The organism is Blastocatellia bacterium (genome assembly GCA_035275065.1).
In the GTDB taxonomy this organism is placed as follows: domain Bacteria; phylum Acidobacteriota; class Blastocatellia; order UBA7656; family UBA7656; genus DATENM01.
The window spans coordinates 1-57379 of the sequence record DATENM010000082.1; the positions used below are offsets into that span (position 1 = coordinate 1).

General features: G+C 61.5%; 52 protein-coding genes (1 of these 52 cut by a window edge). 18 read left to right on the forward strand and 34 right to left on the reverse strand.

The window, feature by feature from the left end; all coding sequences use genetic code 11:
* The 3 genes from VJ464_18965 to VJ464_18975 form a co-directional block, all read right to left on the reverse strand.
* The coding region (locus tag VJ464_18965; protein HKQ07214.1) for a TIGR00266 family protein at positions 1-864 on the reverse strand (864 nt) is incomplete at its 3' end.
* Between the two features lie 30 nt (positions 865-894).
* Positions 895-3351, reverse strand: a complete 2457-nt coding sequence (gene priA, locus VJ464_18970) for a primosomal protein N' (protein ID HKQ07215.1) — start codon at positions 3349-3351, stop codon at positions 895-897.
* Positions 3352-3384: 33 nt separating this feature from the next.
* Entirely contained in the window at positions 3385-4041 is a 657-nt protein-coding gene (locus tag VJ464_18975; protein ID HKQ07216.1) for a Uma2 family endonuclease, read from the reverse strand.
* Between the two features lie 92 nt (positions 4042-4133).
* On the opposite strand from VJ464_18975, the gene VJ464_18980 reads away from it, so the two are divergent.
* Positions 4134-5060: a threonine/serine dehydratase gene (locus tag VJ464_18980; GenBank protein ID HKQ07217.1), complete on the forward strand. Its 927-nt coding sequence runs from the start codon at positions 4134-4136 to the stop codon at positions 5058-5060.
* A 194-nt stretch (positions 5061-5254) separates the two neighbouring features.
* On the opposite strand, the gene VJ464_18985 is transcribed toward VJ464_18980, so the two are convergent.
* The 6 genes from VJ464_18985 to VJ464_19010 all read right to left on the reverse strand — a co-directional run bounded on the left by VJ464_18985 (position 5255) and on the right by VJ464_19010 (position 10096).
* The gene (locus VJ464_18985; GenBank protein HKQ07218.1) at positions 5255-5623 is read right to left on the reverse strand and encodes a hypothetical protein; all 369 of its coding nucleotides are present in this window, start codon (positions 5621-5623) and stop codon (positions 5255-5257) included.
* 143 nt (positions 5624-5766) lie between these two features.
* Positions 5767-6018 (reverse strand): hypothetical protein, encoded by a 252-nt coding sequence (locus VJ464_18990; GenBank protein HKQ07219.1) that lies wholly within the window; start codon positions 6016-6018, stop codon positions 5767-5769.
* 35 nt (positions 6019-6053) lie between these two features.
* Positions 6054-6803, reverse strand: a complete 750-nt coding sequence (locus tag VJ464_18995; protein HKQ07220.1) for a succinate dehydrogenase/fumarate reductase iron-sulfur subunit — start codon at positions 6801-6803, stop codon at positions 6054-6056.
* Positions 6804-6880: 77 nt separating this feature from the next.
* A complete protein-coding gene (locus VJ464_19000; GenBank protein HKQ07221.1) occupies positions 6881-8833 on the reverse strand; it encodes a fumarate reductase/succinate dehydrogenase flavoprotein subunit in 1953 nt (650 codons plus the stop codon).
* Between the two features lie 6 nt (positions 8834-8839).
* A complete protein-coding gene (locus VJ464_19005; GenBank protein ID HKQ07222.1) occupies positions 8840-9523 on the reverse strand; it encodes a succinate dehydrogenase cytochrome b subunit in 684 nt (227 codons plus the stop codon).
* Between the two features lie 201 nt (positions 9524-9724).
* The gene (locus VJ464_19010) at positions 9725-10096 is read right to left on the reverse strand and encodes a hypothetical protein (GenBank protein ID HKQ07223.1); all 372 of its coding nucleotides are present in this window, start codon (positions 10094-10096) and stop codon (positions 9725-9727) included.
* Between the two features lie 289 nt (positions 10097-10385).
* On the opposite strand from VJ464_19010, the gene VJ464_19015 reads away from it, so the two are divergent.
* The gene (locus VJ464_19015; protein ID HKQ07224.1) at positions 10386-11267 is read left to right on the forward strand and encodes a YihY/virulence factor BrkB family protein; all 882 of its coding nucleotides are present in this window, start codon (positions 10386-10388) and stop codon (positions 11265-11267) included.
* 26 nt (positions 11268-11293) lie between these two features.
* Here the strand turns inward: VJ464_19015 and VJ464_19020 are convergent, their stop codons facing one another.
* Positions 11294-12049: a DUF2461 family protein gene (locus VJ464_19020; GenBank protein ID HKQ07225.1), complete on the reverse strand. Its 756-nt coding sequence runs from the start codon at positions 12047-12049 to the stop codon at positions 11294-11296.
* Positions 12050-12331: 282 nt separating this feature from the next.
* Between VJ464_19020 and VJ464_19025 the strand changes: the two genes are divergently transcribed.
* The 5 genes from VJ464_19025 (at position 12332) to VJ464_19045 (ending at position 17244) form a co-directional block, all read left to right on the forward strand.
* Positions 12332-12955: a MarR family transcriptional regulator gene (locus VJ464_19025; protein ID HKQ07226.1), complete on the forward strand. Its 624-nt coding sequence runs from the start codon at positions 12332-12334 to the stop codon at positions 12953-12955.
* Between the two features lie 37 nt (positions 12956-12992).
* Complete coding sequence (locus tag VJ464_19030) at positions 12993-13538, forward strand: BON domain-containing protein (protein ID HKQ07227.1); 546 nt, start codon at positions 12993-12995, stop codon at positions 13536-13538.
* Positions 13539-13723: 185 nt separating this feature from the next.
* On the forward strand, positions 13724-15202 hold the full coding sequence (locus VJ464_19035; GenBank protein HKQ07228.1) for a Do family serine endopeptidase: 1479 nt from the start codon (positions 13724-13726) through the stop codon (positions 15200-15202).
* 136 nt (positions 15203-15338) lie between these two features.
* Entirely contained in the window at positions 15339-16793 is a 1455-nt protein-coding gene (locus tag VJ464_19040; GenBank protein ID HKQ07229.1) for a M20/M25/M40 family metallo-hydrolase, read from the forward strand.
* Positions 16794-16842: 49 nt separating this feature from the next.
* Positions 16843-17244 (forward strand): hypothetical protein, encoded by a 402-nt coding sequence (locus tag VJ464_19045; protein ID HKQ07230.1) that lies wholly within the window; start codon positions 16843-16845, stop codon positions 17242-17244.
* A gap of 50 nt (positions 17245-17294) precedes the next feature.
* Here VJ464_19045 and VJ464_19050 read toward each other — a convergent pair whose 3' ends face one another.
* Positions 17295-17693, reverse strand: coding sequence for a zinc ribbon domain-containing protein (locus VJ464_19050; GenBank protein ID HKQ07231.1), 399 nt, complete (start codon positions 17691-17693; stop codon positions 17295-17297).
* A gap of 237 nt (positions 17694-17930) precedes the next feature.
* Between VJ464_19050 and VJ464_19055 the strand changes: the two genes are divergently transcribed.
* Positions 17931-18956 (forward strand): DUF5666 domain-containing protein, encoded by a 1026-nt coding sequence (locus tag VJ464_19055; GenBank protein ID HKQ07232.1) that lies wholly within the window; start codon positions 17931-17933, stop codon positions 18954-18956.
* A 62-nt stretch (positions 18957-19018) separates the two neighbouring features.
* Here VJ464_19055 and eutB read toward each other — a convergent pair whose 3' ends face one another.
* From eutB to VJ464_19070, 3 genes are all read right to left on the reverse strand, one after another.
* On the reverse strand, positions 19019-21121 hold the full coding sequence (eutB, locus tag VJ464_19060; GenBank protein ID HKQ07233.1) for an ethanolamine ammonia-lyase subunit EutB: 2103 nt from the start codon (positions 21119-21121) through the stop codon (positions 19019-19021).
* An 87-nt stretch (positions 21122-21208) separates the two neighbouring features.
* Complete coding sequence (locus VJ464_19065) at positions 21209-22732, reverse strand: amino acid permease (GenBank protein HKQ07234.1); 1524 nt, start codon at positions 22730-22732, stop codon at positions 21209-21211.
* 58 nt (positions 22733-22790) lie between these two features.
* A complete protein-coding gene (locus tag VJ464_19070; protein HKQ07235.1) occupies positions 22791-23258 on the reverse strand; it encodes a DUF488 domain-containing protein in 468 nt (155 codons plus the stop codon).
* Positions 23259-23375: 117 nt separating this feature from the next.
* On the opposite strand from VJ464_19070, the gene VJ464_19075 reads away from it, so the two are divergent.
* From VJ464_19075 to VJ464_19095, 5 genes are all read left to right on the forward strand, one after another.
* Entirely contained in the window at positions 23376-23570 is a 195-nt protein-coding gene (locus VJ464_19075; GenBank protein ID HKQ07236.1) for a hypothetical protein, read from the forward strand.
* A 30-nt stretch (positions 23571-23600) separates the two neighbouring features.
* On the forward strand, positions 23601-24779 hold the full coding sequence (locus tag VJ464_19080) for a peptidylprolyl isomerase (GenBank protein HKQ07237.1): 1179 nt from the start codon (positions 23601-23603) through the stop codon (positions 24777-24779).
* A 609-nt stretch (positions 24780-25388) separates the two neighbouring features.
* Positions 25389-26672: an efflux RND transporter periplasmic adaptor subunit gene (locus tag VJ464_19085; protein ID HKQ07238.1), complete on the forward strand. Its 1284-nt coding sequence runs from the start codon at positions 25389-25391 to the stop codon at positions 26670-26672.
* Between the two features lie 85 nt (positions 26673-26757).
* Positions 26758-29907: a multidrug efflux RND transporter permease subunit gene (locus tag VJ464_19090; GenBank protein HKQ07239.1), complete on the forward strand. Its 3150-nt coding sequence runs from the start codon at positions 26758-26760 to the stop codon at positions 29905-29907.
* A gap of 35 nt (positions 29908-29942) precedes the next feature.
* On the forward strand, positions 29943-31466 hold the full coding sequence (locus VJ464_19095) for a M20/M25/M40 family metallo-hydrolase (protein ID HKQ07240.1): 1524 nt from the start codon (positions 29943-29945) through the stop codon (positions 31464-31466).
* A 170-nt stretch (positions 31467-31636) separates the two neighbouring features.
* Here VJ464_19095 and VJ464_19100 read toward each other — a convergent pair whose 3' ends face one another.
* Positions 31637-31891, reverse strand: coding sequence for a hypothetical protein (locus VJ464_19100; GenBank protein HKQ07241.1), 255 nt, complete (start codon positions 31889-31891; stop codon positions 31637-31639).
* 457 nt (positions 31892-32348) lie between these two features.
* Positions 32349-33917 (reverse strand): hypothetical protein, encoded by a 1569-nt coding sequence (locus VJ464_19105; GenBank protein ID HKQ07242.1) that lies wholly within the window; start codon positions 33915-33917, stop codon positions 32349-32351.
* Between the two features lie 433 nt (positions 33918-34350).
* Here VJ464_19105 and VJ464_19110 point away from each other — a divergent pair, with 433 nt between their 5' ends.
* Complete coding sequence (locus VJ464_19110; GenBank protein HKQ07243.1) at positions 34351-34551, forward strand: hypothetical protein; 201 nt, start codon at positions 34351-34353, stop codon at positions 34549-34551.
* Positions 34552-34749: 198 nt separating this feature from the next.
* Positions 34750-34911 (forward strand): hypothetical protein, encoded by a 162-nt coding sequence (locus VJ464_19115; protein HKQ07244.1) that lies wholly within the window; start codon positions 34750-34752, stop codon positions 34909-34911.
* 119 nt (positions 34912-35030) lie between these two features.
* Here the strand turns inward: VJ464_19115 and VJ464_19120 are convergent, their stop codons facing one another.
* The 9 genes from VJ464_19120 to VJ464_19160 form a co-directional block, all read right to left on the reverse strand.
* Positions 35031-36584: a prolyl oligopeptidase family serine peptidase gene (locus tag VJ464_19120; GenBank protein HKQ07245.1), complete on the reverse strand. Its 1554-nt coding sequence runs from the start codon at positions 36582-36584 to the stop codon at positions 35031-35033.
* 203 nt (positions 36585-36787) lie between these two features.
* Positions 36788-38833, reverse strand: a complete 2046-nt coding sequence (locus VJ464_19125) for a hypothetical protein (GenBank protein ID HKQ07246.1) — start codon at positions 38831-38833, stop codon at positions 36788-36790.
* Between the two features lie 10 nt (positions 38834-38843).
* Complete coding sequence (locus tag VJ464_19130; protein HKQ07247.1) at positions 38844-39842, reverse strand: hypothetical protein; 999 nt, start codon at positions 39840-39842, stop codon at positions 38844-38846.
* An 11-nt stretch (positions 39843-39853) separates the two neighbouring features.
* A complete protein-coding gene (locus tag VJ464_19135) occupies positions 39854-40327 on the reverse strand; it encodes a hypothetical protein (GenBank protein ID HKQ07248.1) in 474 nt (157 codons plus the stop codon).
* Positions 40328-40365: 38 nt separating this feature from the next.
* Positions 40366-40974 (reverse strand): prepilin-type N-terminal cleavage/methylation domain-containing protein, encoded by a 609-nt coding sequence (locus tag VJ464_19140; GenBank protein ID HKQ07249.1) that lies wholly within the window; start codon positions 40972-40974, stop codon positions 40366-40368.
* 180 nt (positions 40975-41154) lie between these two features.
* Positions 41155-41802 (reverse strand): prepilin-type N-terminal cleavage/methylation domain-containing protein, encoded by a 648-nt coding sequence (locus VJ464_19145; protein HKQ07250.1) that lies wholly within the window; start codon positions 41800-41802, stop codon positions 41155-41157.
* Positions 41803-41806: 4 nt separating this feature from the next.
* Positions 41807-42274: a prepilin-type N-terminal cleavage/methylation domain-containing protein gene (locus tag VJ464_19150; protein HKQ07251.1), complete on the reverse strand. Its 468-nt coding sequence runs from the start codon at positions 42272-42274 to the stop codon at positions 41807-41809.
* 18 nt (positions 42275-42292) lie between these two features.
* Positions 42293-42820: a GspH/FimT family pseudopilin gene (locus VJ464_19155; GenBank protein ID HKQ07252.1), complete on the reverse strand. Its 528-nt coding sequence runs from the start codon at positions 42818-42820 to the stop codon at positions 42293-42295.
* Between the two features lie 416 nt (positions 42821-43236).
* Positions 43237-43794 carry a hypothetical protein gene (locus VJ464_19160; GenBank protein HKQ07253.1) on the reverse strand — a complete coding sequence of 186 codons (558 nt, stop codon included), beginning with the start codon at positions 43792-43794 and terminating at the stop codon, positions 43237-43239.
* Positions 43795-43995: 201 nt separating this feature from the next.
* Here VJ464_19160 and VJ464_19165 point away from each other — a divergent pair, with 201 nt between their 5' ends.
* Complete coding sequence (locus VJ464_19165) at positions 43996-44748, forward strand: DUF1573 domain-containing protein (protein ID HKQ07254.1); 753 nt, start codon at positions 43996-43998, stop codon at positions 44746-44748.
* 104 nt (positions 44749-44852) lie between these two features.
* Here the strand turns inward: VJ464_19165 and VJ464_19170 are convergent, their stop codons facing one another.
* Positions 44853-45533, reverse strand: a complete 681-nt coding sequence (locus tag VJ464_19170; protein HKQ07255.1) for a hypothetical protein — start codon at positions 45531-45533, stop codon at positions 44853-44855.
* A 166-nt stretch (positions 45534-45699) separates the two neighbouring features.
* On the opposite strand from VJ464_19170, the gene VJ464_19175 reads away from it, so the two are divergent.
* Complete coding sequence (locus VJ464_19175; GenBank protein ID HKQ07256.1) at positions 45700-48297, forward strand: S8 family serine peptidase; 2598 nt, start codon at positions 45700-45702, stop codon at positions 48295-48297.
* Between the two features lie 6 nt (positions 48298-48303).
* Here the strand turns inward: VJ464_19175 and VJ464_19180 are convergent, their stop codons facing one another.
* The 8 genes from VJ464_19180 to VJ464_19215 all read right to left on the reverse strand — a co-directional run bounded on the left by VJ464_19180 (position 48304) and on the right by VJ464_19215 (position 56870).
* Positions 48304-48531: a hypothetical protein gene (locus tag VJ464_19180; GenBank protein ID HKQ07257.1), complete on the reverse strand. Its 228-nt coding sequence runs from the start codon at positions 48529-48531 to the stop codon at positions 48304-48306.
* A 1-nt stretch (position 48532) separates the two neighbouring features.
* The gene (locus tag VJ464_19185; protein HKQ07258.1) at positions 48533-48748 is read right to left on the reverse strand and encodes a type II toxin-antitoxin system HicA family toxin; all 216 of its coding nucleotides are present in this window, start codon (positions 48746-48748) and stop codon (positions 48533-48535) included.
* Positions 48745-48951, reverse strand: a complete 207-nt coding sequence (locus VJ464_19190; GenBank protein ID HKQ07259.1) for a type II toxin-antitoxin system HicB family antitoxin — start codon at positions 48949-48951, stop codon at positions 48745-48747. Before VJ464_19190 ends, VJ464_19185 begins: the two co-directional genes overlap by 4 nt.
* A 263-nt stretch (positions 48952-49214) precedes the next feature.
* Positions 49215-50615: a sigma-54 dependent transcriptional regulator gene (locus tag VJ464_19195; protein ID HKQ07260.1), complete on the reverse strand. Its 1401-nt coding sequence runs from the start codon at positions 50613-50615 to the stop codon at positions 49215-49217.
* A 71-nt stretch (positions 50616-50686) separates the two neighbouring features.
* On the reverse strand, positions 50687-53647 hold the full coding sequence (locus VJ464_19200) for an ATP-binding protein (protein HKQ07261.1): 2961 nt from the start codon (positions 53645-53647) through the stop codon (positions 50687-50689).
* A gap of 353 nt (positions 53648-54000) precedes the next feature.
* Positions 54001-55695: a carboxypeptidase-like regulatory domain-containing protein gene (locus VJ464_19205; GenBank protein HKQ07262.1), complete on the reverse strand. Its 1695-nt coding sequence runs from the start codon at positions 55693-55695 to the stop codon at positions 54001-54003.
* Positions 55692-56357 carry an RdgB/HAM1 family non-canonical purine NTP pyrophosphatase gene (rdgB, locus tag VJ464_19210; protein ID HKQ07263.1) on the reverse strand — a complete coding sequence of 222 codons (666 nt, stop codon included), beginning with the start codon at positions 56355-56357 and terminating at the stop codon, positions 55692-55694. The genes VJ464_19205 and rdgB overlap by 4 nt, the downstream gene beginning before the upstream one ends.
* A 141-nt stretch (positions 56358-56498) precedes the next feature.
* Positions 56499-56870 (reverse strand): hypothetical protein, encoded by a 372-nt coding sequence (locus VJ464_19215; GenBank protein HKQ07264.1) that lies wholly within the window; start codon positions 56868-56870, stop codon positions 56499-56501.
* A gap of 49 nt (positions 56871-56919) precedes the next feature.
* Here VJ464_19215 and VJ464_19220 point away from each other — a divergent pair, with 49 nt between their 5' ends.
* Positions 56920-57379, forward strand: partial view of a hypothetical protein gene (locus VJ464_19220; GenBank protein ID HKQ07265.1) — the 5' portion only. 1028 nt of this gene lie beyond the right edge of the window; 460 of the gene's 1488 nt are visible here — the first part of the coding sequence; it begins with the start codon at positions 56920-56922; the stop codon falls past the right edge of the window.

Sequence of the window (57379 nt, forward strand, 5' to 3'; positions counted from 1 at the left end):
GCCCGTATCAACGACGTAGCGCTCGCCCGCGGCGAGCCGCTTGCGGTGAATCGCGCCGAAGGACGAGACGAGCAGAAGCCCCGAGCCGCTCACCTGCAAAACGAAGAGCCCCTCGCCGCCGAAGAAGGACTTCGCGCCGCCCCACTTCGTGTCAACGACCAGCCCGGCGTCGCCCGCGAGGTACGAGCTGGATTGAACGTAGAAGAGCTGGTTACTCATCTCAATGCCCGCGATGTCGCCGGGGCTGCCGGGCGCGAGCGTGACTTCGCCGGGGCCGCCGCGCGCCGTGAAGGTCGAGACGAACGCCGATTCGCCGCCGACGGCGCGCTTGAGCGCGCCCATCAAGCCGCCTTTCATCTGCGATTGCAGCTCGACGTTGGCCGACATCGAGACCATTGCCCCGGCTTCGGCCTGGATGGATTGCTCGGGTTGCAGTTGCACGACGGCCAGCGAGAAAGCCGGCTGGTGCAGGATTTCATAATTGTAGCCGCGCCCCGCGCCGCGCCCATCGGCATCAATATGAATGCCCTGGCCCGGCGGGTAATTCGGCGGCGGCTGTCCATAACCGGGCGGCGGTCCCTGCTGATAGCCGGGCGGCGGCCCTTGTTGATATCCGGGCGGCGGCCCTTGCGGGTAGCCCGGCGGCGGCGGGGGATAATTTGGCGGCCCTTGCGGATAACCGGGCGGCGGGCCTTGTTGATAACCGGGCGGTGGGCCTTGCGGATATCCGGGTGGCGGCTGTTGATAACCGGGCGGCGGCGCCCCATAATTCGCCTGGGCGTCGGGGGCTCCCACGGGGTTGCCGCAAGAGGTACAGAACTTCGTATCCGGCGGGACCTCCGCGCCACATCGTTGACATTTCATAAGCACTCTCCTTTTGGTCGAATGGCCGTTTTACATGAGACTGACCGGATCGACTTCGATAGATATTGAACGCGGATTGATGCCGCGCGCAAGCAGCTTTGTCATCGCTGCATCCAGGGTTTCGCGGGCGCGGGCGCGGCTGCGCGCCTTGATCAATATCTGAAAGCGATGCTCACCCTTGATGCGCGAGATCGGCGCCGGCGCCGGCCCCAGAACGCGCAGCAGTGAATCGCGCGTCTCGCCGCGCAGCGCTTTCGCCAGGTCAGTCGCCGTATTGTTGGCGCGGTCGAATTCTTTGTCGTGGATGCAGATGTTGATCAGCGCGTTGAACGGCGGATAATGCATCGAGCGGCGAAACTCGATCTCGCGCCGATAGAACTGATCGTAATCCTGCGCCTTCGCACAGACCAGCGAATAATGCTCCGGGTGATAGGTCTGAATCACCACGCGGCCCGGTCGGTCGCCACGCCCTGCGCGACCCGCCACCTGGGTTAAGAGCTGAAACGTGCGCTCGGCGGCGCGAAAGTCGGGCAAGCAGAGCCCCGCGTCTACAGAGATGACGCCGACCAGCGTGACGTTCGGAAAGTCATGGCCTTTGGCGATCATCTGTGTGCCGACGACCAGATCAATCGTCCCCGCGGCAAACTCCATCAGCAGGTGTTCGAGGCTGCCGCGCCGGCGGGTCGTGTCGCGGTCAATGCGAGCGATGGACTTGTCAGGGAACAGCTCGCGCAGCTTGGCTTCGAGCTGCTCGGTGCCTTCGCCGACATATTGAATGTATTGCCCATCACACGCCGGGCAGACACGCGGCGCGGGCCGTATGTAGTTGCAGTAATGGCATTGCAGGCTTTGATTGTAGCGGTGATAGGTGAGCGTCACATCGCAATTCGGGCAGTGAATCGCGTCGCCGCACGAGCGGCACATCGCAAACGACGAGAAGCCGCGGCGGTTCAAGAGGATCATCACCTGCTCGCCGCGCTCGAAGCTTTCAGCCATCGCCGTCTTCAGCTCGTCTGAGAAGGTCACCTGCTTGCCGTGGCGCTTGAAGACTTCGCGCATATCAACGGTCTCGACCGCCGCGAGCGCCCGGTTGCCATAGCGCGTGTCGAGCCGTATGTATTCGTACTTCCCTGTCGTCGCGTTATGCACAGATTCGAGCGAGGGCGTTGCCGAGCCGAGCACGACCACGGCGTTCGCCCGCAGGGCGCGCATGATGGCGGTGTCGCGCCCGTGGTAGCGCGGCGTTTCGTCCTGCTTGTACGAGGTCTCGTGCTCTTCGTCAACGACGATGATGCCGAGATTGTCGAGCGGCGCGAAGACCGCCGAGCGCGTGCCGATGCAGACGCGCGCCTCGCCGTCTTTGATGCGCCGCCACTCGTCCGTGCGCTCGCCTTCAGACAAGCTCGAATGCAGGATGGCAACGGCGTCGCCGAAGATGGCGCGCAAGCGGCGCGAGAAGACCGGCGTCAGCGCAATCTCCGGCACCAGCATCAGCGCCGACTGTCCGCGCCGCGTCGCCTCGCGCATGGCGCGGATGTAGATTTCCGTCTTGCCGCTGCCGGTGACGCCGTGCAGCAGAAAGGTCGCGTAGTGGCGCTCGTCCAGGCGCGCGATGATGCGGTCGAGGGCGCGCTGCTGGTCGTCGTTGAGCGTCACCAGTTCCAGCTCTTGCTGCTCGACGTGCGCCAGCGGGTCGCGGCGCACCTCGCGGGCGAAGACTTCGACGAGGCCGCGCTTCTCAAGCGTCCGCACGACCGAGGCCGAGACGTCGGCGGTTTCCAGCAGGTCGCTGAAGGTGAACGGCTCGCCGGCTTCTTCGAGGGTTTCGACGACGCGCTGTTGCGATGGCGTGAGCGGCGAGTCGCCGGTGCCGCCATCGAAGGCGCGCTCGCTGAGCCGCACGGCGTTTTGTAACTTGGGCTTCAAACGGCTCTCGCCGACGCGCTCGGCGACGCGCACGAAGCCGGCGCGCTCAAGCTGACGCACCAGCGCCGAAGCGTGCGATTTCGACAGGTGGCGCTCAAGCTCGCGGGTGCCGAGGTGACCGCTGGCGGCGACCAGCTCAAGGGCTTGCAGCTTCGACGACGACCAGCTAAAGCCCGCCGACACCTGTGCCAGCGCGGCGCGACCCGCCTCGGTGATCGTCAGGACTTGCTCGGTGGCGACCGTCGCGCCCGCGGGCAAGGCGGTGCGCAGGCACTCGCCCCACGGCGCGTGGTAATAATCACTCATCCACTTGGTCAGGTGCAGGATGTCGCGGGTGATGATGGGCGACTCGTCAACCAGCTCTTCGACTTCTTTGACGTCGCCTTCGGTGACCTCGCCGGCAAGCTCGTGGTGCAGGGCGACGATGAAGCCGGTCAGCAGCTTTTTGCCGAACGGCACGACGACGCGGCTGCCGGCGTGCGCGCGCCGCGCCATGTCGCCCGGCAACCGATAGGTGAAGGTCTGACGGATGTGGACGGGAACCGCTACCTCTGCGAACATCGCGGGGGATTGTACACGAAAAGTCGGCGGGCGTCAGCGGGCAGCGCGCAGCCATTCACGAAAGGCGCGCAGGGTGGCGCTCTGTCCATCGCGCTTGTTCTGCTCAAGGAAGCGCGTCAGGACTTCAGCGGTGAGCAGCGGGAAGGCGCGGCTCGCGGGCGCTTCGACGTAGCCTTCATCGGACAGGTGATAGATGTAAAGGCGGCTCTTGCGATAGCGCCAGAATTCGGGCACGCCGATGGCGGCGTAGAATTCCATCTTGCCGACCGATTCGCTCCAGATGTCAATCTCGACGACGACATCGGGCGGCGGGTCGGTCATCAGGTTGATCTCTTCTTTGCCGATGATCTGCTCGGCGTTCTTGACGTAGAAACAGGTGTCCGGCTCCGCGCCCATCTGTAGCTGCTCATCTTTGAAAGTCGTCGAACCGGCGGTCTCCAGCGTCAGATCCGTCTCGATTGCAAGTAGGGTGACCAGTTGTAAGAGCAAATCTTTAGGCCGCTCGTGGCGCAATGTTGGACTCATTATCTCCAGCCTCCCGCGAAAGTAGCTGATGCGGAGCGCACAATCGCCTAATTCATCAAGAAGCTGTTCGTACTCTTCCCAGGAAACGTCGTAGAGGGTCAGCCTGCCGCCCGCCGGCATGTGCGCGATGGCATCAACGAGATAGCTTGTGGCATGCGTCGTCATAGAACTACTCTGCACAGCTTAGGAGGTGTGAACATCATACTAAAGCGCGCCGCACTTGTCACCCGCCGCCGCTTTTGACATAGTTCAAGCGAATGAACCCAAAGCCACTCAAAGAAGTCATTCGGCCAACGACGATCATCGAAGCGCCGCGCCTCGCCCGGCACCTGGGCGTCGAGCTGACGATTGCCACCGAGACTTTTCAATTCACCGGCAGCTTCAAGCTCCGCGCCGCGTATAACCTTGCGGCAAAAGTCAGCCAGCAGCAGATCATCACCGCCTCGTCGGGCAACTACGGGCAGGCGATGGCCTACGCCTGTCGCTTGCTCGGCAAATCATGCACGATTGTTATGCCGGCGACCTCTGCGCGGGTGAAGATTGATGCGGTGCGCGAATTCGGCGGCACGGTTGACCTGATAGACGTTCGCGAGATTAGCCGCGCAGCGCGCGTCGCTGATCTCGCAGCCGCGAACCCTGACGCCTATGTCGCCAGCGCCTATGACGACCCGCTGGTCATCGAAGGCAACGCCAGCCTGGGCGCGGAGCTGGCGGGGCTCGCGGGTCAGTTCGATTACGTCATCGCCCCGGTCGGCGGCGGCGGGCTGACTTCGGGGCTCATCAAAGGCTTGCGCGAGGCCGCAAGCCCTGTGCGGGTGGTCGGTGCCGAGCCGCTCGTGGCTAACGACGCCGCGCGCTCGCTGCGCGCCGGTCACATCGTCGCTAACGAGCGAGAGCCGCAGACAATTGCCGATGGCGCGCGCACGGTCAGCGTCGGCCAGCACAACTGGGCGATTCTAGAAAGCGGGTTGGCGCACATTGTCGAAGTGCCGGAAGCGAATATCCGCGCCGGCGTGCGGCTGCTGTTCGGACTGGCAAACCTCAAAGCCGAGCCGACGGGCGCGCTCGCCATCGGCGCGTTGATGACCGAGCCCGAAAGGTTCCGCGACCTTCGCGTCTACTGCGTCATCAGCGGCGGCAACGTTGACGCGGAAGTCTATCGCCAGATTCTGGCCGAGCCCTAGAGCCGTTTTCGATTGGGTTTGCCATGTGGCGCAAGCTGTTAGCTTGCGCCACACCCGGCGGCAAACAAAAAGCCGGCGCTGACCCGATTGCTACAGGTCAGCGCCGGCAATTCATCCACACCTTTGATGCGTGCGGGATTCAAGCGCAACCGGCTTTGCCCGAAGCGGCAAAGCGATGATGGCTGGCGCGCGGATTAAAAGATGCGCCGTTTCTCGCGCCGGTTCTTGTAGAGCCAGAGAGCGGTTGCCGCGCCGCCGCCGACCGCCGCGCCGATTGCCGCGCCCTTCTTGCCTTTGGTCACACCGCCGACCACCGCGCCGGCTCCCGCGCCGGTGCCGATGACCGTCGCTGCGCCCAGCGGGCCGGGCATCCAACGATGACGGTACTCATAGTTGACGATGCCCGGACCATCAAAGAAGGTGATCCGGCTGTCGCCGACTTTATAGCCATTCTTGTCGCGCCTGATGAACTGACCTATGCGTTCCTGCGCCGAGGCGGCCGCGGGAAGCAGCAGGGCGAGGAACGACAGCAAGAGCAAGAAACTCGTCAGTTTCTTTTTCATTATTGTCCTCCGGAGATTGAATGAGCGGTTCGTGAGTGCTGAGCAAGCAGCATACTCAGCCATCAGGCGGATGCGCAAGCTCGGGCGCGGCGTTGCCCGCGCCGGAAATAATTCTTAGCGCCGACAACCGGGCGGCAATCGCTTTACGGCTCTTTGACTTTGTCTTTGTCTTCAGTGGAAGAAACGTCGTCGGCGTCAGACGGCACACGGTCGCCTTGCTGCTTATCTAAAGCCGGGTCGGGCGCGAAGCGTCGCGGGTTCTCGCGCTCGCCTTGCTCATCGGTCTGCAACTCGGCGGCCTGTTGATCCATGCCGTCTTTGTTCGCTTCCCAGGGGTTGTCGGTCGCTTCGTCTAAAGATTTCCTGGCGTCGCGGTCATCGGTTCGTTTACTCATGTCGGCCCCTTTCCCGTTTGCGCGCCGGTGGTGAATCACTCTTTGGCGCGCAGGAAGGCGCGCAGGTATTCGCGGTTCAACTGCGAGATGAAGTCGAGCGAAATCTCTTTCGGACAGACCGCCTCGCAAGAGCCGATGACCGTGCAGTTGCCGAAGCCTTCGGCATCCATCGCCTTCACCATGTTGACGACGCGGCGGTCTTTCTCAACTTTTCCCTGCGGCAATGTATTCAGGTGCGCGGCCTTGGCGGCGACAAACAGCATGGCCGAAGCGTTCTTGCAGGCGGCGACGCAGGCGCCGCAACCGATGCAGGCCGCCGCATCCATCGCGCGGTCGGCATCCGGTTTCGCAATCGGAACGCTGTTACCGTCAGGGGTGCCGCCGGTCGCCACCGAGATATAACCACCGGCTTGAATGATGCGGTCAAAGGCCGAGCGGTCTACGACCAGGTCCTTGATGACCGGGAACGACTGCGCCCGCCACGGCTCAAGGGTGATGGTGTCGCCGTCTTTGAAATGGCGCATGTGGAGTTGGCAGGTGGTCGTCGCCATCAACGGCCCGTGCGCCACGCCGTTGATGACCATGCCGCACGTGCCGCAGATGCCTTCGCGGCAGTCGTGGTCAAAAGCAATCGGCTCCTGCCCGGCTTTAATCAAGCCTTCGTTGACGACATCGAGCATCTCCAGAAAAGACATATGCTCGGAGATTTGATTCGCCTGATATTCGACGAACTGGCCGGGGTCGGCGGCGTTCCTCTGCCGCCAAACTCGCAACGTTAGATTCATCTTTTCCTCGGATGGTGACGAGTGACGAGTGACGAGAGAAAAGCAGAACCCTCTTGTCACTCGTCACTCGTCACCGTTTACTTATAACTCCGCTGCGTGAAGTGAACCTCTTCGTATTCGAGCGGCTCTTTGTGCAGCACAGGGCGCTCGTGCAAGCCCTGATACTCCCAGGCGGCGACGTAAGAATAGTTCGCGTCGTCGCGCAGCGCCTCGCCGTCTTCGGTCTGAAACTCTTCGCGGAAGTGGCCGCCGCAGCTTTCATTGCGGTGCAGCGCGTCGAGCACCAGCAGCTCGCCGAACTCTAAGAAGTCAGCCACCCGCCCGGCGTATTCGAGCGACTGGTTCAGATCGTTCCCGTCGCCCAGCACGGCGACGTTCTGCCAGAACTCTTCGCGCAAGGCCGGAATCTCTTCGAGCGCTTCTTCGAGTCCGGCGGCGTTGCGCGCCATGCCGCACTTGTCCCACATGATCTTGCCGAACTGGCGGTGGAAGTCTGTCACCGTGCGCCGGCCCTGAATCGCCAGCAAGCGCCGCGTGCGCGCCGCGACTTCGTCTTCGGCGGCGAGAAACTCGGGGCTGCCGGTGTTCGGCTTCGCGGGCTTTTCGCCGGCAAAGTAATTGCCGATGGTGTAGGGCAAGACGAAATAGCCATCGGCCAGCCCTTGCATCAAGGCGCTCGCCCCCAGGCGGTTGGCGCCGTGGTCAGAGAAGTTCGCCTCGCCGATGACGAACAGGCCGGGGATGTTGCTCATCAGGTTGTAATCCACCCACAGGCCGCCCATCGTGTAATGCACCGCCGGGTAGATGCGCATCGGCACGCGGTAAGCGTTCTCGCCGGTGATGCGCTCGTACATCTCGAACAGGTTGCCGTAGCGTTCGCGGATGACGCGCTCGCCGAGCCGATTGATGGCGTCGCGGAAATCTAGATAGACGCCGCGCCCGCCAGGGCCGACGCCGCGCCCTTCGTCGCAGACCTGCTTGGCGGCGCGCGAAGAGATGTCGCGCGGCGCAAGATTGCCATAGCTCGGATACTTGCGCTCAAGATAGTAATCGCGGTCTTCTTCGGCAATCTCGTTGGGCGGGCGGGCGTCGCCCGCGCGGCGCGGCACCCAGACGCGCCCGTCGTTGCGCAGGCTTTCGCTCATCAACGTCAGCTTCGATTGATAGTCGCCGCTCTGCGGAATGCAAGTCGGGTGAATCTGCGTGTAGCACGGGTTCGCAAAGAAAGCGCCGCGCTTGTAGGCGCGATACGTCGCCGTGACGTTGCAGCCCTTGGCGTTGGTCGAAAGAAAGAAGACGTTGCCGTAACCGCCCGTCGCCAGCACCACCGCATCGGCGGCATGCGAGCTGATCTGCCCGGTCACCAGGTCGCGCACGACGATGCCTTTGGCGTGACCGTCGACGACGACCAGCTCAAGCATCTCTGTGCGCGGGAACATCTTCACGCCGCCGAGGCCGATCTGTTTCGACAGCGCTTGATACGCACCGAGCAACAACTGCTGGCCGGTCTGGCCACGCGCGTAGAAGGTGCGCGACACCTGCGCGCCGCCGAACGAGCGATTCGCCAGATAGCCGCTGTACTCGCGGGCAAACGGCACGCCCTGCGCGACACACTGATCGATGATGTTGACAGAGACTTCCGCCAGCCGGTAGACGTTGGCTTCGCGCGAGCGATAGTCGCCGCCTTTGATCGTGTCATAGAACAGGCGGTAGACCGAGTCGCCGTCGTTGCGATAATTCTTCGCGGCGTTGATGCCGCCCTGCGCCGCAATCGAGTGGGCGCGGCGCGGGCTGTCCTGGTAGCAGAAGCACTTGACGTTATAGCCGAGCTCCGAGAGCGTCGCCGCCGCCGACCCGCCCGCCAGCCCGGAGCCGACGACGATGATGTCGAACTTGCGCTTGTTGGCCGGGTTGACCAGCTTGATGTGATCTTTGTAGCGCGTCCACTTGTCGGCGAGCGCCCCTTTCGGCGGCTGGCCGTTGAGCGCTTCGACGGCGACGCGGTATTCGAGTGATGTGGTAGTCAGCATAACCGTTCACCTGACCCATTTCGCCATCACCGAGATGGGAATCGAGATGTTGCCAAGGAAGATGACGAGCGCCGCCAGCCGCGCCGTGCGGTGGATGGCCGCGACGTTGCTGCGGTTGCGGATGCCGAGCGATTGCAGCGAGCTCGACACGCCGTGGCTCAGGTGCAGGCAGAGCAGCGCCATCGCCAGTATGTAAAAGCCCGACACCCAGGGGTTCGAGAAGCCGCGCACCATCATGCCGTAGACATCGTGGTGCAGCGGATCAGCCGGGTCTTGCAGGCTCATGAATTCAGGGTTGGTGACGCCGAGCGTGAAGTGCATCAGGTGATAGATGATGAAGGCGAATATGACCAGGCCGCTGACGAAGATCGTCCGCGACGCATAGCTGGCGGCGACCGGCTTGCCCGTCGCATATTTCGTTGGCCGGGCATCGCTGTTAGCCGATACCAGTTGCAGCGCCGCGGTGATGTGCATGATGACGATGGCTAGCAGACTGACGCGCGCCGTCCACAGAAGACCGGGCTTGGATTTCAGGAACGCGGCGTAGCCGTTAATGGCTTCGCGGCCCATGTAGATTTGCAGGTTGCCGGCCATGTGGCCGATGACGAAAACAAAAAGCGCCAGGCCGGTGATGGCCATAACGTACTTTTTGCCGAGTGAAGAGCTGTAAGCGCGTACCAGGATGTTCATCGAAAAGCCTTCTCGTTAGCCGGCGGGCGTGATGTATTGATGTCCCCGCGCCCAGGAGTCAGACGGCTCAGGTGATATTGAAAAATAGCAACCCGCGCCCTTGATGTAAAATTCAAAAACCTAATTCAGACGAGCGCAGAGGCTAATAACGACGGCTGACTGACAATGGACGGCTGCCGGCCAGTGAGCGCGCCGCTGCGATCAACCGCTAACGGTCGGCGGGCGTCTGAGCTTACGCGCTAGCGCGATGCCGACGCCGACGATGCGCTCGGACCATTCCAGCGGGCGGCGGCCCTGACTGGTCTCCAGGTATCCCGGCACCGAAGCGACGCCGAGCCGCGTGTAGTGGTCTTCTTCGATCAGAACGATGTCGCCTTCTTCCGGGTCGTCGCGCGACGCGAACAGAATGATGTCGCCTTCGAGCAAGCCGCGCTCAAGCCATGAGCTGTTGACCATCACGCATTCGTAATCGGCTTCGGGGATGTCGAGGACGCGCACGAGGATGTCATCATCGTCGGCGTAGACCTGCTGGCGGCGCTTCTCGTTGGCCGCGATGGTTTCGTCTTTTTCCATGTTCAAATTAGACTCGTCCGGCTGAATCGGGGATGCGCGTTAAGCCTCTATTGAAATCCCGCGCGCCGCGAATGTCAACAAAGAGTGATAAGTGACAAGAAGGAAGTAATGAGGGATGAGGGATGAGGGATGAGTAAGAAGAAAGCGTGCTGGCCGCGCTCTCCTGACTCATCACTTTCCACCCCTCACTCATCACTTCTTGTCACTTGTCACCCCTTTTGGCATCGGTTTTGCCCATTAAACTCCAGACGCGCGATACTTGAATGACTATCGAACAAGGGGATAGGTTATGAGCATGCAAATGTTCGGCGGATTGACACTTAAAGAGCTGGGGCGGCGAACCTGGCGCGAGTCGAATGAAGACAACGTCTGGGGCGGCGCGGCGCAGCTCGGGTATTACTTCCTGCTGGCGCTCTTTCCGATGCTGATTTTCCTCTTCAGCTTGCTCGGCTTTCTGCCCGACGCGCAGGAGAGCATCGTTAAAATGCTGGCCCGTGTCGTTCCCGGCCAGGCCATGACACTGGTGTATCAATTCGTGCAAGATGTCGTCGAACATCGCAGCGGCGGGTTGTTAAGTCTCGGCGTGCTTGGCACGCTGTGGGCGGCATCGAGCGGGATTACGGCTATTATGGGAACGCTCAACGTCGCCTACGATGTCGAAGAGGGGCGGCCATTCTGGAAGGTGCGGCTCACCGCCCTCGGCCTGACCGCAGGGCTGGCGTTGCTGATCACGGGCGGCGCGGTGCTGGTTATGTTCGCCGACAAATTCAGCCAACGGCTGACGGAAATCCTCGGCCTTGGCGGGTTCTTCACCATCGCGTCGAGCGTTGTCGGTTACGCGCTCGGCCTGGCCTGTGTCTTCATCGGCATCGAGCTGATTTATTACTTCGGGCCGAACCTGAAACAGCAGTGGCGCTGGATCACGCCCGGCGCGGTCTTTGCCGCCGCAGGGATCATTCTCGGCTCGCTCGGCTTTTCGCTCTACATGCGTATCGCGCCAAGCAACAGCGCCACTTATGGCTCGCTCGGCGCCGTCATCACCTTGTTGCTCTGGCTCTACTTGCTGGGGCTGGTGCTGCTGATCGGCGGCGAGATCAATTCCGAGATCGAGCACGCCACCCAAAAACCGCAGGAGCGCAAAGAGTCGGAGCCGGAGCTCAAGGCGGCCTGATGGTGTTCAAGTGTTCGCTTCAAGGATTAGCCGGCGGCGCGGCTCAGCGGGCGTTTGAGTGAGTGGATGTTTTCGTTGTACAGCTCATATTCGTCTTTGACATTGTCGCTGGTCGCAAACAGCCAGAGCGGATAAAGGTCGAGGAGAATCTTTTGCGCGCGATCTAAGAAGCGGCGTCGCGACAGGATCGGGTCGTTGGCCGAAAAGTGCTCGCCGACGACGAAGCTGTCGAGCTTTACCCAGCGCCGTGCTGTCTTTGGCAGCGGCCACTTCTGCGCCGGTCCCTGTTCGCTGTCGGCCAGCTCCCAATAGGTTTCGGCGATCTGCCGCTCTTCGAGATACCGCTCGAACAGGCGCAGGTTTTTGCGAATCCCTTCCTGCACACGGCCCGTGCGCCGCGGTTGGCTGCCGGGGTAAAAGCCGACCGAGACGCCATGCGCTTCCAGTCCGACGAAGAGCAGCGAGCCGGTCTTCCAGTTCTCGCCGCGGCGCGGAAAGCCGACATACATCCAGGGACGATACGGCGGGCGGTTGCGATGAAAGCGCAAGTCGTTGTTGATGCGGCTGATTGTCCGCCCGACGCGCGGCTCGGTGTCGAACGCTTCGTTGAGCATATGAATGATCGGGCCAAGGTCGGCAACGAAAGATTTAACCGGCGTCAGGACTTCGCTCTGATACTCGTAGCGGTGGGCGTCGAACCATTCGCGGCTGTTGTTTTCGGCAAGCGCGGAGAAGAACTGAAACAGTCCAGCCGAAAATCCTGAGAAACGGACGTGACTCATCTGCCGCCCTTTCGATGATCAAAGCCAACCCGATGGAAAATCTTTCTGCTGCCGTGAGCTTAATCGCTCGGTGCTGGCACTGTCAACCAGGGGCTCGGCGGCCTCTGTGCCTGAGCGTCCAGCCGGTCGCGAGGTTAAACACGCCTAAGTCTCTAACCACCTTTGCTTATAGAATTAAGCGTTAAACGCCGGTTCCGCCGGCTCCCTGCTTCAGGCTTGACAGCGCCGCACAGTTCTTTTACAATGTTAATGTAGATTAAATATTAGTTCTAGCGAAACAATATGACGCGCAAACCCGACCCGGAGATGGAGAAAGTGCTTGATCGCTTTGCCGAGACGATGTTTCGGCTGATGCTAGATCATCATCAGCGCCAGGCGGTCGAGATGTCCATGACCCTGCCACAAGCGCAGGCGTTAAGGCTGCTGATGGGTGGACCGCGCTCGACGGGCGATCTGGCCACGACTTTACGCATCTCTGCGCCGGCAGTCACGCAGTTGACCGACCGTTTGCTGCGCAAGCAATTAATCGAGCGGCAGGCCGCCGACGGCGACCGGCGCTCGGTGATGATCGCGCTTACGGAGCGGGGCCGGCATGCGGTTGAAAGTTTCCGCGAGCGGCGTCATACCATCATCAGCGGCGCGCTCGCATTTCTCGACGACCTGGCGCGCGCGCAGATCGTCCTGGCGTTGTCGAAGATGGTCGGGGCGCTGGAGCTGTACGAGGCCGATTTGCTCGGGCCGACATCCGAGGCGCGCAAGCTAACCGTAATTGCCAGGCGTGAGAAGAAAGCCGAAAAGGTTGGCAGCGCGGCGCAGACAGCGCCATCCGTCGCCGCAGCATCCAATGAAATCACTCAGTGGAAGCCGGGGAACAGTAGTCGCAAAGTCAGAATGGAGTGGGACTAACAAAAACAATAGTAGAGATTTTCAGGAGGTAAGAGAGATGAGTACGTTTAAAGGTAAAGTGCTTGCGCTGATAGCGACCCTCGCAATCGGCGCATCCGTCGCGGTCGCCGCGCCGGCCAGCTCGCCGCAGGACGACGCGCGCACGGCCAACAAGGTGCGCAAGGAGCTTGTTACATTGCCGTACTACGGCATGTTCGATAACCTTGCATACAAAGTTGAAGGCGGCACGGTGACGCTCTATGGCCAGGTGGTTGACGCCGTGACGCGCAAGGACGCTGAAAACCGCGTCAAGCGCATCGAAGGCGTCGAGCGCGTCATCAACAACATTCAGGTGTTGCCGGTTTCGGGGTTTGACAACACGATCCGCGTTCGCACCTACCGGGCGATTGCGCGCCAGGGCGGTCTCTACCGCTACTTCATGGGCGCAAACCCTTCGATTCACATTATTGTGAACCGTGGCCGGGTGACGCTCGAAGGCGTGGTCTCGAACCGCATGGACAGTCAGCTCGCCTACATGGCCGCCCGCCAGGTGCCGGGTGTTTTTGAAGTCACCAACAACCTGCGCGTCGAAAACGAGCGCTAACCTGCAATGCGCCGGGCGAGATAAGTGAACCCGCCCGGCGCAACAGCGTTAGCTTAATTGTAGCCCCTTGGGGGATGCTGGTGACAGGCAACCGGGAAGGTCAGACGGTCTTCGGCTCTCAGCCTGTTGTTAACGTTTCTGATGATTCAATAAAAGTTTAAGAATGGTTTTGGAGGTTGAACCAAATGGGTGTGAATCTAAACAAGCTCAAGCAAACGCGGCGCGGCGTGGCTGCGCTGACGCTAGCGGTGGCGCTGGTCATCGCATCGGGATTGGGAGTTGAAATCGAGAAGCGCGCCGCGGCGCAGCAGCAACAGGCGCTGCCGTCGCCCGCGGAGTTGTCGCGTACCTTTGTCGGTGTGGCCAAGCAGGTCAAGCCTGCCGTCGTCAACATTGACGTCGTCGAAAAGGCGCAGCGCCAGAGCATGCAGTTGCCGGAAGGCTTTCCGCAGATTCCCGGCATGCCGCAATTCGGCGACGGCCAGCCGCACAAAGCGCGCGGCACAGGCTCGGGCGTCATCATCAGCCCGGACGGCTACATTCTGACCAACAACCACGTTGCCGGCGATGCCGAGCAGATCAAGGTGAAGCTGTCGGATGGGCGCGAGTTCAAAGCCAAGCGCATCGGCGCGGATAAAGAGACGGACATCGCGCTGATTAAGATCGACGCGACCAACCTGCCTTATGCGAAGCTCGGCGATTCTGACAAGCTGGAGCAGGGCGAGTGGGTGCTGGCCATCGGCAGCCCGTTCGGCTTGCAGCAGACGATGACCGCCGGCATCGTGTCGGCGCTGGGCCGCGACCTCGGCGCACAGGGCGGCACTTTTACGAACTTCATCCAGACCGACGCGTCGATCAATCCCGGCAATTCGGGCGGCCCGCTCGTCAATATGTCGGGCGAAGTCGTCGGCATCAACACGATGATCTTCTCGCGTTCGGGCGGCAACGAAGGCGTCGGCTTTTCGATCCCCGCCAACCTGGTCAATAAGGTCTACGCGCAACTGCTCAAGAGCGGCAAGGTGACGCGTGCCTACCTCGGCCTCTATCCGCAAGAGATGACGCCGAGCATCGCGCGCATCGCCCGTTACAATGGCGAAACCGGCGTGCTGGTGCGTGACGTGTCAAAGGACGACAGCCCGGCGGCGCGCGCAGGCTTGCGCAGCGGCGACATCATCGTCGAACTGGATGGCAAGAAGGTCACTTCGCCGAAGCAGTTGACTGAAACCGTCGCCGACCTGCCCGTCGGCAAGGCGGTGGACGTGAAGTACATGCGCGAGGGTCGTCTGGAATCTACGAAAGTCACGCTCGGCGAGCGGCCCGGCCCGGACGACGAAGCGCAGCCGGCGAATAATGGCAACGATGAAGAAGGCGAGAACCCTGGCAAGCTGGGCGTTTCGATCACCAACCTGACGCCTGAGCTTGCCCGCCGCTTGAAGCTGCGCATCGCTTCGGGGGTCGTTGTCGGCGCGGTGCAGCCCGACAGTCCCGCCGATGACGCCGGCTTGCAGCGCGGCGACGTCATTCACCGCATCAACCAGATGCCGGTGAGCAGCCGCGCGGATTTCCTGAAGGCAGTCGCGGCGCTCGGCGGCACGAAAGAAGTCGTGCTGCAAGTCGAGCGCCCCGGGCAGGGCTTGACCTTCCTGACCGTGACGCTGGAGTAAGCCTTCGGTGATTCGCCTCGCTGGCTGAGTGAGGCGGAAAGAAAACTTCTAAGTTTGACGAAGGGCGGCTCGCCGAGGGCCGCCCTTTTTTTGTCCGCCTGTCAGAAGCCTTGCGGCTCGCGTATAATCAAACGCCATGAAAAGAGCCCACGCTATCGCCCGCTTCCTGCTCGCAAGCATTCTCTTATTCACTCTGATCGTGACTGCGTTGGCGCAGCGCCCGGCCAATCGTCCCGCGCCTGCCTATCCGGCGGCGCTGGTCACAGAGCTGCGGCAATTGCAGCAGGCGGCGCTGGCGAGTGATTACGCTTACACGCAAGTCGCTCACCTGTGCAACAACATCGGCCCGCGACTGAGCGGCTCGCCGCAGGCGGCACAGGCGGTCGAGTATGTTGCGTCTGAGCTTCGCCGGCTGGGTTTGCAAGTTCAGCTTCAGCGCGTGATGGTGCCACACTGGGTGCGCGGCGTCGAAATCGGCGAGCTGGTCGAGTTCAAAGGCCAGGCCCCGAACACGACACAAAAGATCGTCCTGACGGCGCTCGGCGGCAGCACCGCCACAGCCGCCGAAGGCGTCACGGCTGAGGTCGTCGTCGTCAATAATTTCGAGGCGCTGCGCAGTCTGGGGCGCGAGCGCGTTGCCGGCAAGATCGTGCTGTTCAACACGGCTTACGACAAGCAGATGGCGGCGCAGGGCTTTGCCTTTGACGCCTACGGCCAGGCGGTCGTCTACCGCGGCGACGGCGCCAGCGAAGCGGCACGGCTGGGCGCGGTGGCGTCGCTGGTGCGCTCGGTGGGCAGCGCCGATTATCGTCTGCCGCACACCGGCGCGTTGCGCTATGCCGAAGACGCGCCGCGCATCCCTGCTGGCGCGGTGACGGCGGAAGACGCAGACCTGATGGCCTATCTGGCGGCGCAAGGCCGGCTGCGCATGCATCTGACGCTGACGCCGCAGACTCTGGCAGACGTTGAAAGCTACAACGTTGTTGCCGACCTCAAAGGCAGCGAGCATCCCGAACAGGTGGTCATCGTTTCCGGCCACCTCGATTCGTGGGACCTGGGCACAGGGGCGATTGACGACGCGTCGGGCGTCGCCGTCGCCATGCAGGTGGCCAATCTCTTCAAGCAGCTCAAGCTCAAGCCGAAGCGCACGCTTCGCGTCATCGCCTGGATGAACGAAGAAAACGGCTTGCGAGGCGGAGTCGGCTACGCCAAAGATTTTGCGGCGCAGTTAACCAATCACGTCGCGGCCATCGAGAGCGATTCGGGGCCGGGCCATCCTACGGGCATCTCTGGCCATGCCGGCGACGCGGCGATTGAGATGCTGCGTCCGCTGGCGCAGATTTTATTGAGTCAGGGCGCGGGCGTGTTGCGGCAGACAAAAGATGCGGAAGGCGCGGACGTATCGCCGCTCGACGCGGCTGGGGTGCCGACCTTTGCGCCGGTTCAAGACGTGCGCCACTACTTCGACTATCACCACACGGCTGCCGACACGTTCGACAAGATCAACCCGCGCGAGCTGGCCGAAAACGCCGCCGTGGTGGCGACGTTGGCTTACGCCATCGCCAGTCTGCCCGACGCGCTGCCGCGTTAAGCCGGCGCGACGGCGCGAATCGGCGTTAACTTAATTTGCGATAACCTGCATGACACACCTGTCACCAGCGCAGCAAATCCTGGCGCTCGACACGCCCGACCAGCACGAAACCTTCATTCGCGATCAATGGCCCGCGCTTGCGGCATTCGCCTGGGAGAAGTACCGCGCCGAAGGACGCGGCGCGATTGTTGTAGATTTGCGTCACGCGACGGTCGAGCAAGGAGCCATCAATGTGCCGACCGTTTATGTCGCCGAAGGCAGCGACCGGCTGGCGCGGCGCGGCGGCTGGCCGAACCCAGAGGTCGCCGAAGTCATCAACGACTACGACCCGGCGCAGGATGTGATCTTTATTTTCCTGAGACTCGACGGCGACGTCTTTCACTATAACGTCAGCGACGAGATGACGCCGCCGCTGGCAAGTCAAAAGGCAAAAGTAAAAAGTAAAAAGTGACGGGGCGAGTGACGCCTTCCCCAAACTTTTGCCTTTTACCTTTTACCTTTTTACTTGAAGGCGTTGCCGCAATTCAAACAGCGATGCGGCTCTTTGACGAGCAGCAAAAAGAGCGACAGAAAGCATGTAAAGGTCGCCAGCACGACGGCGACGATGATGGCCCAGACCGGCGTGCCGCCTTTGCTGACGTTGGTGCTGCCGCAACGCGGGCAGGTGAGCTGCCCCCAGACCGCCGGTTGCGGCTGCGGGGCATAGACGGGCGGCGCGGGCGGCGTTTGATAATTCTGCGGCTGCGCGAATGGCTCCTTGTAGCCGCCGGCTTCCGGCGGCGGCACCGAAGGCAGATAGCCGGAATCCGGCGCCGCTCCACTCTCTTCCAGGTTATATCCACAGAACCGGCAAAAGTTCGAATCACCGCGATTGTCTGTTCCACATTGCGGACAGTTCATGAATGCAGTCTCCTCGTTTCACTTATCACCCATAAATCGGCTGCGGCGATTTTTTGTCGGCGCGTCGTTTTTGTCAAGCAAGCCATCGCCTGATGCGCGACTCGACCCGTGCGCCGGCCTCTGGCGCTCGGCTTGCGCACAACGCTCGGCAATCATTCTTTTATGGCGAGCGCAGGTATTTTTTCGACTGCCGGTGGCTCCCTTAAGGTGTAGACCAAGAAGAATCACCAGGAGGTTATGATGAAGAGCAAAGTTCTCAGCGCCCTGTCCATGCTCGCGCTTATGTCGAGTCTGTTGGTGACAGCCTATGCGGGCCACGAGAAGGAAAACAAATTCACCGGCACCGTCGAGAGCATGCCGAGCAATGGTTTCGTCGGCGACTGGCGCGTTGCGGGGCGCACGGTTCATGTCACAAGCGCCACGCGCATCAACCAGGAAGATGGCCGGATCAGCGTTGGCGCCGTGGTCAAAGTTGAGGGTCAGAGCCGCCCGGACAATTCGGTTGACGCAACCGAGATCGAACTACGCGAGGCGGCCGCGGGCGGCGGCAGTGGCGGCGACGATAATCACAACGGGACACAATTCAAAGGGACGATTGAGAGCTTCCCGGCTGGCTTCGTCGGTGACTGGCGCGTCGGCGGGCGCACGGTTCACGTCACCTCTTCAACCCGCATCGAGACCAATGATGGGCCGGTCGCGGTCGGTGCCTTTGTTGAAATCGAAGGCACGTTACGCGCCGACGGCTCGATGGACGCCACGAAGATCGAAGTCAAATCGAACCCCGCCGGCGGCGATGGCCGCGACGAATTGAAGGGCACCATCGAGAGCTTGCCTAACACGCAGGGCTTCATTGGCGACTGGCGCGTTGCGGGGCGCACCGTTCACGTCACATCAGCGACCGTCATCAACGCCGAGCACGGCGCGGTCGCGGTTGGCGCATCGGTTGAAATCCAGGGCACGCAGCAAGCCGATGGCTCGATCACTGCCACGCGCGTCGAAGTCAATCCGAGCAACGGCGGCGGCGGCAATAACGACGAAGGCCAGCCGGCCAACTTCAAGGGCACGATTGAGAGCTTGCCGAACACGGCGGATTTAACCGGCGACTGGACGATCAGCGGGCGCACGGTTCACGTCGTCTCCTCGACCCGGCTCACCCGCGAGCACGGCGCGTTTGCCGTCGGCGTGCGCGTCAAGGTCAAAGGCATGATGATGAGCGACGGCACAATCGTCGCCACCAAGATTCAAGTGCGCGATTCGCAGTAAATCTCTAACCCGGCCACAGTCCCCGAAGGTGCGAGGTTGCCGAGCCTCGCACCTTTTGCACTTTACAGGAGTCTTGCCATCTCGACCCCAGAGCGCCGCTCCACAAGCATTCGCTCAATCAGACGAACGATTTCGGCGGCGGCAGTGAGCGGCGGCTTGCCTTTGTGATGAATGCCACAGATCGCCGTCGTTGCCGAGTGGTCGAGTGACGGGCTCCAACGCGATGCGCCCGTTGCATTGCGACCATAAGTCAGATAAGCCGACAGCGTATTGAGCCCTGTGCCGGGCCGCTCGCCGATCAGGTGAACGACTACTTCGACATCGAGCAACGCGCCGACGTGATAGCCTGCGCGCACACGCCCATTGTCAATCACCACATCCACGTCGCCGGGCGGGTGGTTTGCCGCGCCGAGCATCCGCCGCAAAGGCGGCAACACGGCGCGCAAGTTCTCGTTGACCGCATTCGCATTCAAGCCATCAGAGATGACGAACTGTATGCGCGGTCGCTTGCTGCCATAGAGCGCCGCCAGGCGGCGCGCGTCCGTCTCGCACAAGCTTTCGCCCGAAGGCGGGTGCATCAGGTAATCTTCGCGACTGTTCGCCAGCGTCCGCACGCGCAAGGCGCGCGGCGCGGCGTCACGAATCACCGCATCATCCAGGCGCGCGTACAGCGCTCGCCGCGCGTGGCCGTAGAGACTTTGCATGCGCCGCTCGACTTCGGGCGGCGCGGCGTCGTCCGCGCCACAGCCGTAGCCGAGATCGAAGCCGCGCTCGGTCAATGCCGCGAGCTTGCGCGCCCCTTCGGCGCGCAGGCTGTCGAAGCTGCGCGACTCGCCGCCGGCTTTCATGTAGCTCGCGTACAGCGAGGCCGCGTCAGGACGCTCTGCCGCCAACTCACCCGCTTCGTTCATCACGCCCATCGCCATCAATCGCTTCTGCATAGACGAGGCGACCCGCTTTTGCGCGCGGCGGCGCAGGCGCGGATGCTCGCGGAATGAGGTCGTCAGATAACCGAGCATCGGGTCGGCGTTGCCGGCAACCGCCATCAGATAAGCCGGCGCGGCTTCGACGACAATCTGTTCGGTGAGCGATTGCAAGCGTTCGGGCTCAATGCCCATGTGAAAGGTCGAGCAGACATCCAGGCCCATCGTCAGGCCGTGCAGCTTCGCCATCACGGTGTCTTCGAGACAGGCGCGCCGCAACTGTGCGGCATCGCGAAAGACTTCGGGGCCGATGAAGCCTGCAACGTCATTAACGATCATCCACGCGCCGGTCGCTCGTTGCAACAAGCGCGCCAGCCCATAGTTGCGCGCTTCGAGTGTAACCATATCAACGCCTTCGGCGGCGTTGTTGGTGACGGCTGATCCCTGGCCGGTTTCAAAGTAGAGGCCGCCGAATCCCTTCGCGAGATCGAGCAAACCATCCACGTCCAGCCCGACCATGCCGGCAAGCGCTTTCGATGTCCCGGCGAGGCTCTGAAACCCGACATCCACGGTCGTGCGCGCCCGCGCCGTCGTCTGCTTGACGATGTCTGATAGCACACAGTAGCGCGTCGGCAGCTTGAGCCGCTCGACGACGCGGCCCAGCAACTCTTCGAGGCGAATGATGGTCTCGACATCATCGCTCGCCGGGTTGATGCCGAGGATAACGTCGCCGCAGCCGTAGCTCAGTCCCTCGAAGATCGAAAAAAGAATCTCTTCTTCATCGTCGCCGGGACTGTTGGGCTGGATGCGCGAGCCGAAATGCGACGGCGAGCCGAGCGCCACCGGGCCGCCCGCGAGCGGGTTGAAGAGCGCGCCGGCAACCGTCGCTAGCTCGTCGTCGGTCATCACTTTGACGGCCGCGGCGATGCTCTCGCTCGACAGGCCGTCGCGGTGACGCCGCGCCCACGCCGCGCCTTGTGGGCTGAGCAGAATGCGCCGCAGCTCGGCAATAGTAAGATGGCTTACTTCCGCGGCAAGCGCGGAATCGAGCGAGCGGGCGAGCGCGTCGCTCACTTGATCTTCGACGAGCGTGGCGCGACTGATGTCGCCGAGGCGTAAGGCGGCGACGGCCTGCCGCGCCTCCTGGCGCTCGTGGTCGTCGCGTGTGCCGCCAACCAGCAGGTCGCCTTCTTTGAACTCGTTGGCGCAGGCGAAGATTTGCTTGAGGTGCTGCGGGTTCATATGGATGTAGCGCAAGCTGTTAGCTTGCGCATCGGCTCGCGCAAGCTAACAGCTTGCGCTACATGGCAACCGCAATCGACCACTGCTTTAATCGCCGGGCGCTTCTTCGGTCAGCGGCTCGACGGCTTCGGCAAGCGGTTGCGGGTCATCGGCTTCATCGCTTTGAAAGGCCGGGCCGGGAAAACGCCGCCGCTCGCGGGCGAGATAGAAAACGCCGAGCAAGGCCGCAAGCGCCGCCACCGCTTTGCCGGCGCGCATGTCATCGGGGAGGCAGAGAACGACGCTAATGAACGCCACCCAGACGAGCGCCACCAGATTGATCGCGGCGCTGAATCGGCCAAGATGCCAGGGGCCGCGAATCGTTCGCCCGGTCTTCAAACGATTGCGCCACGACAGGTAGACCGGAATCACATACGACAGGTAAAGGCCGATGACGCTGATGGCCGTGACCGTTTGATAAGCGCCGCTGGAAACCGCCGCCAGCCACGCGACGACGACCGACAGCCAGATGGCCGCTGCCGGCGTTTGCTGTTTGCGGCTGACGCGCCGCCACAGGCGCGACAAGGGCATCCCATCGTCGCGCGCAAAGGCATAGACGACGCGCGAGCACCAGGTCACCGCCGATAAGCCGCAGAACCACATCGCCACGCTGACGAGCGCCGAAAAGATGTTGCCAGCGCGCTCGCCGAGCGCCGCCTGCAAGATCACCAGCACCGCCGGCATCGAGTTGCCGCTGGCGTCGGTCGCGTTCAATACCGCCGTGATGTCTTTGATCGATAGCGTCAAGGCGATGAGCAGCAGGTAGCCGACGACGCTCGACACGACGACCGCCATGACCATGCCCCACGGGGCGCGGCGGCGCGGATCAACCGTCTCTTCAGACACGGCCGCCGAAGCGTCGTAGCCGGTGAACGTCCACTGCGCTTGCAGCAGGCCGATGATGAACGCGCCCCAGTAAGGCCAGCCCGACGGGTTGTGGGTGACGCGCTCGAAGAAGAAACTGGCGGGCTGCTTTGGCGCAAACACCAAGAGCGCGCCGACGATGACGATGATGCCGAGGATGTGAACCGCGACGCTCAGGTCGTTGAGCCGCGCCACCAGCCGTATGCCGTAATGATTGACCAGCGCGTGCGACAACAGAATGGCAGCGTAGACGAGCAGGAGATTTTTTGTCGAAGCCTCTAGCCCCATGAGCGGCGTGACGAACAGCGCGCAGCCATAATCAACCCCGGCCAGCAAGGTCAGGTTGCCGACGATGTTGAACCACGCCGTGAACCAGCCCCAGCCTTTGCCGCCCAGCCGCGACGACCAGTGATACATCGCCCCCGAAGTCGGCAGCGCCGAAGCCAGCTCGGCCATGCTCAGGGCCACGGCCAGCGTGAAGACGGTCACCAGCGGCCAGCCCCAGGCCATCTCTGCCGGCCCGCCCATCGTCAGGCCGTGACCGTAGAGCGTCACCGCGCCGGTCAATATCGAGATGATCGAAAACGACAGCGCAAAATTCGAGAAGCCGCCCATGGTGCGAAACAGTTCCTGGGCGTAGCCGAGGCGGCGCAGCTCGCGCGCGTCCTCGGCGGCGTCCGGTTTGTGGTGCGTTGTCGGTGTGGTCATAAGCGCCCGACCTCAAGCGGATCGAGGCTAGTATAGGACAAAAGGCAGAGCTTGTCGCTTACCAGATCGATGGGATCTGTGACTCGTCGCATTCCAGCAGCTCACCATCAGGAAGGATGTGCAGCAGGCGAGCGCCACGCGCCCGCAGCGGCACCGCCAGCAACCCGACGCGGTGGCAGTTGGCGCGCGGCTCGCGGGTGTGCTGTGTCAGCGGGCGCGACTCCGAGCACATGATGGCGACGCGCATCTCTGCCGCCAGCTCCATAACGCGCTCCAGTCCGCGTGCCAGCTCCTCAGGCGGCGCGACCACCTTGCCGCCGCATTCCGGCAGGTGCTCGTAGCCGATGCCGCTTGCGCGCAAGCCATCGCGCAGCGCCGCGCCATTGTACTGCGGCCAGCGCGAGCGTGCCGAGCTGCGCACGTCGCAGACGAAGTCGATGCCATGCCGCTTGAGCAGTCCGAGGAAATAATCGAGCGGGTGGCGACCGTGGCCGATGCTATAAATCGTGACCGCTGTGGTTGACATACCGACTTCATTTTACAGACGGGCACGGCTCGCGAACAGCCACGCCCGCTTTTCATCAGGCGGTTCGCTGTGGAATGATTGAGACGACGGCGGATCAAGCAGCGAGGCGAATCGAGGATGACTTATACAATCATCATCCGCAATCCCATCATCGGCCACGAAGTCATGCGCATCGAAACCGACAACGAGCCGCTGGCGATGGACGAGGCCGAATCGCTCTCCAGGCGTCACGGCATCGCGTCGGTGACGGACGGCGCGGGCGTCGAGATTGCCCGCTTCCGTTATGGCGCGCCGGAGTTTGCCCGAGCTTGATCCTGCGACAATCATCGGGAGATTGATCTCATGCGCTCGCAAACCAGAATCACTTCGATACGGCAGGCGCGGCAGCGGCGCGCCTGCCGTCAGCTCATCATGATCTTTTTCGTTGTCGCCGCACTGGTGACCATCCTCGCGCCGCGCCCGCGGCCTCAAGAGAAGAAGCGCGCCCGGTCAGACGCTCTGGTGACGCCCGCCGAAGCCGCCCAGCTCGAAGCCGTCATCACCACAGAGATGGGCGTGATCCGTTTCCAGTTCTTGCCCGACAAAGCGCCGCGCCACGCACAGCAGTTCATCAAGTGGGCGCGCGAAGGTTTTTACGATGGCTCGGCCTTCTTTCGCATGTTCTCGCGCGGCCTGATTCAAGGCGGCGACCCGAACCTCAAAGACCCGGCCAAGCCGCGCGAGCAGTGGGGCACGGGCGCGCTCAACCTGTTGCCCGACGAGATCAGCGACGTCAAGCACGTACGCGGCACGGTGTCGGCGGCGCGCATACCGGGCAAGGCCAACAGCGACGGCGCGCAGTTCTTCATTTGCGCCGGCCCGCAGTCACAGCTCGATGGCCAGTTCTCGGCGTTTGGCGAGGTCACCGATGGCATCGAGGTGGTTGATAAAATTTCGCTCGTCCCGGTTGACGCGGCGCAACGCGCCGTCACGCCCATCAAGATCGTCAGCGTCAAGATCGAGCCGAAGCGCGTCGAGCCGTTCAAAGATGCGACCGTTGACCAGATGCGCAAAGATGTGCGGCTACACACCAGCTTCGGTGACATCACCGTGGAGATGGAGCCCGATCTTGCGCCCGAGCATGTCAGGAATTTTTTGAAGCTCGTCTCGTCGGGCTGGTACGACCACACGGCGTTCCATCGCGTTGTGCCGGGCTTCGTCGTGCAGGGCGGCGCCGGGCCGACGCGCGCCGGCGGCGCCGGGCATTATGCAGACAAGTGGGTGCATCCGCTCAAAGCCGAAATCTCGGCGGTCAAACATATTCGCGGCACGCTCTCGATGGCGCGCGGCGAAGACCCGAACTCGGCGACGACCTCGTTTTTCATCGTGCTTGGGCCGGCTCCGCACCTCGACAACAAGTACAGCGTTTTTGGCAAAGTCGTGGACGGCTTCGATACGTTGGAGCGCATCGAAGCGGTGCCGCGCCAGGGCGAATTGCCGACCCTGCGCGTCGAGTTAATCGAAGCCAGCATCAAGCCATAAGCGCCTTGTGGTTTCAAACTTGCAAATTTCAGAGTCAAGGTGGCGCTTGATCTTCAGCGAAGGAGCGTGTGATGGCAGACGAACGGAACACATGTGATCACATCGGCTGTAGCTGTACCCCCACAGGCGACAGCGACTATTGCAGCCCATATTGCGAAACCGCTGGCAGCACTGTAGAGCTGGCTTGCAATTGCGGCCATGCAAACTGCGCCTCGGCGTTAGGAACCACCGTTTAACCGGCGACCAAAGGCGAGGGGCGCGCCCCTCGCCTTTGGCTTTACTGCGCGCCACGTCCCATCCCCGCCCGGCGGTTGCTCTCACGTACATAGAAGGCTAGGATTATTATTAAAGCGCTAAAAGCGACGAGGAGACCTCCATCCGATTACCTGAGCGTGACCGAAGGGGCGTCCCGAAATGTCCAGTGGAAATTTAATCCGGCGAATCGCTCGTTTGACAGGGTGATGACTGCCGGTTACTCATGATCTTATAGCCGCCTTGTTGCCGCGGCGCGGGCGATGGTTGCGGATAGAGAAGCGAGACGTAGTGATGAATAAAGATTTAAAGACGGGCTTGATAGGCAGGGCCTTCACAAGCAACGGGAACAGGAAGATGAAGCCAGGGCCGGCCGGCGTGTTGGCGATTGCGGTTATGCTTGCGGCGCTGGCTGCGGCAGGTTGCTCGAAAGCTCGCGCGACGGCGCCGCCGCCCAGTCCGCCCGAAGTCGAAGTCGTTCAGGTCGAGCAACGCGACGTGCCGATTTATAACGAATGGATCGGCACGCTCGACGGCACCATAAACGCCGATATCAAATCGCAGGTCACCGGTTACCTGCTCAGCAAGAACTACGCCGAAGGCTCGTTTGTCAGGAAGGGCCAGTTGCTTTTCGAGATCGATCCGCGCCCGTTCCAGGCGACCGTAGATCAGGCCAGGGGCGAGCTTGCCAAAGCGCAAGGACAGTTCGGCCAGGCCGAAGCGCAATTGCAGCAGGCCCAGGCCCAGCTCGCGCAGGCCGAAGCCAACCAGGGCAAGACGCAGCTCGACGCCGACCGCTATACCAAGCTGGTTAAGAGCGGCGTCGGCACGCAACAGGAATATGACAATGCCGTGCAGGCCAACTTAGCCGCCAAAGCAAATGTCAAAGCCGCCGAGGCCGGCGTCAAGACGGCGCGCGCCGGCGTCGAATCGGCACGCTCGCAGATCAAAGCCGCCGAAGCAACGGTGCGCACGGCGGAGCTTAATCTCGGCTTCACACGGATCACCGCGCCGATTGACGGCGTCGCCGGGGTCGCCGCGGTGCAGGTCGGCAATCTGGTCAACCCCATTAACCCGAACAGCCCGGCGCTCACCACCATCTCGTCGGTTGATCCGATCCGCGTCTGGTTCACCGCGGGCGAACAGGAATACCTGAACACCATACGCGGCACGATGGTCGAGAACGGCCACGGCGCGGTCAAGAAAATGGAGCTTGAGCTGGTCCTGTCTGATGGCACGGTCTACCCGCACAAAGGCCAGTTCTACATGGCCGACCGCAGCGTTGATCCGAAGACCGGCGCGATCAAGCTGGCCGGCCTCTTCCCCAATCCCGGCAACGCGCTGCGCCCCGGCGAATACGGGCGCGTCCGCGCCATCATCAGCACGCGAGCCGGGGCGCTGCTGGTGCCGCAACGCGCCGTCACCGAATTGCAGGGCAGCTATCGCGTCGCCGTCGTCGGCCCCGACAACAAAGTCAGCATACGGCCCGTCAAGGTCGGCGAGCGCGTCGGCTCGGATTGGATCATCGAGGACGGCCTGAAAGCCGGCGAGATGGTCGTCGTCGAAGGCACGCAAAAAGTCCGGCCCGACATGGCCGTGACGCCCAAGCCCTTCACCGCGCCGACAGTTGAAAGCAAGTGATGTGACGCGAGCTGTTAGCTTGCGCTGTGATTCGCGCAAGCTAACAGCTCGCGCCACATGGCCCCTCTAACTAAGGACTGATGTCATGATTTCCAGGTTTTTCGTCAATCGTCCGATTGTCGCGATGGTGATTTCGATCATCACCGTGCTGCTCGGATTGGTCGCCATGCGCGGCTTGCCGCTGGCGCAGTTCCCGCAGATCGTCCCGCCACAGATCATCGCCGCGACGACCTACACCGGCGCGGATGCCGTCACCATCGAGCAGTCGGTCGCCACGCCTATCGAACAGCAGATGAACGGCGTTGACAACATGCTCTACATGCAGTCAACCAACGCCAACGACGGCACGATGCAGTTGACCGTGACCTTTGACATCGGCACAGACCCCAACACCGATCAGGTCAACGTGCAGAACCGGCTGGCGCAGGCGCAGCCGAACCTGCCGGCGGACGTTAACCAGTTCGGCACCAGCCTGCGCAAGTCAACCGGGTTGCCGATGCTGGTCATCTCGCTGTTTTCGCCGAACCACACCTACGATTCGCTCTTTCTGGCGAACTACGCCAACATCAATATCAATGACGCGCTCTATCGCGTGAACGGCGTCGGCGAAGTCCGTCTGTTCGGCGCCAGCGATTACGCCATGCGCATCTGGGTCAAGCCTGATTTGCTGGCCAAGCTCGGCCTCACGGTTCCCGACATCACGCGCGCCGTGCAGCAACAGAGCACCGTCAACCCCGCCGGTCAGGTCGGCGCCGAGCCTGCGCCCAAAGGCAAAGAGAAGACCTACGTGGTGCGCGCTCAGGGGCGCTTGCAGACGCCCGAAGAGTTCGGCCAGGTGGTTGTGCGCTCGACGCCTGATGGCTCGGTCGTGCGGTTGAAAGACGTGGCGCGCATCGAGCTGGGGGCGCAGAACTATCAGCAGGTCGCCCGCGTCAACGGCCAGCCCGGCTGCATTGTCGCCATCTTTCAAGCGCCGGGATCAAACGCCCTGGCGGTCGCCGATGGCGTGCGCAAGACCATCGCCGACTTGAAGGCGCGCTTCCCCAATGACCTCGATTACCTCATCACGCTCGACACGACGCTGCCGGTCACCGAAGGCATCAACGACATCGTCAAAACGCTGCTCATCGCCATGCTGCTGGTGCTGCTGGTGGTCTTTCTCTTCTTGCAGAACTGGCGGGCGACGCTGATCCCGATGATCGCCGTGCCGGTGTCGCTCATCGGCACGTTCGCCTTCTTCCCGCTGCTCGGCTTTTCGATCAATACGCTGTCGCTGTTCGGATTGGTGCTGGCCATCGGCCTCGTCGTTGACGATGCCATCGTCGTCGTCGAAGCCGTCGAGCATCACATCGAAGAAGGCATGTCGCCGCGCGACGCCACTCTGCGAGCGATGCGGGAAGTGTCGGGGCCGGTCGTCGCCATCGCTTTGATCCTGTCATCGGTCTTTCTGCCCATCGCTTTCCTGCCGGGCATTCAAGGCCGCTTGAACAATCAATTCGCGGTGACGATTGCCATCTCGGTGTTGATCTCGGCCTTTAACGCCCTGACGCTGAGCCCGGCGCTTGCGGCCATGCTGCTCAGGCCGCGCCGCCAGAAGCGCGGGCCGCTCGGTCGCTTCTTTGCGCTGTTCAATCGCTGGTTCGAGCGCGGCACACACACCTATGTCCGTTTCAGCCACACGCTGATTCGCAAAGGGCTGATTGCGATGCTCGTCATCGGCGCGTTTTTGGCGCTCGACGGCCTGGTCAGCCGGCGATTGCCGACGAGCTTTCTGCCCGACGAAGATTACGGCTACTTGCTGCTGAACGTACAACTGCCGCCGGCGTCATCGCTTGAGCGCACCGACGCGGTGCTGAAGAAGGTCGAGGCGATTCTCGACCACACCGAAGGCATTCAGGCATACAACACCATCGGCGGCTTCAGCCTCTTGAACCGCGTCTCGGCCAGCTATAACGGTTTCTTCTTCGTCATTCTCAAGCCCTGGGACGAGCGTCGTTCTGCGGCGCTCGAAGCCCAGAGCATCGCCCAGAAGCTGAACGGCGCGATGTCGGCGGCGCTCCCCGAAGCCATTCCGCTGGCCTTGCTGCCGCCCTCGATCCCCGGCCTGGGGGCCGCCGGCGGCTTCTCGTTCTGGTTACAGGATCGCAGCGGCGGCTCGGTCGAGTTTCTCGATCAGAACTTGCAGAAGTTCCTCGAAGCTTGCCGCAAGCGCCCGGAGATCGGCGCGATCAATTCAGGTTTCTCGGCCTCGGTGCCGCAGATTTATGCCGACGTGGATCGTGACAAAGTCTTAAAGCAGGGCGTCGCCGTCAACGATGTGTATCAAACATTACAGGCTTATCTCGGCGGCCTGTTTCTGAATCAGTTCAATCGCTTCGGGCGACAGTGGCGCGTCTTCCTTCAGGCCGAAGGCGAAGAGCGCCGCAGCGAAGAAGACATACGGCAGTACTACGTGCGCAACAACGACAACAACATGGTGCCGCTGTCGTCGCTGCTGACGACGCGACGCATCAGCGGCCCCGAGTATACGAACCGCTTCAACGTCTACCGCGCCGCCCAGCTCCTCGGCAACGCCGCGCCGGGCTACAGCTCGGGGCAGGCGATGGACGCGCTCGAACAGGTGGCGAAAGAAGTCCTGCCGCCAGAGATGGGCTACGACTGGGCAGACCTCTCCTATCAGGAGAAGAAGGCATCGGGCGCGGCGATCACCGGCTTTGCGCTGTCGCTGATCTTCGTCTTCCTGATTCTCGCGGCGCTGTACGAGAGCTGGTCGCTGCCGCTGTCGGTGCTGCTGACGGTGCCGATTGCGGTCTTCGGAGCCTTCATCGGCTTGCTGCTGCGCGGCTATGACCTTGATGTTTACGCGCAGATCGGTCTGATCGTGCTGATCGGCTTGTCGGCCAAGAACGCCATCTTGATCGTCGAGTTCGCCAAGGCCGAATTCGAGAAGGGTCGCGACCTGGTAGACGCGGCGTTAGAAGGCGCCAAGCTGCGATTGCGGCCCATCCTGATGACGTCGTTCGCTTTCATCCTTGGCTGTTTGCCGTTATGGTTTGCGGCGGGGTCGGGCGCGGCGGGGCGGCGCATTCTCGGCACAGTGGTCATCGTCGGCATGCTGGCGGCGACGATCATCGCCATCTTTTTGATCCCGGCGACTTTCTACGTCGTCGAGAAGCTGTCGGGCAGCCGTCGCCGCTCACTAGATGCCGCACCCGAACCGGCGCCCGGAGATTAGCTCGACGCCTACACTCTGCCTTCGCGGAGGTGCCTATGAAGCGAGTCGCACTCGCGGCTTTGATTGTTGTGACGCTGATGGTCACGCATTCGTGGTGGCGCGTCGAGGCGCAAGACCGTAGCGTTCGTGCCTACCGGCAGGCGCACGAAGCCGAGATCATTGACGAGTTCGCCGAGCTGCTCCGGCTGCCGAACGTCGCCGCGGATACGGCAAACATCCGCCGCAACGCCGCCCGCCTGCTTGAGATGATGCAGCGGCGCGGCATCACAGCGCGCTTGCTCGAAGGCAACGGCCCGCCCGCCGTCTTCGGCGAGATTAAGACGCCGGGCGCGACTCGCACGGTGGCGATTTACGCGCACTACGACGGCCAGCCGGTTGACCCCGCCCGCTGGGCCACTCCGCCTTTTACGCCGACCTTGCGTGATCAAGCGATTGAAGCCAACGGCCAGGTCATCCCGTTTCGCAAGCGTGGTGAAAGCTACAATCCCGAATGGCGACTCTATGCGCGCTCGGCGTCCGACGACAAAGCGCCGATCATGGCGATGCTGGCGGCGCTCGATGCCTTGAAAGCGGCGAATCGGCAGCCTTCGGTGAATCTCAAATTCTTTTTCGATGGCGAAGAGGAAGCCGGCTCGCCGAACCTCGCGGACATCGTCACGCGCAACGCGGCGCTGCTCGGAGCCGACGTGTGGCTATGTGCCGACGGCCCTGTACATCAGACGCGCAAGCCGCTGCTCTACTTCGGAGCGCGCGGCATCGTCAGCGCAACCATCACCATTTATGGCGCGAACCGCGCTTTGCATAGCGGCCACTATGGCAACTGGTCGCCGAACCCTGCGATGCGCCTGGCGAAACTGCTGGCGTCAATGAAAGACGACAGCGGGCGCGTGCTGGTCGCCGGCTTTTATGACGACGTGGCGCCGCTCGGCGCGGAAGAGAAGCGGGCGCTTGCGGAGATGCCGGCGACCGACGCCGAGTTGATGCGCGAGCTTGGCCTTGCCGAAAGCGAAGGCGCGGGCCGCCAGCTCGCCGAGTTGATCAACGAGCCGTCGCTCAACGTTGACGGCTTGCGCAGCGAAGACGTAGGCCGCAACGCCCGCACGGTGATCCCCGCCGAAGCGACCGCAACCGTAGACATGCGACTGGTGAAAGGCGTTGACCCGCGCCGGCAGGTCGAGCGGTTGATGGCGCACATCAGAAAGCAGGGCTACTTCGTCGTCGAAACCGAGCCCGATCAAGCGACGCGGCTCCAGCATCCGCTGATTGCGCGGGTGACGACGGCGGACGGCTACCGCGCCGTGCGCACGCCGATGAATCTGCCCATCGCGCAGCGAATCATTCAGACGGTCGAGCGGGCGCTGGGGCAGAGGCCGGTGCTGGCGCCGACGCTCGGCGGCAGCGTGCCGCTTTATGTCTTTGAAGATGTGACGCACGCGCCGCAGATCGGTGTGCCGACGGTCAACCACGACAACAACCAGCACAGCTCGAACGAGAATTTAAGATTACAGAATCTCTGGGACGGCATCGAGATTTTCGCCGCGCTAATGACTATTCAATAAAATTCGGATTTGCGAGTCAGATGCCCGTATTTGGGAAGGAGTGGTAGTGAAAGCCGCATAACGCTGATGGCTGTAAAGAGACACAACGGGAATTGACAGGACGCGGCTTGGTGCCTTTTCTCATGCCGCGCCTGTCAATCCCGGCTCGTGAATAATCGGCGGTCTTCTGCTCAGGCGGCCTTTTGAAATGGCGCCGCCTGTCCGCTGTTGGGGCCGCTGTGACGGTTGCTGCCGCGGTCATTCTCCGTGGGGGATCTGTGTTTATAGAGCAACAGGCCCCCGATTGTGCCGGCGGTGTATTGCAACATTAAGCCAACAAGAAAGGCCAAGCCGCTTTGCGTCGCGTTGACCAGTAAGAGGCCCGGCCCAAACATCAAAAGGGCCAAGCCTGCGCGTTCCAGCAAGTTTCCAACATCCAATCTCATTGCAACCTCCTTACACAGCAGGAGGCCCGATTGAAGATCATCACTAGCTGTGCTAATCTTCATTGCTTCACGGCAATGGCCGTTGAAGACACCGGGACCCCTGGTCTCAGTGATAGAAAGGCTGGCAGTGGGCTATCCGCCTCGAAATGGAAGCCCACTGTCAAGCCCTTGCCGTGATCGTTCCACCGCACGAATTCAGCGCCCGCTGAAGGTCATTGGTAAGTCTTACCACTCCTCAATGTGCCGAGCAGGTAGTACTTGTGACAACCCTATCATTTCTCATTCCGGCTCTTTCTTCAAGATGCCGGTCGCGGCGGAAATGCCCATTCGACCTTTAAGGACTTAAATGGATAAAGTGACCTTTATCCTTTACAAGGGAGGTCAGAGATTGGCGAGAGGTCAAGCAAACCTGGGAGAATCGTCTCGTTACTTAGTGGAGGCTCACGGATACGCACTTTCACCGGATAATCGCTAAGATTCTCCTGAGTCGCTTCGGTGTGATCCCTAAAATCCTAGCGATTTCCTTCTGGGATTTGCCTTCGTTATTTCTCATCACCGCAAGCACCAGCTCCTGAATCATCTTAGCTAACGAATATCCCTTCAACTCTGTGCGTAAAAGGGCATCGATCTCGCGGCCAGGCTCTTCGGCGGCGACGGGACCATCAAATCTATCTATTTCATCCCAGAGGGTGTCTAGCTCGTCCCGCAGGTAGTCTTTGTGCTCAGAAGCCAGGGTGTCATCCGCTATCTTCCAATGCTCCTCTGCCTTCTGCGGGTTGTTGAACGGCGGTAATATTAAAGACTTCCCCAACCAGATATGCGCCCTGGCCTGAATGCGACGGTATTGCGTCTGCTCTGAGTAGTTGAGGGCGTCCAGCGCATATTTGTATGCACGCCTTGCATCCTTTGCTGACTCATCTGACCGCGACTCTTTCTCTAGCTCGATCATACACTGGGCGACCCTGGCCCTCGCCATAGCAATCTTGTCGTTATTCCTTTTAGCCAAGCTGTAGGCTTGCCTTGCCGCCTGTCGCCCCTTTGGAATGTCTGCATAGTCCAGATGGATCAAGGCGCAGATGTAAGAGTATTTACTCAAATTCCTGTGGAAGCGCTCCGGACAGATGTCGTAGATTTGCTTGGCCAGCTCCAGATAATTCTCAGCTTTCTTGAGGTAGCCCCGGGCCTCTTTGCCGGTCGTGTTTAAAGCCTTGAGGCGGTGGACGACGGCATTGTTCATTAAACAGCGGGCGCGCTTGCGGTGATCGGGGGCGTCGTTGTCGCGAAAGATACGATCCGCCACTTCAAAATGCTCGATTGCTCCGTCATAGTCACCGGCGCGCCGGCAGAACTGCCCTTGAAAAGACCGGACGATGGCGAGATTAATTCTGTCGGTCGTTTCTTCCAGGATGCCTCTTGCGTGTGCCAGTCTCTCGCTTCCTCGTTGAATGTCATCCTTGAGGAAGAGCAAGTAGCTTTCGAGTGTTTCGATAAGGGCCAGCCTTTTCGATCCTTTGATTTGCAGGTCAAGCTGCTTGGCCTCTCGAAGAAGCTCCAGGCCGTTGTCATAGTCGCGTTTCGGCCAATAACACCTAGCCAGGTAATAGCGAACCGTGCTCTTCAAATTGGCGTCCGTCCGATCAACGACCGGCAAGGCATTTCTAAGCTTGGCCGCGGCGTTGTCATACCGGCCCTCGTAGAGTTCGATCAGGGCATTGGCGATTTCGTTCCGCGCCACGTCAATCAGGGGAGTTTCGACTGAAAGCTCCTTGAGACAAAACGCCGCCAGTTCTTTGAGCAGAGACCGATATGACTCTTCGAAGTCCGTGGCGAAGGCGAAGCATATAAGCACACGGTGGGCGTACTCCTTCAGACGGGAAAGAAATCTAGATTCCCCTTCGATTTCTTGCCTGAAGTCATCCAATATGACCCTGGCTTCGTCAATTTTCAGGGTTTGCAAAGCGTACTCGAGATTACACACCTTCTCTGCGAGCTGCTCTGTAAATAGTGAGCCAATTTTACGACGCATAAGATTCCCTCCAGTCCGATGATCTTGGCGGGCACTGCGAACCCCTGAACCGCCGCTCTGGTTAAGCGGTCAGCCCGATCTTTACTTTTTCTGCAACGACCTCCTTGCGAGGTACTTGAGACCGAAAAAGTGCGGATGAAGGAAAGAATTAGAGACTCACTAGTTGCAATGTCACACTCTAATAAACTGATTACGCCTCGGATCAGATAAGACATTCGAACCCTTGACGCGGACGCATTATACTGAACCTGCGGTCAGCCTATCAAGAGATGCGGGCGGAGCGAATTTCAGGATTTAGCCCCTTTTGGCTTCTTTTCTCCAGCGAGGTCATTTTGTCCTCCGGCCATTTTCGGGGGGATTTTCTTATTCTCAAAAGAGCGTAAGATTAAGACCAGCTAAACCCAGCCAGGATGCTGGAAGGAGGAATCAAGCAATGAAGGTTGAAGAGTCAATTCGATTTGCACAAGTCAGCCTGAAAAATGGCAGCGCGACTCGGTCGGAACAAAAGGACGCGATTGTAGAAGCGCAAGCAGCCGAAATCACCAACTTGGATTTCCTGAAGTCGTTCTCATTTCTTCGCGTCACCAGCGGCAACGCCCAGCTGGTCGAACAGTGGCTAAGGGATCAGCCCTAGCGACCTTCATCTGCATTTAGCCCGAGAGCGGAGGAGGCTAAGGTCCCACACTATGCAGTTGTACTATGGACAGAGGCAATTGAGAACCGCTACAAGGACGATGATCCTTTCCTCGTCGCATAGGGGTAGCCCGCTCTTATCTTTTACTGAGACGAGCTTGCACTGATAGTGAACGGACGAAGCTCTATGGAGGTACTTATGTTGGCGAACGAAACACTCGACACCGCGCTGGAATTCAAGCTATTGCCCTTTGGGGCAGCCGTGAGTGCTAAACCCGCAGCCGAGAATGCCCTGGATAATCATGCAGAGGCGAACGATACGCCCATCTGGCACTTCGGCCAGGGGAACGATTACTACTAGATCGGATTGCAGATGCCGGACGTCTCCGCGGGTTGAGAAGCGCAGATCGCACAGGCCCAGAGCCTTGCGGCACGGATGTCGGATATGCCTCTCCGCATGCCGCAACAAGGATCGGTTATTCAGTTGCTCTTGGCGCCCGCGGCGGCGGCGGCTTCGGTCGCTTTTCGCTTGTGCGCGTCGAACCAGTCGAAGACATCTTTGAAGTGCGGCGCGACGACGCTGCCGTGATCGCCGCCGGGGACTTCGATGTATTTGATCTCGGCGCCCAGCTTCTTGCCCGCGGCGACGATGGTGCGCGAGCGCTCGACCGGCACAGTGCGGTCGGCGTCGCCGTGGACGAGCAGTTGCGGAATGCGGGCGATCTTCGGCAAGCCTGCCGGACTGACGACGCCACCGGCGACCGGGGCGATGGCGGCAAACAGCTCAGGATGATTCATCGCAATCGAGAGCGTGCCGAAGCCGCCCATCGAATGGCCTGTCAGGTAAACGCGGTCGGGGTCAATGCGGTACGCGCGCATCATCTCTGTCATCACGTCCAGCACGTCGCGCTCGGCATCGCCGATATACATTGAAGCCGGGTTGCGCCCCTTCGGGCAGGCGACCAGATAGCCATGACGCTCGGCCTCTTCCTTAAACAAGCCGTTGGCGTAATAGTCAAAGTAGCTGTTTTCGTCGCCGCCCATGCCGTGCAATGCAATCACCAGCGGGAACGGCTTCGAGCCGTCGTAGCTCGAAGGCACGAAGAGGCGATACGGCTGATAGCTGTTGTCGGCTTTCGAGAGATAGGCTTTGCGGAAATCGCCTTTGCGCCCGCTGAACGGGTCACGGCCTGCGGCGAGCGCGTCGAGCATCGCCGTGGTCTCTTTCAGCTCGCCTTGAAAATCGAGGCGCTCGAAATTGATCTCGCTGGCGCTTGCCAGATCATAGAGCGACAGGCGATAGCGCACCGACGGCAAGGCCGCGAGCAAAGCCGTGCGCTTCTTGGCCGTCAGATCAGATTCGAGTTTCGCGGCGCGCTGTTTGAGCGCCGTCACCTGTGCAGCCAGCCCGCGCTCGACGTGAACCGTGATCGTTTTGACAATCGGCTCGCCGCCCGCCGTTTGCAGCTTGAGCGACAAACGATAATTGCCGGCCTCGACTTCGGGCGCGAGAATCTTCGCCTCAAGCGGTTGCCGCGTGAAGTCCGCTTCGACGTTATCGATGGTATTCCACTCTTTCAGCCGGTCTTCGGCCTTCATCGGCAGCAGCGCGACGGTGCCGCTGAGCTTGCCGGCAAGCGCTTCGTCGAGCGCGTAGATTTGTCCGATGCGCACGGTGAATGGTTCGCCCGGTTCAAGCATGGCGCGATCCACCTTCAAGGTGAGCGCCCCGGCAAGCGCCCGCTGCGGCGTCCACGCCTGGCCGCGCATCAAGGCGATGCCGTGATACATATGCTTGAGCGCTTCGCCATAACGGCCCGCGGCATTGGCCTGTTTCGCCTGCTCGCCGAGCCGCTCGACTTCGGCGAGCTGGTCGCCGCTCAACTTGTTCTGCGCGGTCAGCGTGTTCTTCAACGAGTTGAAGCCGACCGACAAACGCAGCACCTGACCGGCGTCCTGCGCGCCGGCCAGCGCCGCCAGTGTAAGCAAGATTACCGCTGAGCCGATTAGCCGGCGCATTGCCTTGATATTCATAAACATCGATTCTCCTCTCACGCGACTCCCAGGGTTTGCATGGATTCCACTGCAACCTGAATGGCGGCCCGCCCGCCGGGATCGAATGACTCTGATGTTACTCTCGCGGGTCGGCGCGCGGCAAGGCGATAAAAAAGCAGGCGGCCCGCTTGCAAGCGGGCCGCCTCGGTCAGCGACAGACAAATTGGGAAGCGCGCCGCAAATCAATTGTTGTCGCGGAACCACGACATGGCGGTCGCTGCCGGCGTGGCGACCGAGTTGATCGTCAGCGTCGTCGCCACCGGCGGCGCGTACTCATAATTGGTGCCGGGAAAGAACGGCGGCGCGAAATGACCGCCCGAAAAGCGCGTGTCGAAGTAGATGTCGCGATAGGTGTAGCCGATGCTGTTGATCTTTGACTGCACGCGGCTGCCGACCAGCCGCCAGCGGTCGGTGCTGCCGGGGGCGGTGTTAGCGGAATCGTAAGTAATCGATCCTTCAATGGCGCCGCCGTCGTCGCTGGTTTTGGTGTTGAAGGCGACGACCGCGGCATTCATCTCCAGGCTGAGGCCCGAGCCGCCGACGTAGCTCGAATTGGGCGACAGGTAGACGTTGCCGTTGTTGGTGAAGATGCCCAGCACGTTGTTGATCGAGCCGATGTTCGACACCGGCGTGCCATCAGAGTTGGCGACCGGGTTGGCGTACTTCAGATCGCCCTCAACGTAGATGTTTCGTTGTGCGGCGATGGTCATCCGCGTCGCCGAGGAGATCGCCGGCTTGGTGCCCGAACTGTCCTTGCCGCCGCGCAAGCTCTTGATGCTCCCGTCCACAAACAGCATCGCGCCGTTCTTGATGTTCAGCGGGTCGGCCTTATCCTTGAAGACGCCGGTGAGGGTCTTTGTGCTGCTGCCCTGCGACACGGTCGTCGTATTGTTGGTGTAGCTGGTGCGCACCGTCGTCGTCGTCGAACCCTGCTTGACGACGTAAACCTGGTCGCCGTTGGTGTCGGCGTAGAGCTGGATGTCGTCGGCGTCGCCCTTGACGTAGATGCCCGACCCGTTGACGGTGCTCCAATCCGAGGTCGAGATGTAGATGCCATTGGCGAGTGTGCCGCTGCTGACGGTCGGCGTCGCGCCGGTGCCCGTGCGCAAGTTGAGCGCAAGGGCGGCAGCCGTGACACGGCCTTGCGAATCGAAGACCGTCACCGGGTTGCCGTGGCTATCGACCGGCATCACCGCGGGCTTGTCAACCGGCAGTCCGTCCGAGCCGATGTCAACCAGCCCCGACGAATTGATCACCGCGTATTCCTGCGAAAAGTTGTTGTCAGGAAGCGGCACGGTGTTGGTACGTTGGTAGCCTTCGCTACTAATATCTATGCCGGTGATGTCGGCGGTCGGGATCGCATGGTTCGGGTTGGTTGTGCTGATGTCGTCGTAACGAATCCTGTCGTCAACCTGGGTCACCAGATTGCGAAACGACACCTGCCGCGACGATAGGAAAGCGAAGTGCGTGTTGGTATGCACAGGCCCGCTGAAGGTCCCGGAGGCCAGCGGCGCAAGCGCCTGCGTGTCGCCATTGTCGAAGAAAGCGCCGAAGCCGGAAAAGCTGAAGTCGCGCCTTGCCGCCGCGCCTGCGGCCGTGAGCACGATGTTGGTCGACAACCGTCCGACCTCGTTGACCGTCGCCGTGCCGCCGCCGCCGGTCTGCCCGGTGACGGTGATGTTGTAGCGAAACACCATGACCTGGGTGGCCTGGGTGGCGCTGTTTGTCACCAGCGACACGGTGCCGCTGAGCGGCGCGAAGGTGACGCTGAAGCCTGTGTCGTTGAGCGCCGTCATCCGCTGATTGCGGGCCGCGAGGTTGCAGAGGTTCGTTGCGTTCGTCAACACATCGCGGTAGAACTGCGAAGCCTGCCCGTCGGTCGAATCCGGGTCGGGCAACAGTTGCACGTCCGGGAACTGGCCGGTCTGCGCCGGCGCGTTGTTGCGGTAAGGCGATTCGGTGGGCGGCGAGGCGGCCATGTGGGTCTGCAATAGCGTGAGCCGATCCTGAAACGCTTTGACCAGCGCCCGGCGGGCGACATCGATGCCGGCGTCGGCGGCAAAGAAGGCTTGCTCGCTGAGGCGCGATGATTTGGTGGTCACCGAATCGGTGGTCGCCGAAAAGACGATGGCCATGCCTAAAGCCAGCAGCATCGTCGTCGCCAGCAGCGCCGCCACCAGCGCCATGCCGCGCTCCGTGTGTCGTTCACCTTGTCGTCGTGACATCATAACTCCCTCCCTAGAAACTCCATGTCGCTTCCGTGTTCGCGCTCAGGCTGCTGTTGTTTAAGAGGTTAAAGTTACGCGGGGTCACCTGGAACTGCTGCACGCTCTTGCGATAATTCTTGCTCGAGGGGAGCAGGTCGGGGGTCTCGGCAACGATCTTGATCTGCACGGCGCGGATGTTGCGCCGCGTCGCTGGCGTGTCGCTCCAGGTGCCGGCATCGGGCGGCGTCAGGTTCGGTTGCGAGATCGTCAGGTATTGAATCTGCAAGTCGAGGATGCCGCGCGCCACCGCGTACCAGTTCTGCAAGTCTTCTGTGCGCTCTAGCTCGTGTGTCGTCGTGTTCAGTCGGTAGGCGATCATGCTGCTGAGCATACAAACCTTGGCGTTGGGAAAGTCCGGCAGGCTCGTATCGACGGGCGAGCCGAAGGTGCTGGCCGGCGTCGATACCGATGTCGAATCGTAGGAGAGGACGAGCTGGCCGCTGCCATCAATGGTGGCGTTCGCCGACAGCTTGAAGATCCGCGCCTGGCTGTCGTCATAAACGATGTACTGCCGCGCCGCGTTGGCGTAGCTCTGATAGATGTTGGTCGTGGCGTTGCCCTTGCCGACGTAAGTCAAGGCCGAGCCATTCACTTTGACCTCGGACGGCAGCACGCAGTAAGCCTTGTTCAAGATGATGTCAACGCTGTTGACGTCGGCGTCGGGCGCGTATGGGTCGCCGTTGATGATCATCATTGAATCAGGCCCGCTGCTGGCGCCGTTGATATAGTAAATCGCCGCGAAGCTGCCGTTGACGCGCGGCAGGCCCATGCCCGCGGACTGCACGTCACGCGTCATCAGATCGACCGCCGTGCGCATGTTCTCGTTCATGTCGGTGGTGCCGGTTTCGCTCATAAAGACTTGCTGGTGGCGGTTGACCAGCGCGAAGATGGCGCCCAGCAGACCGACCGTCAGCATCGCGCCGATCATCAGTTCGAGCAGAGAGAAGCCGCGTTGATTCGAGTGTTTCATAATCTGTCTCCTCACCAGCCGCGCGCCGTCGTCAGCGTTGTCTCTTCGGCAGTGCGCCCGACGCTGGGCTGGCGCGCGACGACCCGCACGCTCATGATGAAGGTGGTCGTCAACTGCGGGTCGGCTTCGATCTTCCAGTAGCGGTCGTAGATGGGCGTCGCCCCTTGCGGGATGTTGCTGGTGACGGTGCCGGTGGCCGGATCAACATAGACCGTGTCGTTATAGTTAGTGGCCGCCGGGTCGCCGGTGACGTTCAAGCCGCCGCCGACCGTCAGCCGCGTGTCGCCGCGCTCGATGGCGTTCAGCTCTTCGAGCTTTTGCTGCGCCAGCGCCGTCGTCGTGGTGTACTGTTTGACCATGCGATTCTGGGCGATGCCGAGCGTGAACAGGCCGGCGAGAAACGACAGGCTGACCATCGTGATCACTGAAGCCATCGCCACTTCGAGAACGGTAAAGCCCGCTTCAGTGCTTTCCTGAGCTTGCATTAAATTCTTCCTCACCCGATTGTTCATACAATTTCCTTCTAGCCGCCGGTCGCGCCGGTGCGGGTATTGAGCCACTGGCTGCCGCTCCACGACCAGGTGCGGATGCCGCCGACACTGTTGAGGGTCACCGCCGAGTAGCTCCGGTTATAGCTGCCGATATAAATGGCGTTGATGGTCCCGGTAGTGACCGCCGGGAAGCCACGCGAATTGAAGTCCTGCTCGAAGATCGTCGTTGACCCGGACTGCGCCGGGAACGAGACGCTCGCAGAGGTCGGCGCGCCGGTCATCGGCGCGGGCACCGTCCCCGACGGCAGTACGAAGCGCACGCCCTGCGGCAAAGGCACGTACTGCACGCCGACTTCGGCGCCGGCGGCATCGCGGATGACCAGGCCGGCGCGATTGTTCGCCGTATCGATGCGCAGGGTAACGTTGCGGTTCTGGCTGACCGCCTCGACCTTGGCGCGCTGAATCAGGTCGGACATCTGCCGGGCCGCCATGCTGACACGATACTGGCGCATGGCGTTCATGATTTTCGGCGTCGCAAACGCCGCGATGACTCCGACGATGAAGACGGCGATGGTCGCTTCCATCAGCGTAAATCCGCGTGCGGATCGTTGGTTGTGGGTGACCACGTTGCTCTCCTTCATAGGCGCTTCTCGGGAGCAGCCGGTTACTTCGGTTCCGCGCAATCCTATGAGGGCATTTGAGGATTGCTGGCGTTCGCTCAACCTAACTGCAAGCGCGGTGCCACTTTTAGTTTCAATCACCGCCGTCAAAAATTGACGGTCAACTTCCCCAACCGTGGTAGAGGAAGAGGGAATGCGCTGTCAAAGTGACGGAACGACTCGGCGATTTTGCACGATCATCTGATTGATGGAATTGTCGGCTCGCGGCAGACGATAACAACAGCGTGGATCAGAAGTCGGGATGCCGTTGGGTATCGCCGCCAGGATGACGTCCAGTTGGCGGCGCGTGCCGTCCGGGTCGGTGAAGGTGACGCTACGAATGTTTTCGGCGATTGGCACTACGCGCCGGGTCGAATCTGTCGGCAGATTGTTATCCACCATCTCAATCGTGTTCGTGCTGGTGTTCAACCGCAGGGTCACGTTCTCGGAAGCGATGATCACATCAGAGTTCGACGTCAGCGTCGAGGTGGTCGCGCCATCGCCATCGAGGTCGCTTTTCAGGGTCAGCGTCGAACTCGAATTGCCGCCGCCGAAATCGACGAAGGTCAGCCAGTTGACCGCCGTCTTGCCGGTCGGGTTGGTGCCGGCGCTGCGAATGATCTCGCTCAGCCGGGCGATGGCAAACCGTCCGTTGCGCTGCGCGTCAACGTAGCCAAGCTCGTAGCGGTAATTCGTCTGGAAGCGGTTCAGCACCCCGAAGGCGATCCCCAGAATTACCGTGACCACCGTCAGGGCGAAGGTGACCTCAAGCAGAGAAAACCCGTTTTCGTTCGTTTTTACACGCATCATAGCTTCAGCTCTTGGAAATCAGCAGGGATACGGTGACGCCGTTGGCGTACTGCGTCGGCGGATTGACCTGAACCACATGGATGGTCACCGTGCGCAAGTCGCCGGTCGTGCCCGGCCCCGTCCCGACTTTCCAACTGATGTTCAAATCACCGACCGGCGTGCCGGCCAGTTGTGTGCGGTGGCTGGTGTCTGCGGAACTGTAGGTCAGATTCCCGCCAACGGTTAACGCCGCCGCCTCGTTGAGCGCATCCCAGCTCAGGTTGCGCAGCGTGTCCGCCTGATCCTGCGCCGCCGTGGCCAATATGCTCATGGTGTTCGAGGCGGAGTTGGTGCGCGAAACGTAGATGCTGACGCCGGCCACCGCCACCAGGCCGACGGTGATGACCGTCGCGGCGATCATCATCTCGATCAGCGAAAATCCACGCTCGCCGTGGCGCTTGGTGGCCGCGCTTTTTTCAGTTTTTCCAACCATCTCGAATCGCATCCTGTCTTAGTGAACCCAAACTTGACCGCGCAGGTTGACGCTGACGGTTGCGGTCTTCGAGGCGCTCGTCAGCACAATATCAACTTGCGACGCGCCGATGGGCAGCTCGCCGCGCGAGGTGTAGGTAATGCCCTTGCCATTGGTTAACGTCACGCCGCCGTTGGTGACCGAGCCGCTCATCCCGCTCGGCAAGGTCTCGACATAATAAGACTGTGACGGATCATTCGGGTCGCTGCTGTCGGGGGTGCCATCGGGCGCGCCCGCAGGCGAGAAGTCGTAGCCGTACTGGCCCGCCGAGGTGAAGGAGATGGTGACGTTCTTGTTTTTCGACATGGCCAGCGCCCGCCCGGCGGCCAGCCGCTCGGCCAGTCGCTCGGCGGTGTTGCGCAGGTTATAAGCGCGGATCGAGTTAGCAACCACAGGGATGGTGAACCCGAGCACGACACCGATCATCATGAACACGACGGCCATCTCGATCAGCGTGCGACCGGCTTCGCTCTCGCGTCCCGGCATGGTCGTCTTTGCCTCTGACATATCCTCTCCTGTTCAGCCGGGATCGGGGAGAGGGCGTCCCCATCACTGTAGGCCGGCCTGCTGATTCTCCAACACCACACGCGAGCCACGTCGCGACCTGAAAATGCTCATTCGCCTGGCTACGGTGCCCCTCTGAAGGCAACAGGCATACCAATGCGGGGGATGCGAGCGGGCCAGAGTTGAGCCGAGGCAAGGCGAGCGCCGTCACTTGCAGCAGCGCGCCGATGAGCTGGCCTGAACGGGTAGGCAAGGCATGTGGGGCTGGCTGTTTAAGACAATTTAATGGCTGTTCCGGCTAGCTCACTAAGGTTGTGGTTGCGGGCCGGACGGACAGTTTTTTGGAAGGAGTGTCACACAAAAACACAAGGCCGGAACGAAAAGTCACAACCGACTGGTGCGGCAAGGGCGGCCCAAGACTAATGAAAAATGTCCTTGCAGTCGCCGCCGCCGATGCGATCCTGAATGCAGCGCAGCATCATGTCTTCGAGCTCGCCGCGTGACGCCAGTTGCACCCACTCCTGGCCGGCGGCGCCATCCGTGAGGCCGTCGAAGCGGGCATAAGCGCCGACCTGCGCCGTGCGCGGCGTCGCCGGCGTCACCTGAAAGCGCAGCACATAACGGCCGCGGCTCCAGTTGCGCACGTCGCGGATTGAAAGCTCTGAGAAGTGTTGCAGCTGGCTCTTGGCGGGAATGCCTTTGATAAAGATCACCGGCTTGCTAATCAGCGTGCATTCGCCGGTCGTGGCGTTGCAGTCTTCTTTGTCGAGGGGAATCTCGCGGGTTTCGAGCATCTGCTTGATGACCGTCACCGCTTCGTCGCGGGTGGCGCTCATCACCGAAGGGTTCGGCAGCGGCTTGGCGGTCTTCGGCTTGCTGAACTCAATCTGCGCGGCGCAGGTCACGGCAAGAAACAAAGACGCCAGGGCAACCCGCAAAACCGGCGTCAGGCACTGTGCGAATGATCGCTTCAACATGAATTTCACCCTCTGTTCAACGCTGAATGAACCTTAACAGCGCCCCCGGCTTTCTTCAAGCGAAGGCGCCGCTATGTAGGGAACCCCGCGCCGGCGACTTCTTGCGCCGGTTTGCGGTTTGCGCCCAGGGGCGCTGTTGGATTAACCTTTTCTCTGGCCCGAAAGGAAAAAGCAGGCGCGGCTCAATCGGAACAGTTCAAGATGTCAACAACGATTAAACGAATGCTCTTAGCGACGCTCGCCCTCTGCGGCATCGCGATGGCGGCACAGGCTCAGGAAGCGGCAGCGCCGCGCGCCATCGTGCCGTTCACCTCTTACGCCTTCGGAGACGTCTACAAAGGCGAAACCGTCAGCAACCTCTTCGTCATTCGCAACGAAGGCAACGCCGACCTGTTGATTAAGGATTTCGTCGGCACCTGCGGCTGTGAAGTCCTGTCGGTTGATCGGCTGATCGCGCCGGGCAAGGAAGGGCGGGCGCGCGTCGAAGTCAGCACCGCCTCGCAGCCCGGCGGCAAGTTCACTAAGTCAGCCATCCTGTATACCAATGACTTGCAGCACTCGACCATCAACCTGACGATCACAGCCAACGTGCTGACCAGCGGCAACGGCGGCCCGGTCAAGGGCATCGAGTTGCGCGCCGGCAAGCACGTCGGCCCGGTCTTCGTCGGTCCCGATATGGATTCGGGATTTATGGTCGCGCCCGGCAAGACCTCATCCGGCGAATTCGTCATCACCGTCGAGCGTGGCCCGCTCAACCTCCAGCGCATCGAAGGCGGTGGCAAAGTGGTCAACGCGCGGCTCGAAACCGTCGAGCCGGGCAAGCAGTATAAAGTGGTCTTCGAAAACCTGCCGACCCAGACCGAAGGCACTTTCAGTGAGCCGCTGCGCGTCGTCACCGACAACGCCGAGCTGCCGACCCTGCCGCTGACTGCCTATATTAAAGTGCGCCGCTAACCTGAAGCCGTTTTCGATTGAGTTTGCCATGTGGCGCAATCTGTTAGATTGCGCGAGCCAATGCGCAATCTAACAGATTGCGCCACACCCAATTGAATACCGCTCTAGCGCGTAATGCGGACGAGCATCTCTGTGCCGCGTTCGAGCTTCAATTCCTTGCTGCCCTGCACGGCCAGCGAGCCGGCGCCCCCCGCGCCGCCGACGATCAGACCGATGGCCGCGCCTTTGCCGCCGCCGGCAATGCCGCCAATGATCGCGCCCGCCACCGCGCCGATGCCGCCGCGCTTGATCGCCTGCTTGCCACGGCTGCCGGATTGCACGCGGCCTTCTTCGTCCACCTTGCTCGAATCCGAGTCGGCATCATAAATCCGCACCACCTGTCCGTGGAGCGCGCCGCCGCGCGCTTCGCGCAGGTCTATGGAATCGAAAGCCAGGGTCATGGTCGTGCGCCCCTGGACGGTGCCACTCTTGCGAATGCTGCGGATGTGGCCGCGCAGCGTTGCTCCCTCATAGCGCGAGGGGTTGACGACCGCCGCCGTGAAGCGGTCGCCGACGCGCGAGTCTTTGCTCGACAGGTCGTCGTTGAGCCGGACGCGCAGGTTGGTGCCGATGGGAACAACCGGCGCGGCGCGCGGCGCGCGCCGCCGCGCGGCTGGCCGCCGAACGACTGGCCGCTGCGGCTCAAGCTGCACCGTTGTTGCTCCCGTGGTGAATGACGGCAGGCTGCTCATCAGCATCGCCGCCGCCAGTGAAAGTAATATCAACCTCAAAGAAACCCTCTTCATCGTTTCCCTCCTTAAGGACGAACTGCTGATAGAAAACCGGGAGTCCGATCAGTGATGCCGTGTTCTAATCATAAACGACAACCGGTAAGGGTGGCAAAAGCAGGCGGCGGCTGGCTATAATCGTTTGCCGCTCATGATTCGCTAAGAGCGAGCGGCAATGGCTCCGATGCGCTTATCAATTTTCCAACGACTGGCGTTTATGCTGCTGGCCTGTGCCGGCGTGATGATCTTTCCTTGCCTGCTGCGATTGCCGGCGCGCGCCGACCTGACCACACGGCCCGGCGATCAAACGGCTCCGCGTGATGCCGGCATGATCCGTCTGCGGCGCGGCGCTATCGATACGCGGGCGCGGCGCGACCTCGACACCTCGGCGCAAGATGGTCAGGCACCGCGCGCCGCGCTCAGTGGACAGAGTCACGCCGCCGCCGAGTTGCGCCTGGTGCAATTCGCCGGGCCGATCAAAGGCCGATGGATCGATCAATTGACCGCCGCCGGCGCCGAAGTCGTCGGCTATGTGCCGGACTACGCTTACCTGATACGCGCCACGCCGACGGCGCTGGCTCGCGTCGCTTTGCTCGATGCCGGCGAGATGGCCGACGATGCGCGCCCCTTGCGCTTTATGGGACGGCTCGCGGCCTTGCATAAGCTCGACCCGGCCCTTAGCGACGGGATGCTTGCGGGCCTGGGCGACCTCGGCATTAATGTCGAGATCGAGTTGCTCGATGGCGCGGATGTTGAACAGACGATTGCCGGCATCATCAGCAGAGCGACCGCCGTCGTCAGTGCGCCGCGCCGTTTCCTCAAGTTCGTTGTGCTGACGGTCAACCTTCCCGCCGTCCAGTTGCTCGACGTCGCGGAATCGAGCTGCGTCCTTTTCATCAATCCGGCGGCACCGTTCAGAACCCATGACGAGCGCAGCGCGCAAATCATTGCCGGCAATCTGACCGGCGACGGCGCGCAACCCGCGGCGCCGGGCTATATGAGCTGGCTGGCGGCGAAGGGCTTAAACACGCCGCCCGATTTTGCCATTGACGTGTGCGACACGGGCCTCGATAGCGGCTCGACCACAGACCTGTCGGTGCATCCTGACTTCCGCGACGCCGATGGGCACAGCCGCGTCGTCTATAGCTTCAACTATGGCAACGACGGATTGAGCGACGACCGCCGTGGCCACGGCACACTGGTCGCTTCGGTGGTTGGCGGGCTGGGAGCGAGCGACCGCGAAGACGCCAACGGCTACATGCTCGGCACAGGCGTTGACCCGATGGCGCGCATCGGCGCGTCGCGCATCTTCAATACGACAGGCAGCGTCTGGGCGCGCTTGAGCTTCACGACCGTAGCCGCCGCCGCCTATGGGGCCGGGGCGCGCTTATCAAATAATAGCTGGGGGAACGGCGGCAACGCTTACGATCCGACGGCGCAGGAGTACGACGCGCTGGTGCGCGACGCGCAGCCGCAGACGCCCGGCAATCAAGAGATGCTCTTTGTCTTCGCGGCGGGCAATGACGGCGCGGGCGGTCACATCAGCTCGCCGGGGACGGCGAAAAACGTCATCACGGTCGCCGCCAGCGAAAACTATAGGCCCGAAGGCACAGATTCCTGCAATCTGGATGGGCAAGGCGCAATCGGCCCTGACGGCGCTGATAACGCCCTCGACATCCTGCGCTATTCGTCGGGCGGGCCGACGGCTGACGGGCGCATGAAGCCTGACATCGCGGCGCCCGGCACCCATGTTTATGGCGCGGCATCGCGCGCCGCGATGTTCAATGGCGTCGGCTTATGTCCCGGCGTGCCGCTCTATCAACCGCCCGGCCAGCAGTTTTATACGTGGTCGTCGGGCACGAGCCTGTCGGCACCGCACGTCACGGGCGCGGCCTCGTTGGTTAGAAGGTATTTCACGTCACACAACTTGCTGGGCACAGGCCGCGCGCCGTCGCCGGCGATGACGAAAGCCTTTCTCATCAACTCGGCGACTTACATGACGGGCGCGAACGCCGGCGGCAACCTGCCTGCCGAGCGTCAGGGCTATGGCCTCTTGAATCTGGCGCGCGCCACCGACGCGACCGCGCGCAAGTACATAGATCAGACGGTGCTGTTTAGCGATAGCGGGCAGGGTTACGAGATCAATGGCTCGCTCGCCGACCGCTCGCAGCCGCTGCGCGTGACGCTCGCGTGGACGGACGCCGTTGGCGCGCTTGCCGGCCCGGCGTTGGTCAACGACCTCGACCTGGAAGTTCGTATCGGTGACACCCTGGTCTTTCGCGGCAATCATTTTGAAGGGGCGCTGACAACCGAAGGCGGCGACGCGGATCGCACCAACAACGTCGAGTCGGTGATTATCCCGGCGAGCGCGATCCCCGAAGGCGCTGCCGGAAATTTCCGCATCGTGGTGCGCGCCGCCAACATTGCCGGCGACGGCGTGCCGGGCAATCAGACCCTGCTCGACCAGGATTTCGCGCTGGTCGTCGCCAACCTGGCCGCGCCGCTGGTGGTTGATCCGCCGCCGATGAAAAAAGTCCCGGCCATCACCGGCGTCACTTATGTGAAGAAGACGATCACCATCACGGGCCGCGACTTCACGGCGGCGGCCAAGGTCGAGATCAACGGCAAGCTGATCGATCAGTCCTTTGAGTTCAATGCGGCGACGAATTCGTTGGGGCTGAAGCTGAAGGCGAAGAAGTTGAACCTGATCGGAGATGCGGACAACAAGATCGTGCTGATTGAAAACGGCGAGCGCTCGCCACCATTCACCTTCCACTGGTAGCCGCGGCTATGATGGTTGTTCAGGATCACCATCGGCTTGAATCCTCGGTTCTATTAACCTGTCCATTCGCTCTCTTAACTCTGGCCAGCTTGGCAGGTTTGGAGAAGGCGGTAGCCGCTCCCCCGATGCCAGTGCCGCTTTGAACTTATCCAGGTTGCGCGCGACCTCAGCCATTTGCTCAAGGCTCCGCTCCGCCTCGCGAATCATCTCTTCAATGCTCGTTTCATCTGGCATCTTATAGTCTCTCGAACTCTGCTTGGGTCAGTCCGGCCTGTCGAATGATACTGCGCAGCGTACCGGCTGCAACCGTTTGATGGCATGGAACGATTGCTGTAAGCGTGCCGGCGCTCGTTGTCTTTGCGAACTTAATGTGGCTACCTTTCCGCCCAGCCTCGACGAATCCGGCGGCCTCTAGCTTTCTTTTCACTTCCCGGTAGAGAAGCGGCTTCATGCCGCATCTACCTCAATTTCAAGCGTGCCGATCTGTGGCAGGGTAGTGGCGACGGGCGGCTCAAAGTGAAGCTCCAGGGCTTCGCGCAAATTGGCGACTGCCTCAGCAGGAGATTCGCCCTGACTTGCAACGTCAACTTCGAGGCATTGAGCAATGAATAGGTCGTTTTCCTGGGTGATCGTATAGGTAAGTGCTCGTTTCATTCCGCTCTACCTTTCCTCACGGGCTATGTCTATGGAATAAGCCCGCAAAAACTACCACAGCCTATCACCTTCTTCACCTGGAAAGCGGTAAGGCGTTTCATCGTTTAACAGTCGTATCTCAGTGACAATTGATCCAGCGTCATTCCGCGTCCGCGTCACCGCAGTGACATATACCAGGTTAATCACAATATCCTCGCTACGGATAAATCTGACATTATCTTCCAGTGAAGGAGATTTCATTTGTTAGGTTTTCCTTTCTTGCCTCAAAGCCGAATATTGTAATAGCGAATCTTGCTGTTGAGCGTCGTCGTGTTCATGCCCAGGAGCTTGGCGGCGCGCGACTGATGGCCGCCGGTGATTTCCAGAGCGCGGCGGATAAGCTCGACTTGAAAGCGGTTCACTTCGTCATAAAACGAGATGCCGCGCGACAGATCGATCTGCGTCGCGAGCCGCTGGCCGCCGGTCTGCGCCGCGCTCCTTTGCGGATTCAATATCTCTTCGCGCAAATCCTCGCGCTTCAGCTCGCCGGCGCGGGCGATGATGATGGCGCGCTCGATGACGTTCTCCAGTTCGCGGACGTTGCCGGGCCAGGTGTGGGCTTCGAGCGCCGACAGCACGTCGGGGCTGAGATGGTCGGTGATCTCGCGGTTGTTTTCGCTAGCGTACTTGCGGATGAAATGCTGCGCCAGCGGCAGGATGTCTTCGCGGCGCTCCCTGAGCGGCGGCAGGTTGATCGAGATGACATTCAAACGGTAGAAGAGGTCTTCGCGGAACGAGCCTTCGTCAACCGCCTGCCGCAGGTCAACGTTGGTGGCGGCGATGATGCGCACGTCCACCTGGCGACGCGTCGTGTCACCGAGCGGCGTGAAATCACGTTCCTGAATGACGCGCAGCAGCTTGGCCTGCGTCTCCATCGAAATCGTGCCGATCTCGTCGAGAAAGATCGAGCCGCCGTCAGCCACTTCAAAGTAACCCTTTTTGGCGGCGATGGCGCCGGTAAAAGCGCCGCGGGTGTGGCCGAATAACTCGGATTCGAGCAGCTCGCTCGGCAGGTTGGCCGAATTCACGGTAACGAATGGCTTGTCGGCGCGCTGACTCATGTTGTGAATGGCGCGGGCGATCAGCTCTTTGCCGGTGCCGGATTCGCCGGTGACCAGGACGGTCGTGCGCGCCGGCGCGACCTGCTCGACAAAGGCGAGGATTTCCATCATCTTGTCGCTGCGGGCGACGATCTCGCGCTGCTCGGTGCTGCGCTTGAGCGCCTGCTTCAAGGTGCGGCGCTCTTCGTCTTTGCGTCGGCGGCGCAGGCCGCCGGCGACGAGCCGCAGGATTTCGCGATTGTCGAAAGGCTTGGGGATGACCGTGAAAGCGCCGCGCTGCATCGCCGCGATGGCGGTATCAAAGGTCGCGTAGGCCGTGATCATGGCGATGACGGTTTCGGGGTCGAGCTTCAACAACTCTTCGAGCGTGCGCAAGCCGCCGATGCCGGGCATCGATACGTCGAGCAGGACGAGATCAAAGGCGCGCTGCTGAAACTTGTCCAGTCCCTCTTCGCCGTTGCGCGCCAGCTCGACTTCGTAGCCTTCGGCGGTCAGCAAGCTATCAAGAACGTCGCGCATGACTTCTTCGTCATCAACGACGAGAATACTTCCTTTTTTTGCCATAGAAGAAAATGTTACCAACTTGCCGCCCGCGTCTGCCAGTAAATTGAATCGGCGGCTATAGAGGGGGATGCTTAATCGCTCGCGGCCTGCATCTGGCGCGAGAAGGCGGTGGGAAGCTTGATGGTGAAGTGCGCGCCTTCATTCGGGCGGCTCTCGACGAAGATGCGCCCGCCGTGCTCTTGAATAATGCCGTAGGATAGCGCGAGGCCGAGCCCCGTGCCCTGGCCGACCTCTTTTGTCGTAAAGAACGGGTCGTAGATGCGCGCGATGTGCTCGGGCGCAATGCCCATGCCGGTGTCGCGGAAGTCAACGACCAGCGACGTGTCTACCGCACGGGTGGTGATCGTCAAGCGCCCGCCCTGTGGCATGGCGTCGCGCGCATTCAGCGCCAGATTCATGAAGACCTGTTGCAGCTTCGAGGCGTTGCCGTAGGCCGCCGGCAGCTCGGCGCCGTAATGACGGACGATCTCAAGCCGCGCGTTGCGCAGTTGCGGCTCAAGTAGCTGCAAGGTGTCGTCGAGGACGCGGTTGAGATCAACCTCGCGGAACTGCGGGTCGCCGGTGCGCGAGAAGTTCAGCAGGTTATTGACGATCCCCGAAGCCCGCAGGGTCTGCGTGTGAATCTTTTCAAGCAGCTTGCGCTTCGGGTCGGCCTCGGTGATCTGCTGCAAGAGCATCTGCGTGTAAGACGAGATGCCGGCAAGCGGCGTGTTGACTTCGTGGGCGACGCCCGCGGCGAGCAAGCCGATGCTCGACAGCTTCTCGCGCTGCATCAACTGTTCTTCGAGCTGCGCCCGTTCAGTGACGTTCTCAAGGACGATGAGCGCCCCGGTGACGACGCCGTGCGCCGCCTCGAACGGCGCAATCGAAATGTTCAAAGTCAGCGGGCGACCGTCTTCGGTCGTCGTGTTGTACTTGTAGATGTGGCGGGCTTCGCGGATCGTCCAGCCGGCGTCGCCGACTGCCGCCTGCACGGTTTCGATCAGGTCGCGATCCAAGACGTCGGCGATGGCGCGGCGCAGGGCGCGCTCGCGGGCGATGCCGGTGATCTCTTCGAGCGCGCTGTTCCAGGTCGTGATGTGGCCGTCGAAGTCGACGGCGAGAATGCCGACGTTGACACTTTCGATGATATTCTCGGAAAACTCTTTGAGCCGCGCAAGCTCGCCGGCCTTCTCCATCTCCGAGCGGTAGAGCAGCGCGTTATCAATCGCCACGGCGACGTACCCGGACAGCGCCCGCAACAGCTCTGTGTCTTCGCTGGTCAGCATCGCGCCGGCCGTCGTGCGGCCCACGCCGATGATCGCCACCATGCGGTCGCGCACGACGCACGGCACATAGTAAGCCAGCTCGTCGTGATTGATGGTTTCGTCGCTGTCGCTGTCGCCGTTGAGCAAGTCCGCCGCCGTGATGAAGCCGCGCCCGATGGCATACAGTCGCAGCGAGCGCTTGATGTCGTCGGGCAGCGTCAATTCGCTTTCGATCCCCGAAGAGTGCGCCAGGCGGAAGCCTGAAGGCGCGAGCGGCTCTTCGATAAAGATGGCGACTTTGCGCACGCTCAGCATGTCTGCGAGGCGGCGCACCAGCGAGTCGAGCAGTTGCGGCAGCGCCGTCGTCTGCGCCAGCGTGCGCCCGAAATCTTGCAAGCCGGTGCGCAGGGTGTAGCGCGCGCCGTAAAACCAGCGGTCGGCCCACTCGTTCAGCTTGTTCTTGATGGGCGCAAACAGCATGGCGACGACCAGCATGCCGGCGACGACGACGACGCGCGTCTTCCACGAATTCAAATCCGCCGTCGCCCAGACGAACTTGACGAAATCGCTCACCGCCAGCAGCACCGCCATGTAGATGGCCGCGACGGCCAGCGTCGCCATCGCATGCACGAAGCTGCGGCGCACAATAACGTCTACGTCCATCAGACGGTAGCGCACAATCGAATAGCCGAACGACAGCGGGATCAGGATGAGCGGCCCATAGGCCAGCGTCTCCATCAGCGGCGTGATCTCGAACTGACTGATGTAAGGGATGGCGTAGAGCGCGGCGAACGGCAGGCCGGCCAGCGCAATGCCCCAGACGATCCACTTCAGTTGCTGCTTGAGCAGCGGGCTGCCGGCGCGCACAAAGGTTCGCACCAGTATCGCGCCGCCGGCGACGAAATAGGCCGCCAGATGGCCGATGGCAAAGCTATCGAGCAGGTTGCGCGCTTTGATCAAGCCGCCGCCGGCAAAGACGCCAACCTGCGGCTGGTAGTGCCAGAGGATATCCAGGGCGACGAGCGCCAGGCCCGGCAGATAAAGCAGTCCGAGCGTCAGCCGTGCGCGGCGCGCCAGCTTGCCGCCCGCGGGGAAGTTGGCGCAGAGATGCAAAAAGACCGGCGCCAGCAACGCCAGCGCCGCGTTGTCGAGCAAGCTGACCAGACGGTCGAGCGGCGTGAATTCGAGCGTCGCGCTGTAGAAGTAAACGATGAACGAGAGCAACGACCAGGCGTAGAAGTGATAAGTCAACTCGGCGCGGTTCTGGCGGAACAGCACGAACAGGCCGATGCCGAGATAGACCAGGCCGATGAAGGCAAGGTAGAGGCTGCGCTCAAGGTAGCGCGGCGCCGCCACGATGCGGAAGTCGACGTCGAAGAGCGACGGCCCTTCCATTCGGTAGATGCTTTGCAGAACGGGGTCGTTATGTTCGACGGCATAACGCGCATCGCCGCCGACGCCCTGGCGGTCAAGGTAGCGGTGCAGGACTTCGAGGCTGCTGACCTGCTCGTATTCGAGCGGCTGCGGCGGCTCGTTGAGCGCGCGCTTGCTGACAAAGTAGACGGCGCGCAGGTGGTCGCCTTTCTTGACTCTCCAGGTCAGCGGCGAGGCAGGGTCAACGGCTTTCACGCGCAGGCCGTTGGCAGTCTCTTCCCAGGTGACGCCATCCGTAGGAACCGTGTTCGGGCCGAGGCGGTCGCGCAGGTTCAAAACGCCGAGGGCGACAAGCAGCGCAGTAACCGCCAGCACGGCGATCAACCTGATTCTTGTCAGCAACTCCTTCATCGCTTCGACCTCACGCGCAATCAGACGCCCACAAAGAGGCTATCAGGGTAAAAACCGCAACTGTTATTCCAGCCCGTCCCACGGTCACAGTGCCTGAAAAATCAAGGCTTTTCAGCTCCTACCGTGGTATGGTCAGCATCAGAGTCCATAATTTTGGAACAGCGTCCAATTTTTCGGATACAACGCGAAACCGGTTTCTAAGGCGACTAGAAACCAACCCTGGGGGCACGGGACGGCGTAGCAGGCACAACTGAAAACAGACGCTCCTAAGCGGACAAGCGCACGGACGGGACAAGCAGATTCTTAGTCTCTCTCTACCAATGCCTGCATCTTTGGCAGGCAAATCTTTATGCTTAAAATCTCAACGACAGACCGACGCGCACCAGACGGTGGAAACGGCTGGCGACCAGTTCCTGGCGCTCGTCGCTGACCGCGCCTTGCTGGTCAAGCAAGTTGCGCAGATCAATGATGGCCTGCCACTGGCCGGGCAGGAAGCCGAGACTCGGCAAATCCTGCGTGAGCATCACGTTGATGTTCGGGTCGTAAGTCGCCACCTGTCCCTGGAACGGATCAATGGCAAAGACCGCTTGCGTCGGCGCGACCCGCAGCACGGTCGAAACCCGCGTGCCGGTGGTCACGAAGTTCGCATCCACTTTCGCCGAAACGACCTGGAAGACAGCGTTGCGGAACAGGTGCGCCGGGTCGGTGATGCCGCGCTCGTCGAGCTGCTGGCCCTCGCCAAAGGCATAACCCACCGACGCCTCCACCACACGGTTGACGTGGCGGTGATAGACGACACGCATGCCGCGCTGACGGCCTCCCTGTTCGACGGCGCGGAATTCCGATTGGGTCTGCGCATCATTGGGGACGGCCAGCAGGCCAACGCCGTGGCCTGAAACCGTGTCGAAGAAGGCCATCATCTCGACCGAGGACTTATCGGAAAGAATCTGTTCAGCGCCGAACTGCAAGCGATAGCTGCGATCCATCAACGGCTGCTGATCGCCGCTTGCCGCATTCATCACCGCGACCGCCTTCGGCTCGGTGAACTCGATCTCGCCGGCTTCGAGCTTGACGCGCGATTGCACGTCGCTCGACGTGCCGGGGACGAGCGCCGCCGACAGTCGTGTGCGCGGCGTGGCATCAATGGCCAGCCCCAAGCGCGGCAGGACGCTGGTGCCCGAAGCGCCTTCGGAAAAGCGCGCGAATTCCAGGCCGTAAACGATCAGCACAGGCCCGGCGACTTGCCAGGTGTCGGTCGCTGACAACGAGAACTGTCCGAGTCGCGGCACACTGCCGTGGCGCGAAAACGTGAAGCGCCCATAGCCGAGCGCCACCGCGAACCGGTGACGGTCACCGACGTTGGCGGTCGTCAGGGCTTGTAGCTTTTGCGGCGCGCCGGTGCCGACGCCCGCCTGACCGGTAAGGACGAAGTTGGCATCTTTGCCGATCTGCTCGGAGATGGCGAAGTTGGTGCCGAAGAACGGCATGGTTTCGGCCGTGTCGCTGGTGCTCGCCTGCGCGAAGGTGTTGACGACGCCGTGCATCTCCGGCGTGCGGTCTGTGAGCGCGACCGTGTCATCGCCGCGCGCGTCGGTCGGGTTCGGGTTATATTCGTCGTAATGGAAGACGACGTTGCGGGCGCCGCGCGCCGCATATTTGGAATCGGTGTTGAGGCTGGTCTGCTCGCTCAACGTCGTCACCCGACGCAAGTAGATCGAATCGAAGACGGTGACTTGATTGGGCCGCACGTCGGTGGCGATCTCGACCGGCTTGAAGCCGTCGGCAGCGGCTTTCACGCGGTAGCGGCCCGGCACGATGTTGGCGGCGATGAACTTGCCTTCATTATCGGTGCTGGCCTTTTTGATCACCTTGCCGGCCTTGACGTCTTCGGCCAGTACAAGCACGGCTGCGCCGACCAGGGGATTCCCACGCGCGTCGAGAACAAGACCGCGTATCGAGCCCGTGGCAGCGCCCGCTTGGGCCGTCGCGCCGGCGCTCAAGACGACGCCGACGACAAGCAAAGCCCAGAGTCTGGAAGCGTGTTTCATACGTCACCTCTTCTGGAGGAAGCAGAGGACTCACCAGTAGGAAGTATCATTTTATCACCCGTCTTTGGGGTGTCAAGCACGCGCGCCGCTTCAAGCCACGTGACCAGACGGCGAAAAGCGCGACCGCGATGGCTGATCTCAGCCTTCTCTTCGGCGCTCAGTTCGGCAAACGTCTTGCCAAGCGGCGGGTAGAGAAAAACCGGATCATAGCCGAAGCCGCCGACGCCATGCGGCACGTCGAGAATCCGCCCGCGCGCTTCGTCCTCAAAGACCTGCTCGCCCGCCGCCCAGACCAGCGCCGCCGCGCAAACGAAACGCGCGGCACGGCCATCGGCGGGAACGTCTTTCAACTCACCGAGCAATTTCTGAATGCGCTCGGCGTCCGATGCCCCAGGCCCTGCATAACGCGCCGAGGCGACGCCGGGCCGCCCGCCGAGCGCCGCGACTTCGAGCCCCGAATCGTCGGCAATTGTCGGCAATCCCGTTTGTCTGTGATAATGGCGCGCCTTGAGCAAAGCGTTTTCCGCAAAGGTCTGAGCAGTTTCAATCTCTTCGGTTGAATCCCCGGCGTCGAGGCCAACCAGCTCGATGGGCTGTTGGCCCAGGATGCGTCGTAATTCGCTGACCTTGCCGCGGTTAGTCGTTGCCAGCAGCAGCTTCATAGCCGAAGTATAACACGGCGGCAGACGAGCGGCTCGCTACCAGAGAACCGCGCCGCCCGCCTTTCTTGCACACCGATTGCAGTAAACGCCGTCAGGACGCTGCGGCTTTGAGGATTCACCGGCAGACGGGCTCAACGTAATTTAAACCGCAAATTCTTGTTCGGCCCGACACGCCGGCGATGTCAGGCAAGAAAAAATTTCCACCCAAAATATGTATTTTTTACACGCGTCATAGGTTTGTCTGCCCACCGCCGCGCCGACAAAAAGCACTATCTGCGCTGTTTTGTTGGAGATCATTACCGGAATGAGTGCCGGGCCGCCGTGGCACCTTGATTGCTCAGGCGTATGCGGGGCAAGAGATACGGGTGATGGCAACATCACTTCCTGTTCTCGATTATCGGTTACTGTGGTGAGGACAGTAACCGGACACAAGGCGATGCGGTCTTCCCACGCCGCATCGCCTATTTTTTTGTCCAGCCGATGCTCTCCTTGATCTGCCTGCCTTCTTGACACGCCGGGCGCTGCGCCCTATCTTCAAACCTTCCGAACTTCCGAGGTCTCGATGCTCGACCAGTACCGCCGCGATTACGCCGAGTTCAACGCCGCCGTGATGCGCGAGCATTACCTGTTCGGCTCCGGCCAGAAAGCCGCGCTGGACTTGGCCCCGGTCTACGAGCGCTTCAGCGACCTCTTCTCACGCGACACCATCGCCAAGCTCCAGCGGCAGCTCGACGACACCGCCGAGCATTTCGCGACCGACCGCGCCGCCCTCAGCCACCTGCTGCGCTTTGCCGTCGAGCAGCACCTCGAAGACGCCGTCAAAGAGTTGACCGAAGAAGTCAGCGCCCTGGAAGCATCGGCGACCGTCGAATTCGCGGGGCGCACGCTGACCTTTCAGGAAACGGTGGTCGCCATCGCTAAAGCGCCCGACCAGGCGATGCGGCGGGCGCTTGACGCCCGGCGGCTGTCGGTCATCGCTTCGGCCAACGACCTGCGCGCCGAGCGCCTGATGAAGCTTCACG

Coding starts and splice junctions, on each gene's coding strand:
- priA (HKQ07215.1), bottom strand. CDS start 3,351: ATGTTCGCAGAGGTAGCGGTTCCCGTCCACATCCGTCAGACCTTCACC.
- VJ464_18975 (HKQ07216.1), bottom strand. CDS start 4,041: ATGACGACGCATGCCACAAGCTATCTCGTTGATGCCATCGCGCACATG.
- VJ464_18980 (HKQ07217.1), top strand. CDS start 4,134: ATGAACCCAAAGCCACTCAAAGAAGTCATTCGGCCAACGACGATCATC.
- VJ464_18985 (HKQ07218.1), bottom strand. CDS start 5,623: ATGAAAAAGAAACTGACGAGTTTCTTGCTCTTGCTGTCGTTCCTCGCC.
- VJ464_18990 (HKQ07219.1), bottom strand. CDS start 6,018: ATGAGTAAACGAACCGATGACCGCGACGCCAGGAAATCTTTAGACGAA.
- VJ464_18995 (HKQ07220.1), bottom strand. CDS start 6,803: ATGAATCTAACGTTGCGAGTTTGGCGGCAGAGGAACGCCGCCGACCCC.
- VJ464_19000 (HKQ07221.1), bottom strand. CDS start 8,833: ATGCTGACTACCACATCACTCGAATACCGCGTCGCCGTCGAAGCGCTC.
- VJ464_19005 (HKQ07222.1), bottom strand. CDS start 9,523: ATGAACATCCTGGTACGCGCTTACAGCTCTTCACTCGGCAAAAAGTAC.
- VJ464_19010 (HKQ07223.1), bottom strand. CDS start 10,096: ATGGAAAAAGACGAAACCATCGCGGCCAACGAGAAGCGCCGCCAGCAG.
- VJ464_19015 (HKQ07224.1), top strand. CDS start 10,386: ATGAGCATGCAAATGTTCGGCGGATTGACACTTAAAGAGCTGGGGCGG.
- VJ464_19020 (HKQ07225.1), bottom strand. CDS start 12,049: ATGAGTCACGTCCGTTTCTCAGGATTTTCGGCTGGACTGTTTCAGTTC.
- VJ464_19025 (HKQ07226.1), top strand. CDS start 12,332: ATGACGCGCAAACCCGACCCGGAGATGGAGAAAGTGCTTGATCGCTTT.
- VJ464_19030 (HKQ07227.1), top strand. CDS start 12,993: ATGAGTACGTTTAAAGGTAAAGTGCTTGCGCTGATAGCGACCCTCGCA.
- VJ464_19035 (HKQ07228.1), top strand. CDS start 13,724: ATGGGTGTGAATCTAAACAAGCTCAAGCAAACGCGGCGCGGCGTGGCT.
- VJ464_19040 (HKQ07229.1), top strand. CDS start 15,339: ATGAAAAGAGCCCACGCTATCGCCCGCTTCCTGCTCGCAAGCATTCTC.
- VJ464_19045 (HKQ07230.1), top strand. CDS start 16,843: ATGACACACCTGTCACCAGCGCAGCAAATCCTGGCGCTCGACACGCCC.
- VJ464_19050 (HKQ07231.1), bottom strand. CDS start 17,693: ATGAACTGTCCGCAATGTGGAACAGACAATCGCGGTGATTCGAACTTT.
- VJ464_19055 (HKQ07232.1), top strand. CDS start 17,931: ATGATGAAGAGCAAAGTTCTCAGCGCCCTGTCCATGCTCGCGCTTATG.
- eutB (HKQ07233.1), bottom strand. CDS start 21,121: ATGAACCCGCAGCACCTCAAGCAAATCTTCGCCTGCGCCAACGAGTTC.
- VJ464_19065 (HKQ07234.1), bottom strand. CDS start 22,732: ATGACCACACCGACAACGCACCACAAACCGGACGCCGCCGAGGACGCG.
- VJ464_19070 (HKQ07235.1), bottom strand. CDS start 23,258: ATGTCAACCACAGCGGTCACGATTTATAGCATCGGCCACGGTCGCCAC.
- VJ464_19075 (HKQ07236.1), top strand. CDS start 23,376: ATGACTTATACAATCATCATCCGCAATCCCATCATCGGCCACGAAGTC.
- VJ464_19080 (HKQ07237.1), top strand. CDS start 23,601: ATGCGCTCGCAAACCAGAATCACTTCGATACGGCAGGCGCGGCAGCGG.
- VJ464_19085 (HKQ07238.1), top strand. CDS start 25,389: ATGAAGCCAGGGCCGGCCGGCGTGTTGGCGATTGCGGTTATGCTTGCG.
- VJ464_19090 (HKQ07239.1), top strand. CDS start 26,758: ATGATTTCCAGGTTTTTCGTCAATCGTCCGATTGTCGCGATGGTGATT.
- VJ464_19095 (HKQ07240.1), top strand. CDS start 29,943: ATGAAGCGAGTCGCACTCGCGGCTTTGATTGTTGTGACGCTGATGGTC.
- VJ464_19100 (HKQ07241.1), bottom strand. CDS start 31,891: ATGAGATTGGATGTTGGAAACTTGCTGGAACGCGCAGGCTTGGCCCTT.
- VJ464_19105 (HKQ07242.1), bottom strand. CDS start 33,917: ATGCGTCGTAAAATTGGCTCACTATTTACAGAGCAGCTCGCAGAGAAG.
- VJ464_19110 (HKQ07243.1), top strand. CDS start 34,351: ATGAAGGTTGAAGAGTCAATTCGATTTGCACAAGTCAGCCTGAAAAAT.
- VJ464_19115 (HKQ07244.1), top strand. CDS start 34,750: ATGTTGGCGAACGAAACACTCGACACCGCGCTGGAATTCAAGCTATTG.
- VJ464_19120 (HKQ07245.1), bottom strand. CDS start 36,584: ATGAATATCAAGGCAATGCGCCGGCTAATCGGCTCAGCGGTAATCTTG.
- VJ464_19125 (HKQ07246.1), bottom strand. CDS start 38,833: ATGATGTCACGACGACAAGGTGAACGACACACGGAGCGCGGCATGGCG.
- VJ464_19130 (HKQ07247.1), bottom strand. CDS start 39,842: ATGAAACACTCGAATCAACGCGGCTTCTCTCTGCTCGAACTGATGATC.
- VJ464_19135 (HKQ07248.1), bottom strand. CDS start 40,327: ATGCAAGCTCAGGAAAGCACTGAAGCGGGCTTTACCGTTCTCGAAGTG.
- VJ464_19140 (HKQ07249.1), bottom strand. CDS start 40,974: ATGAAGGAGAGCAACGTGGTCACCCACAACCAACGATCCGCACGCGGA.
- VJ464_19145 (HKQ07250.1), bottom strand. CDS start 41,802: ATGATGCGTGTAAAAACGAACGAAAACGGGTTTTCTCTGCTTGAGGTC.
- VJ464_19150 (HKQ07251.1), bottom strand. CDS start 42,274: ATGGTTGGAAAAACTGAAAAAAGCGCGGCCACCAAGCGCCACGGCGAG.
- VJ464_19155 (HKQ07252.1), bottom strand. CDS start 42,820: ATGTCAGAGGCAAAGACGACCATGCCGGGACGCGAGAGCGAAGCCGGT.
- VJ464_19160 (HKQ07253.1), bottom strand. CDS start 43,794: ATGTTGAAGCGATCATTCGCACAGTGCCTGACGCCGGTTTTGCGGGTT.
- VJ464_19165 (HKQ07254.1), top strand. CDS start 43,996: ATGTCAACAACGATTAAACGAATGCTCTTAGCGACGCTCGCCCTCTGC.
- VJ464_19170 (HKQ07255.1), bottom strand. CDS start 45,533: ATGAAGAGGGTTTCTTTGAGGTTGATATTACTTTCACTGGCGGCGGCG.
- VJ464_19175 (HKQ07256.1), top strand. CDS start 45,700: ATGCGCTTATCAATTTTCCAACGACTGGCGTTTATGCTGCTGGCCTGT.
- VJ464_19180 (HKQ07257.1), bottom strand. CDS start 48,531: ATGCCAGATGAAACGAGCATTGAAGAGATGATTCGCGAGGCGGAGCGG.
- VJ464_19185 (HKQ07258.1), bottom strand. CDS start 48,748: ATGAAGCCGCTTCTCTACCGGGAAGTGAAAAGAAAGCTAGAGGCCGCC.
- VJ464_19190 (HKQ07259.1), bottom strand. CDS start 48,951: ATGAAACGAGCACTTACCTATACGATCACCCAGGAAAACGACCTATTC.
- VJ464_19195 (HKQ07260.1), bottom strand. CDS start 50,615: ATGGCAAAAAAAGGAAGTATTCTCGTCGTTGATGACGAAGAAGTCATG.
- VJ464_19200 (HKQ07261.1), bottom strand. CDS start 53,647: ATGAAGGAGTTGCTGACAAGAATCAGGTTGATCGCCGTGCTGGCGGTT.
- VJ464_19205 (HKQ07262.1), bottom strand. CDS start 55,695: ATGAAACACGCTTCCAGACTCTGGGCTTTGCTTGTCGTCGGCGTCGTC.
- rdgB (HKQ07263.1), bottom strand. CDS start 56,357: ATGAAGCTGCTGCTGGCAACGACTAACCGCGGCAAGGTCAGCGAATTA.